General features: G+C 31.2%; 44 protein-coding genes and 1 pseudogene (2 of these 45 cut by a window edge). 39 read left to right on the top strand and 6 right to left on the bottom strand.

The window, feature by feature from the left end; translation table 11 throughout:
- The 22 genes from uvrB to rlmD form a co-directional block, all read left to right on the top strand.
- Positions 1-1,877 carry the 3' portion of an excinuclease ABC subunit UvrB gene (uvrB, locus tag IO99_RS07920; RefSeq protein ID WP_035132168.1) on the top strand. Its footprint begins 109 nt before the window's first position, so 1,877 of the gene's 1,986 nt are visible here — the last part of the coding sequence; its start codon lies off the left edge, out of view; the stop codon is at positions 1,875-1,877.
- An 11-nt stretch (positions 1,878-1,888) separates the two neighbouring features.
- Positions 1,889-4,714, top strand: coding sequence for an excinuclease ABC subunit UvrA (gene uvrA / locus IO99_RS07915; RefSeq protein WP_035132166.1), 2,826 nt, complete (start codon positions 1,889-1,891; stop codon positions 4,712-4,714).
- Positions 4,715-4,784: 70 nt separating this feature from the next.
- Entirely contained in the window at positions 4,785-5,213 is a 429-nt protein-coding gene (locus IO99_RS07910) for an FHA domain-containing protein (protein WP_035132164.1), read from the top strand.
- A gap of 16 nt (positions 5,214-5,229) precedes the next feature.
- The gene (locus IO99_RS07905; protein ID WP_035132162.1) at positions 5,230-6,546 is read left to right on the top strand and encodes an FtsW/RodA/SpoVE family cell cycle protein; all 1,317 of its coding nucleotides are present in this window, start codon (positions 5,230-5,232) and stop codon (positions 6,544-6,546) included.
- Positions 6,539-7,957, top strand: a complete 1,419-nt coding sequence (locus tag IO99_RS07900; protein WP_035132160.1) for a peptidoglycan D,D-transpeptidase FtsI family protein — start codon at positions 6,539-6,541, stop codon at positions 7,955-7,957. The genes IO99_RS07905 and IO99_RS07900 overlap by 8 nt, the downstream gene beginning before the upstream one ends.
- Positions 7,958-8,084: 127 nt before the next feature.
- On the top strand, positions 8,085-9,947 hold the full coding sequence (gene uvrC / locus IO99_RS07895) for an excinuclease ABC subunit UvrC (RefSeq protein ID WP_035132158.1): 1,863 nt from the start codon (positions 8,085-8,087) through the stop codon (positions 9,945-9,947).
- Positions 9,948-10,099: 152 nt separating this feature from the next.
- On the top strand, positions 10,100-11,023 hold the full coding sequence (gene murB, locus IO99_RS07890; RefSeq protein ID WP_035132156.1) for a UDP-N-acetylmuramate dehydrogenase: 924 nt from the start codon (positions 10,100-10,102) through the stop codon (positions 11,021-11,023).
- A gap of 24 nt (positions 11,024-11,047) precedes the next feature.
- Positions 11,048-12,232: a pyridoxal phosphate-dependent aminotransferase gene (locus tag IO99_RS07885; protein ID WP_035132155.1), complete on the top strand. Its 1,185-nt coding sequence runs from the start codon at positions 11,048-11,050 to the stop codon at positions 12,230-12,232.
- Positions 12,233-12,483: 251 nt separating this feature from the next.
- The gene (gene rapZ / locus IO99_RS07880; protein ID WP_035132153.1) at positions 12,484-13,368 is read left to right on the top strand and encodes an RNase adapter RapZ; all 885 of its coding nucleotides are present in this window, start codon (positions 12,484-12,486) and stop codon (positions 13,366-13,368) included.
- Positions 13,365-14,708, top strand: a complete 1,344-nt coding sequence (locus tag IO99_RS07875; protein ID WP_035132151.1) for a gluconeogenesis factor YvcK family protein — start codon at positions 13,365-13,367, stop codon at positions 14,706-14,708. The genes rapZ and IO99_RS07875 overlap by 4 nt, the downstream gene beginning before the upstream one ends.
- Before the next feature lie 4 nt (positions 14,709-14,712).
- Positions 14,713-15,663: a DNA-binding protein WhiA gene (gene whiA / locus IO99_RS07870; RefSeq protein ID WP_035132149.1), complete on the top strand. Its 951-nt coding sequence runs from the start codon at positions 14,713-14,715 to the stop codon at positions 15,661-15,663.
- Positions 15,664-15,665: 2 nt separating this feature from the next.
- Positions 15,666-16,970, top strand: coding sequence for a DRTGG domain-containing protein (locus IO99_RS07865; RefSeq protein ID WP_035132147.1), 1,305 nt, complete (start codon positions 15,666-15,668; stop codon positions 16,968-16,970).
- A 32-nt stretch (positions 16,971-17,002) separates the two neighbouring features.
- Positions 17,003-17,293, top strand: coding sequence for a Dabb family protein (locus IO99_RS07860; RefSeq protein WP_035132145.1), 291 nt, complete (start codon positions 17,003-17,005; stop codon positions 17,291-17,293).
- A 250-nt stretch (positions 17,294-17,543) separates the two neighbouring features.
- Positions 17,544-18,083 (top strand): class D sortase, encoded by a 540-nt coding sequence (locus IO99_RS07855; RefSeq protein ID WP_156964316.1) that lies wholly within the window; start codon positions 17,544-17,546, stop codon positions 18,081-18,083.
- 61 nt (positions 18,084-18,144) lie between these two features.
- Entirely contained in the window at positions 18,145-21,708 is a 3,564-nt protein-coding gene (locus IO99_RS07850) for a DNA polymerase III subunit alpha (protein WP_035132143.1), read from the top strand.
- A gap of 750 nt (positions 21,709-22,458) precedes the next feature.
- On the top strand, positions 22,459-24,366 hold the full coding sequence (locus IO99_RS18715; protein WP_084178123.1) for an acyl-CoA dehydrogenase family protein: 1,908 nt from the start codon (positions 22,459-22,461) through the stop codon (positions 24,364-24,366).
- 49 nt (positions 24,367-24,415) lie between these two features.
- Positions 24,416-25,615, top strand: coding sequence for an FprA family A-type flavoprotein (locus tag IO99_RS07840; RefSeq protein ID WP_035132141.1), 1,200 nt, complete (start codon positions 24,416-24,418; stop codon positions 25,613-25,615).
- 864 nt (positions 25,616-26,479) lie between these two features.
- On the top strand, positions 26,480-28,000 hold the full coding sequence (gene lysS, locus IO99_RS07835) for a lysine--tRNA ligase (RefSeq protein WP_035132139.1): 1,521 nt from the start codon (positions 26,480-26,482) through the stop codon (positions 27,998-28,000).
- A 379-nt stretch (positions 28,001-28,379) separates the two neighbouring features.
- Positions 28,380-29,339, top strand: coding sequence for a 6-phosphofructokinase (pfkA, locus tag IO99_RS07830; protein WP_035132138.1), 960 nt, complete (start codon positions 28,380-28,382; stop codon positions 29,337-29,339).
- Positions 29,340-29,447: 108 nt separating this feature from the next.
- Positions 29,448-31,205, top strand: a complete 1,758-nt coding sequence (gene pyk / locus IO99_RS07825) for a pyruvate kinase (protein ID WP_035132136.1) — start codon at positions 29,448-29,450, stop codon at positions 31,203-31,205.
- Positions 31,206-31,526: 321 nt separating this feature from the next.
- Positions 31,527-31,886 (top strand): DUF1540 domain-containing protein, encoded by a 360-nt coding sequence (locus tag IO99_RS07820; RefSeq protein ID WP_035132134.1) that lies wholly within the window; start codon positions 31,527-31,529, stop codon positions 31,884-31,886.
- A gap of 149 nt (positions 31,887-32,035) precedes the next feature.
- A complete protein-coding gene (gene rlmD / locus IO99_RS07815; protein ID WP_084178122.1) occupies positions 32,036-33,586 on the top strand; it encodes a 23S rRNA (uracil(1939)-C(5))-methyltransferase RlmD in 1,551 nt (516 codons plus the stop codon).
- Positions 33,587-33,920: 334 nt separating this feature from the next.
- Here rlmD and IO99_RS07810 read toward each other — a convergent pair whose 3' ends face one another.
- The 4 genes and pseudogenes from IO99_RS07810 to IO99_RS07800 all read right to left on the bottom strand — a co-directional run bounded on the left by IO99_RS07810 (position 33,921) and on the right by IO99_RS07800 (position 35,943).
- Positions 33,921-34,406 (bottom strand): DUF2628 domain-containing protein, encoded by a 486-nt coding sequence (locus IO99_RS07810; protein WP_035132132.1) that lies wholly within the window; start codon positions 34,404-34,406, stop codon positions 33,921-33,923.
- Positions 34,407-34,522: 116 nt separating this feature from the next.
- Positions 34,523-34,693: pseudogene (locus tag IO99_RS19740) on the bottom strand (RepB family plasmid replication initiator protein); the annotation flags it as partial.
- Positions 34,694-35,148: 455 nt separating this feature from the next.
- Positions 35,149-35,475, bottom strand: coding sequence for a hypothetical protein (locus IO99_RS07805; RefSeq protein WP_035132130.1), 327 nt, complete (start codon positions 35,473-35,475; stop codon positions 35,149-35,151).
- Between the two features lie 141 nt (positions 35,476-35,616).
- Positions 35,617-35,943 (bottom strand): hypothetical protein, encoded by a 327-nt coding sequence (locus tag IO99_RS07800; protein ID WP_035132128.1) that lies wholly within the window; start codon positions 35,941-35,943, stop codon positions 35,617-35,619.
- A gap of 494 nt (positions 35,944-36,437) precedes the next feature.
- Here IO99_RS07800 and IO99_RS07795 point away from each other — a divergent pair, with 494 nt between their 5' ends.
- From IO99_RS07795 to IO99_RS07765, 7 genes are all read left to right on the top strand, one after another.
- Positions 36,438-38,882: an ABC transporter permease subunit gene (locus tag IO99_RS07795; protein ID WP_035132126.1), complete on the top strand. Its 2,445-nt coding sequence runs from the start codon at positions 36,438-36,440 to the stop codon at positions 38,880-38,882.
- A gap of 28 nt (positions 38,883-38,910) precedes the next feature.
- A complete protein-coding gene (locus IO99_RS07790; protein WP_035132125.1) occupies positions 38,911-39,891 on the top strand; it encodes an ABC transporter ATP-binding protein in 981 nt (326 codons plus the stop codon).
- Positions 39,881-40,825 carry an ABC transporter permease subunit gene (locus IO99_RS07785; RefSeq protein ID WP_035132124.1) on the top strand — a complete coding sequence of 315 codons (945 nt, stop codon included), beginning with the start codon at positions 39,881-39,883 and terminating at the stop codon, positions 40,823-40,825. Before IO99_RS07790 ends, IO99_RS07785 begins: the two co-directional genes overlap by 11 nt.
- A gap of 11 nt (positions 40,826-40,836) precedes the next feature.
- Complete coding sequence (locus IO99_RS07780) at positions 40,837-41,799, top strand: ABC transporter ATP-binding protein (RefSeq protein WP_035132123.1); 963 nt, start codon at positions 40,837-40,839, stop codon at positions 41,797-41,799.
- Between the two features lie 220 nt (positions 41,800-42,019).
- Positions 42,020-42,700, top strand: coding sequence for a YeeE/YedE thiosulfate transporter family protein (locus IO99_RS07775; protein ID WP_035132213.1), 681 nt, complete (start codon positions 42,020-42,022; stop codon positions 42,698-42,700).
- A 19-nt stretch (positions 42,701-42,719) separates the two neighbouring features.
- The gene (locus IO99_RS07770; protein WP_035132122.1) at positions 42,720-42,953 is read left to right on the top strand and encodes a sulfurtransferase TusA family protein; all 234 of its coding nucleotides are present in this window, start codon (positions 42,720-42,722) and stop codon (positions 42,951-42,953) included.
- 12 nt (positions 42,954-42,965) lie between these two features.
- Positions 42,966-43,493, top strand: coding sequence for a YeeE/YedE thiosulfate transporter family protein (locus IO99_RS07765; protein WP_035132120.1), 528 nt, complete (start codon positions 42,966-42,968; stop codon positions 43,491-43,493).
- A 31-nt stretch (positions 43,494-43,524) separates the two neighbouring features.
- Here IO99_RS07765 and IO99_RS07760 read toward each other — a convergent pair whose 3' ends face one another.
- Positions 43,525-44,415 (bottom strand): LysR family transcriptional regulator, encoded by an 891-nt coding sequence (locus IO99_RS07760; protein WP_035132118.1) that lies wholly within the window; start codon positions 44,413-44,415, stop codon positions 43,525-43,527.
- Between the two features lie 278 nt (positions 44,416-44,693).
- On the opposite strand from IO99_RS07760, the gene IO99_RS07755 reads away from it, so the two are divergent.
- The 10 genes from IO99_RS07755 (at position 44,694) to IO99_RS07710 (ending at position 57,463) form a co-directional block, all read left to right on the top strand.
- Entirely contained in the window at positions 44,694-45,962 is a 1,269-nt protein-coding gene (locus IO99_RS07755; RefSeq protein WP_035132116.1) for a YeeE/YedE family protein, read from the top strand.
- Between the two features lie 17 nt (positions 45,963-45,979).
- Positions 45,980-47,677: an FAD-dependent oxidoreductase gene (locus IO99_RS07750; RefSeq protein WP_035132114.1), complete on the top strand. Its 1,698-nt coding sequence runs from the start codon at positions 45,980-45,982 to the stop codon at positions 47,675-47,677.
- 12 nt (positions 47,678-47,689) lie between these two features.
- On the top strand, positions 47,690-49,027 hold the full coding sequence (locus IO99_RS07745) for an APC family permease (RefSeq protein ID WP_035132112.1): 1,338 nt from the start codon (positions 47,690-47,692) through the stop codon (positions 49,025-49,027).
- Positions 49,028-49,282: 255 nt separating this feature from the next.
- A complete protein-coding gene (locus IO99_RS07740) occupies positions 49,283-50,005 on the top strand; it encodes a GntR family transcriptional regulator (protein ID WP_035132110.1) in 723 nt (240 codons plus the stop codon).
- 82 nt (positions 50,006-50,087) lie between these two features.
- Positions 50,088-51,848 (top strand): FAD-dependent oxidoreductase, encoded by a 1,761-nt coding sequence (locus IO99_RS07735; protein WP_051823995.1) that lies wholly within the window; start codon positions 50,088-50,090, stop codon positions 51,846-51,848.
- Complete coding sequence (locus IO99_RS07730; protein WP_035132108.1) at positions 51,835-53,118, top strand: NAD(P)/FAD-dependent oxidoreductase; 1,284 nt, start codon at positions 51,835-51,837, stop codon at positions 53,116-53,118. Before IO99_RS07735 ends, IO99_RS07730 begins: the two co-directional genes overlap by 14 nt.
- Position 53,119: 1 nt before the next feature.
- Entirely contained in the window at positions 53,120-53,509 is a 390-nt protein-coding gene (locus IO99_RS07725) for a DUF1667 domain-containing protein (RefSeq protein ID WP_242844109.1), read from the top strand.
- On the top strand, positions 53,499-55,055 hold the full coding sequence (locus tag IO99_RS07720) for an FGGY-family carbohydrate kinase (protein ID WP_035132106.1): 1,557 nt from the start codon (positions 53,499-53,501) through the stop codon (positions 55,053-55,055). Before IO99_RS07725 ends, IO99_RS07720 begins: the two co-directional genes overlap by 11 nt.
- A 21-nt stretch (positions 55,056-55,076) precedes the next feature.
- Complete coding sequence (locus tag IO99_RS07715) at positions 55,077-56,801, top strand: FAD-binding oxidoreductase (protein ID WP_198028571.1); 1,725 nt, start codon at positions 55,077-55,079, stop codon at positions 56,799-56,801.
- 167 nt (positions 56,802-56,968) lie between these two features.
- Positions 56,969-57,463, top strand: coding sequence for a hypothetical protein (locus IO99_RS07710; RefSeq protein WP_035132104.1), 495 nt, complete (start codon positions 56,969-56,971; stop codon positions 57,461-57,463).
- 112 nt (positions 57,464-57,575) lie between these two features.
- Here IO99_RS07710 and IO99_RS07705 read toward each other — a convergent pair whose 3' ends face one another.
- A protein-coding gene (locus IO99_RS07705) for a creatininase (protein ID WP_035132102.1) crosses the window boundary here: on the bottom strand, positions 57,576-57,671 show its end. 660 nt of this gene lie beyond the right edge of the window; the window shows 96 of its 756 coding nt (coding positions 661-756); its start codon lies beyond the right edge, outside the window; its stop codon occupies positions 57,576-57,578.

Here is a 57,671-nt window from a genome sequence, read left to right as displayed (position 1 = left end):
TTGGAGTAACAGGATCAGGGAAGACATTTACTATGGCAAATATTATTGAGAGAGTTCAAAGACCAACTTTAATTCTTGCTCATAATAAGACTTTAGCAGCTCAATTATGCTCTGAATTTAAAGAGTTTTTTCCAGAAAATGCTGTTGAGTACTTTGTTTCTTACTACGATTACTATCAACCAGAAGCTTATATGGCTCAAACTGACACCTATATAGAAAAGGATGCATCAATAAATGAGGAGATAGAAAAGCTACGACACTCAGCTACTTCAGCCTTGATAGAAAGACGAGATGTTATAGTTGTGGCTTCTGTATCATGTATATATGGGCTAGGAAATCCAGAGGATTATAGAAAGCTTACTGTATCTTTACGAGAAGGTATGATTAAAGATAGAAATAGTGTTATTAGTCAGCTAGTGGATATTCAATACGAAAGAAATGATATAAATTTTGTAAGAGGAACCTTTAGAGTTAGAGGAGACGTGCTAGATATATTTCCAGCATCATCAACTAATAAAGGGATAAAAGTTGAGTTTTTCGGAGATGAAATAGACAGAATCCGTGAGTTTGATGTATTAACAGGCAATATAATTAGTGGAAGAAAGCATGTATCTATATTCCCAGCATCGCACTTTGCTACATCAAAGGAAAATTTAGAGAGAGCTATCTCTCAAATTGAATTTGAATTAGAAGAGAGATTAAGGGAGCTAAAGGATGAGGATAAGTTATTAGAAGCTCAAAGATTAAAACAACGAACCAATTTTGATATAGAAATGATGAGGGAAGTAGGTTATTGTACTGGAATAGAAAATTATTCTAGAATATTAGATGGAAGAGCAAAAGGAACACCACCACAAACTCTTATTGACTATTTCCCAGATGATTTTCTTTTCTTTGTAGATGAAAGTCATGTTACACTACCACAAATTAAGGCTATGTATGGAGGAGACAGATCTAGAAAAACTTCTTTAGTAGAGTATGGATTTAGACTTCCATCAGCCTATGATAATAGACCACTTAAATTTGAAGAGTTTGAAGACAAATTAAATCAGGTATTATTTGTAAGTGCTACACCTGGAGTTTATGAGAATGAACATTCAGCTAATATAGCAGAGCAAATAATAAGACCAACAGGATTATTAGATCCTGAAATTATAATAAGACCAGTAAAAGGTCAAATTGATGACTTATATGGTGAGATTATCAAAACTACTGAAAGAGGGTTTAGAACTTTAGTTACAACTCTTACAAAGAAGATGGCAGAGGATTTAACTAAATATTTAAAAGAGTTAGGAGTAAAAACTACTTACTTACATTCTGATATAATTACTATGGAAAGAATGGAAATAATAAGAGATCTTCGAAGAGGAGATTATGATGTGCTAATTGGAATAAATCTTTTAAGAGAAGGATTAGATATTCCAGAAGTAGCATTAGTTGCTATATTAGATGCAGATAAGGAAGGATTCTTAAGGAGTGAAACATCTTTAATTCAGACTGTAGGTAGAGCTGCAAGAAACTCAGAAAGTAAAGTAATAATGTATGCTGATAATATGACAAATTCTATGGAAAAAACTATAAATGAGACCAATAGAAGAAGAAGTATTCAAGAAAAATATAATGATGATCATAATATAGTACCTAAGACTATAATCAAGGAAATAAGAGATGTTATAGAAATTTCTACAGTGGCAGAAGATGAAGCTTTATATATCAGTGAAGCAAGTAGTGATTTGCTTTTAGATAAGAAGGAATTGACTAAGCATATTACTAAACTAGAAAAAGAAATGAAAGAAGCAGCTAAGGACTTACAATTTGAAAGAGCAGTGATTTTAAGAGATGAGATAGAACGTATGAAGAGAGAATTTAATTTGTAAAGGAGAAATTTATGAGAAATAGTATTTATATAAAAGGTGCAAAAGTACATAACCTTAAAAATGTAGATTTAGAAATACCAAGAGATAAATTTGTTGTTTTTACTGGACTTTCAGGTTCAGGAAAATCTTCTTTAGCCTTTGATACTCTTTATGCAGAAGGACAAAGAAGATATGTAGAGTCTCTTTCAGCTTATGCGAGACAGTTTTTAGGCCAAATGAATAAACCGGATGTAGAGTATATCGAAGGCCTATCACCAGCTATATCTATTGACCAAAAAACTACAAGTAAAAACCCAAGATCTACAGTAGGAACAGTAACTGAAATTTATGATTATTTAAGACTACTTTATGCAAAGATAGGTGTACCCCATTGTCCGAAATGTGGCAAGGAGATTACCCAGCAGACTGTAGACCAAATGGTAGATCAGGCAATGACTCTGCCAGCTAGAACTAAGGTTCAAATCTTAGCACCTGTAGTTACAGGGAAAAAAGGAGAACATGTAAAGGTCCTTGAGAACATTAAAAAAAATGGATATGTTAGAGCAAGAATTGATGGTGTTCTGGTAGATTTAGAAGATGAAGATATCAAACTAGAGAAGAATAAAAAGCATACCATTGAAATAGTAATAGATAGAGTAGTTATTAAAGAGGGAATTGAATCAAGAATTACAGACTCTTTAGAGTCAGCATTAAAAATAGGTGAAGGTATAGCTATCTTAAATGTAATTGATGGAGAAGATATACTTTTAAGTGAAAAATTTTCATGTGTAAGTTGTGGAATAAGTATTGGTGAAATTGAGCCTAGAATGTTTTCCTTCAATTCTCCCTTTGGAAAGTGTGATGAGTGTGATGGACTTGGGACTTTAATGGAGATAGATGAGGATTTGGTAATTCCAGATAAAAGCAAATCCATATTAGGTGGAGGAATTTTAACTTTAGGTGAAGGTAGTCTAAAGGAAGATTCATGGACTCGTGCCATATTAGAAGCTCTCGCTAAAAAAAGAGGTTTTACTTTAGATACTCCTATAGAAGAACTATCAGAAGAAAATTTAAATTCTGTTTTATATGGAACAAATGGAGAAAAATTACGAATAGAGTATACCAAGGAATTTAAAACTGGTATATATAATTATGCTTATGAAGGTATAATAAATAATTTAAAAAGAAGATATATGGAAACTAACTCAGATTACATAAAGAGAGAAGTAGAAGAGTATATGAGTGATAATCCTTGTCCTAAGTGTAAGGGAAGAAGATTATCTAAAGAAGCTCTATCTGTTACTGTAGGTGGTAAAAATATAAGTGAATTTTGTACTATGTCTATTATAGAAGAACTTGATTTTGTAGACACATTAAAATTATCTAAAAAGGATGAAATTGTAGCAGAACAAGTATTAAAGGAAGTTAAGAGTAGACTTAGTTTTTTAAAGGATGTAGGACTTAGTTACCTTAACTTAAGTAGAGCATCAGGTACTTTATCAGGAGGAGAAGCGCAAAGAATTAGATTAGCAACTCAAATTGGTTCTAGTTTGATGGGAGTTTTATATATTTTAGATGAGCCGAGTATTGGCTTGCATCAAAGAGATAATGATAAATTAATAAAGACTTTAAAGCATCTTAGAGACATAGGAAACACTTTAATTGTAGTTGAGCATGACGAAGATACTATGCGAGAAGCGGATTACTTAGTAGATATAGGTCCAGGAGCAGGAGAGCATGGAGGGAAAATAGTAGCTGCAGGTACAGTAAAACATGTGATGAAGTGCAAAGAGTCCATTACGGGACAATATTTAAGTGGGCATAGAACTATAGATGTGCCTAAAAAATATAGAATTATGGATAAAAATAGAGTTATAAAAGTTAAAGGTGCAAAGGAAAACAATCTAAAAAATGTAAGTGTTGATTTTCCATTAGGATTATTTACATCTGTAACAGGAGTTTCAGGGTCAGGGAAAAGTACTTTAGTTAATCAGGTTTTATATAAGGGGTTAAATAGAAAATTAAATGGTTCTAAGAAATTACCAGGAAAACATGAGGAAATTATAGGTGCTGATCAGATTGATAAGATTATAAATATAGATCAAAGTCCAATAGGAAGAACACCGAGAAGTAATCCTGCTACATATACAGGAGTATTTGATTTAATAAGAGAAATTTTTACTATGGTTCCCGAGGCTAAAAGTAGAGGATATAAACAAGGTAGATTCAGTTTTAATGTTAAAGGTGGAAGATGCGAAGCTTGCAAAGGTGATGGAATAATAAAGATAGAAATGCAATTTTTATCTGATGTCTATGTTGAATGTGAAGTGTGTAAAGGAAAGAGATATAATAGAGAAACATTAGAGGTAAAATACAAAGGAAAAACCATTGCAGATGTTTTAAATATGACTGTAGAGGAAGGGTTAGCTTTCTTTGAAAATATACCTCGTATAAGTAGTAAACTTCAAACTCTTATGGATGTTGGATTATCCTATATAAGATTAGGTCAACCATCAACCACATTATCAGGCGGAGAGGCACAGAGAATAAAGCTTGCCTATGAATTATCTAAAAGAAGTACAGGAAAGACTTTATATATCTTAGATGAACCAACTACTGGATTACACATTGATGATGTTAGTAAACTTATAAAAATTCTCCAAAGACTTGTAGAAGGAGGGAATACTGTAATAGTAATTGAACATAATTTAGATGTGATAAAGTGTTCAGATTATATTATAGACTTAGGACCAGAAGGTGGAGATCAGGGAGGAACTATTATAGTTAAAGGAAATCCTAAAGATGTAATTAAATGTTCTAAATCATATACAGGACAGTACCTAAAAAAGATGATATAATTACTTGTAACTAGCATCATAATTTATAATGATGCTAGTTATGTTATATATGTATAAAGGAGTTTTGCTTATGAATATTTTAAAATTCGCATTGAATTTAGGAATAATAGCCATAGTTTATTTTATTATAATCTACGCTTTAAAAATAATGTATACAGATACTAAATCAGTGGGTAAAAGAAGGAATAGAACTAGAAAGGCTACTTCTGGGCTAGAAATAATAGTAGCTGGAGAAAATACAAATCTAAAAAATGGAGGAATACTACCAATAGTAGATAACTTAACTATGGGAAGAAAAAGTGATAATACAGTAATCTTAGATGATAAATATGTTTCTTCTCATCATGTTAAAATTTTCAGAAGAAATAATGAGTATGTGTTGGAAGATTTGGAGAGCACTAACGGAACTAAGGTTAATGATATTAGAATAAAGAATTCCCTTATATTAAAGTCAGGGGATATAATAAAGGTGGGAACTGCTACCTTTAAATTTATGTAGTTATTAGGAGGCAAGTATGAAGGGTATAAAACAAGAAAAAAGAGTGCTTAGATTTACTTATTTGCTTGTAATGGCACTATTTTTTAATGTAGCAATTCTAACTCCAACTATTGATAAGGGTGCAATATTTATAGGAGCAATAATATGTGGTTTATTATGTTATTCCCACTTTGTAATAAGAAGATTTTATCCAGATGGGGATAAATTTATATTATTATTTTCAAACATCCTTGCTGTTATAGGGATTGCTATGATATATAGGTTGGATTTACCCATATCAGGAGGTAGTTATATAGCGGAAGGTACTAGAAGTTTTTTAACAGCTAAGCAAATTATATTTTTTGCTTTAGGTATGACTATGTTTATATTAGTAGTTGTAATACTTCCAGACTTAAAAAGATTTAGTAAGTACAAATATTTATATCTGATAATAACGTTATTATTTATGTCTATGGGTACCTTTTTTGGAAAGGAACAGTTTGGAGCTAAAAACTGGGTAAGTTTATTTGGATTCGGTTTTCAACCTTCTGAGTTTGGAAAAATTGCCTTAGTGGCTTACCTTGCTTCAGCATTAAAGGATTATGAAAAGCCTTCGGAGTTTTGGATTAAAATAGGAAAGGTAATTGGATTTAGGAAAGAAAGCTCATATAAATATATAAGTTTAATAGAGCCTGCTATGATAATGATGGTATCATTGCTATTTATGTTAGCTCAAACAGACTTGGGTTCAGCGTTAATTTTCTTTGCCATAGCACTTACTATGCTTTATATTGCTACATCAAATAAAAAGTATGTGATAATAGCATTACTGTTATTTGTAGTTGGTGGTGTCATAGGATATTACTTATTTTATCATGTTCAAATAAGGGTTATGATATGGCGAAACCCATGGAAGTATGGATATGATGAAGGACATCAGCTCGTTCAATCCCTTATAGCTATAGCAAATGGAGGATTCTTTGGGGTAGGACTTGGAAATGGGTATCCAGGATATATTCCAGTAGTGGAATCTGACTTTATATTTGCAGCTATTTGTGAAGAACTAGGGTTACTTATTGGATTTGCAGTTATAATTTTAAATTTTCTATTATTCTACAGATGTATAAGGGCTGCACTCTACATAAAGGATAAATTCTCAAGGTTATTAGCCGTTGGATATAGTACTATGATGGTATCTCAAACCCTTGTAATTATTGGGGGTGTAACTGGAGCTATACCTCTTACAGGAATAACTTTACCTTTTGTTAGTTATGGAGGAAGTTCTATGCTGATAAGTTATCTTTCATTAGGTATAATACAAAAAATATCAGAGGAGAGTAGTAATTATGAATAATCTACAAAAGAACATAAAAAATGTAATGATTGTATTTCTGTTATTATTTATTGCTCTAATCTCCTATATAAGTTATAGTACGTTATTTAAAAGTGAAATAGCTTTAGAGAGTGTTTATAATAAAAGAAATCAAGCGGAGAAAAGTAGAGTTCTTAGAGGAACTATTTATGATAGAGATATGAATCCTTTAACCACAGGTGAAAAAACAGGGGAATTTTCTCAAACAAGAAAATATGTTGGAGGAGTAGCTTTTTCTCATGTGGTTGGTTATAATGATGCTAAGTATGGGGCTAGTGGAATTGAAAAGAAGTTTGATAAAGAACTTTCAGGACAATCAGTGAATTCCATAAAGGATATATTTTCTAATAAGAAGGATGATAATAAAGTTGGAAATCATGTAGTGACCACCTTAAATTCTAAGTTACAACAAAGAGCCTTTGAAGTTTTAGGTAATAGAAAGGGATCAATAGTAGCATTAAATCCTAAGACAGGAGAGGTTCTTGCTATGGTGTCAAAACCAAGTTTTGATGCAAATACAATACAAGAAGACTTTGAAAAGCTGTCACAACAAGAGGATACACCTTTCTTGAACAGAGCAGTTTCGGGTCTTTACCCACCAGGCTCAACCTTTAAAGTTATTACAGCCATAAGTGCTTTGGAGAATATGTCAGATATAACTAACAGAACCTTTAATGATGAGGGGAAAATTAGTTTTAATGAAAGCGAATACCTAGAAAACTACAAAGGGTATGCTTATGGAAGTATTGGACTTAGAACAGCCTTTTTAAAGTCTAGTAATGTAGTATTTGGTACCTTAACTATGGAACTTGGAAATGATAATTTAAAGGCAACATCAGAAAAGTTCTTCTTTAATAAGGATATTCCATCAGAAACTCTTACCATTGATAATAGTATTTTTCCCAAATATAAAAGTGATGAGGTTGGGAATATAGCTCAAAGTGGTATAGGACAAAGTGGAGTACTAGCAAGTCCAATAGAAATGGCGCTAGTAGCTAGTACTATAGCTAATAATGGTGTAATGATGGAACCTAATATAGTAAAGGAAATCATTAGTCCGGAAGGAAAAGTAGTTAAAAGCTATGAACAAAAAGAAGTAGCTACTGTTACAACTCCTGAAAATGCAGCATTGCTAAAGGAATATATGAAAGCTGTTGTAAATGAAGGAACTGGTCAGGCAGCAAAGTTATGGAACATTCAAGTATCAGGAAAGACTGGAACTGCAGACCATGACTCTGGAGATAAGGAGCCACACACTTGGTTTATAGGCTTTGCAGGCTATGATGACCCAGAAATAGCCTTTGCTATAATTGCAGAAGAAGGTGGAAATGATAGCTTTAATGCCAGCGCTATGGCAAAGGAACTTATGAAATCTTTTTTTAATGCAAACTAATATTAAAACTTTTAAAATATAATTATATAATATACCTTATGAGTATTCATCATTCCATTAAAACTGAAGCTCAATAAGTATTATACTAAAGATGAAACAACTTTTGGATGAGAAGTGAGGTGATTTAATGTTTGATTTTGAGTATCATCTAAAAAATCTTCCAGACAATCCTGGAGTTTATTTAATGAGAAATTCTTTGAGAGAAGTAATATATGTAGGAAAAGCAAAAAATCTTAAAAATAGAGTAAGACAATACTTTCAGAATTCTAAAAATCATAGTGAAAAAGTTAGAGCTATGGTTAAGAATATAAGTGAATTTGAGTATATAGTTACAGATTCTGAAGTAGAAGCTTTAATACTAGAATGTAATTTAATAAAAAAGTATAGTCCTAAATATAATATTTTACTAAAAGATGATAAATATTTTCCTTTTATTAAAATTACTAATGAAGAATTTCCAAGGGTATTAGTTACAAGAAATTATGGAAATGATTCATCTAGATATTTTGGACCATATACGGATGGAAGTGCAGTATATACTATAAATGAACTTATAAAGAAGGTATTCCCTCTTAGAACATGTAGAAGAGTTATAAAGGAAAATGGATCTAAAACAAGGGTTTGTCTTAACTATCATATAAAATTATGTAGTGGACCATGTGAAGGATTAATTTCTAAAGAGGAATATAAAAAAATTATCAATGATGTGGTGGATTTACTTACAGGGAAGGATACAAAGATTACTAGTAAGATTAAGACTGAAATGGAAGAAGCAGCAGAAAATTTAGATTTTGAAAGAGCAGCTTCTTTAAGAGATAAGTTGATAGCCATAGATAAAATAAATGAAAAGCAAAAGATTATTAGCAATAATTTTGAAAATGAGGATTTTATAGGTATTTCTCAAGATGAAAAAGATAGTTGTATTCAGATATTCTTTTTAAGAGATGGTAAAATCGTTGGAAGAGAAGATTTTATTTTAGACAATACAGGAGGAGAAGAGCCTGCCTATGTCATAGAGGAATTTATTAAAAACTTTTATGGTGGAACTGCTTTTATACCTAAGACTGTATATGTAAGTCATTGTGATGAAATTGATATCTTAGAGCAATGGTTATCTATAAAGAAAGAATATAGAGTGACTATAAAGGTTCCACATAAAGGAGAAAAGAGAAAGACACTTGATATGGTAGAAAAAAACGCTAGCCATGCTCTCGAAATGTTTAAAATTAAACATAAAGTAGACAAGGAACTTAATAATGTGGCACTTTCTGAAATTCAAGAGGCTCTTGGGATTGAAGATATGCCTAGTAGAATTGAAGCCTATGATATATCTAATATCATGGGAATGGATTCTGTAGGAACCATGGTAGTATTTCAAGATGGAGTAGCTAAAAATAGTGATTATAGAAGATTTAAAATTAAAACTGTAGAAGGTGCAGACGATTATGGCTCTATGCGAGAGATATTAACAAGGAGATTTACCCATGGATTAGAAGAAATAAGGAAAATAAATAATAATGGTATGGACTTTAAGTCGGGTAAGTTTTCTATTTTTCCTGACTTGATTATGATGGATGGTGGAAAGGGACAAATTAATATAGCACTTCAAGTATTGGAGGAGTTAAATATTAATATACCTGTATGTGGAATGGTGAAGGACGATAAGCATAGAACAAGAGGACTTATTTATAAAAATAAAGAAATTCTGTTAAAGCCATCTTCCGAGGCTATGCTTTTAATAACTAGGATTCAGGATGAAGTTCATAGATTTGCCATTACATATCATAGAACTTTAAGAGATAAGCGTACTTTATATTCTATATTAGATGAAATACCTAAAATAGGAGAAAAGAGAAGGCGTGAACTTCTAAAGAGATTTGGTAGTATTGAAAATATAAAAAAGGCTACCTATGAAGAGTTAATGGCTACACCTTCTATGGATGGGAAAGCTACTGAAAGTATAATTAATTATTTTAAGAAAAATAGTTAATAACCATATGTCAGCATACAAATATTGAATTAGAGTGTTTATACTATTAATAGAATAGTATACTTAAAATTAAGGAAATATGTAATAACTGTTGATATATATAACGTAAGTATTTTATACTTAATATATAATAATATAGTAAGAGGTATACAATGAAATTAAAGGATAGTTTTATAAGAAGTGTTTTAGATGTAGCAGGGAATGAAAATGTAAAAATAGATGAACTAATGAAGAATCATACTTCTTTTAAGGTAGGTGGACCAGCTGACCTATTAGTTTACCCTTCTAATTATGAAATGGTTAAAGACTTAATTAACATATGCAAGGAAAATAAGGTGGATTATTTCATATTAGGAAATGGATCTAATCTCATAATAAGAGATGGAGGAATAAGAGGAGTAGTCATAAAACTAGGACACATAAATAAAATAGTAGTAGATGAAAATTTAATATCTGCACAATGTGGAGCTAAGTTATATTCAGTTGCTGATCAGGCTTTAAAGAATAGTTTATCAGGGCTAGAATTTGCGTCTGGGATACCAGGATCTATTGGAGGTGCTACTGCAATGAATGCAGGTGCCTATGACGGAGAAATGGCAAAAGTAATTGAAAGTTCGTTAGTAATTGATAATGAGGGGAACATTAGAGAATTAAGTAAAGAAGAACTAGAATTTGGATATAGAAATAGTGCAATTTTAAAGTATGGCTATATAGTTCTGGAAACAAGAATGAGATTGTCTCATGGAGATAAAGCTTTGATCAAAGAAAGAATGGACGATCTAGCAGAAAGAAGAAAAAGTAAGCAACCCTTAGAATATGCATCAGCAGGAAGTACATTTAAAAGACCCGATGGATATTTTGCAGGTAAGCTTATTCAAGATTCAGGCTTAAAGGGTACTAGCGTTGGGGACGCACAGGTATCTGAAAAACATTCAGGATTTATCATAAATAGAGGCAATGCAACGGCAAAGGATATTTTAGATCTTATTGAAGTTGTAAAAGCTAATGTTTATGAAAAATTTAAGGTTAAATTACACACTGAAGTTAAAATTATAGGTGAAGATAGTTTAACCTAATATAAAAAATAGGGAGATGGGGATATGATTTCAAAAAAAATGGTCGATTATGTTAAAGGTAGTTCGTTAATCAGAGCTATGTTTGAAGAAGGTAAAAGACTCGCATCAATTTATGGTGCAGAAAATGTTTATGATTTCAGTTTAGGAAATCCAAATCTTGAACCGCCAAGCACTGTAAAGGAGGCAATTGTAGATATTTTAAATAATGAACCTAATACCATGGTTCATGGTTACATGAGTAACTCAGGATATGAGGATGTTAGAGAAACTATTGCAAACTCAATTAACAAAAAATTTAATACAAGTTTTACAGAAAAGAATATAGTTATGACTGTAGGGGCAGCAGGTGGTTTAAACGTGACTTTTAAAACTCTTTTAAACCCAGAAGATGAAGTAGTAGTATTTGCACCATACTTTGGTGAGTATAGAAGTTATGCAGCTAACTATGATGGAAAGCTTGTAGTAGTATCACCAAACACTATAGATTTTCAACCTAATTTAGATGAGTTTAAAAGTAAAATTACGGATAAGACTAAAGCTGTTATAATTAACTCGCCAAACAATCCTACAGGTGTTGTTTATTCAGAAGAGACTATTATAAAACTTACTAATATCTTAAAAGAGAAACAAAAGGAATTAGGAACTGACATATATCTAATATCAGATGAGCCTTATAGAGAACTTGTATACGATAACATTCAAGTACCATATTTAACAAAGTATTATGATAATACAATTGTTGGATATTCCTATAGTAAATCTCTTTCATTACCAGGAGAAAGAATTGGATATTTAGTTATTCCAAATGAAGTATCCGATTTTGAAAATGTTGTATCTGCTGCTAATGTAGCTACTCGTATTTTAGGATATGTAAATGCGCCATCACTTTTCCAAAGAGTAATAGCTAGATGCTTAGATGATAAAGTAAATATTGATTTTTATAATAAAAATCGAGAACTACTTTATAGTGAACTTACTTCTTATGGATATAATTGTATAAAACCAGAAGGTGCTTTCTATTTATTTGTTAAATCACCTATAGAGAACGATATTGAATTCTGTAATATGGCAAAAAAATATAATATTTTAATAGTTCCTGGAACTTCTTTTGCTTGTCCAGGATATATTAGAATTGCTTATTGTGTAGCCTACAGTACTATAGAAAATGCCTTACCTGGATTTAAATCATTAATTGAATCTATAAAATAAATATTTAAATATAAAAATAATGTTGTTAATTTTTTAAATTTTATGTGAGAGATATAGGATAAATAAATATTTATCCTATATCTTTTTTAGTAATATAAATTACTATATGATATAATTAATGTGTATAATATATAGATATTGGTGTTAATAATTATTAAAATTATTAATTTAAAGATGTATAATTTTAAATAAAAATAAGATTAAATTTACAGATTTTACTGGAATTAAATATGCAAAAGAGGTGTGATAGAATGAAATTTTTGATAGTTACAGGTATGTCAGGAGCAGGTAAGACACAAGCAATAAGATCCCTTGAGGATTTAGGGTTTTACTGTGTAGATAATTTACCACCAACACTTATAATAAAGTTTGCTGAAGTGTGCTTTAAAACTGAAGGTAAAATAGATAAAATTGCCATAGTAGTAGATATTAGAGGGAGAACATTTTTTGATGACTTATTAGGGAGTTTGTCAACTCTTGATAAAGAAGGTTACCTATATGAAGTATTATACCTTGAAGCTACAGATGAAACTTTAGTTAAAAGATATAAAGAATCAAGAAGAAAACATCCTCTTGCACCAGATGGAAGGATTATTAATGGTATAAGTATAGAAAAGAAAAAACTAAAAGGAATAAGGGAGAGGGCTAGTAAAATAATAAATACATCAAAACTTACTAATAAAGAGCTTAATGAAGAAATAACTATGGCCTATGGAGATGAAGGTCAAATTGAAGGTCCTTTACTTATTAATGTAATTTCCTTTGGATTTAAATATGGAATACCTTTAGATGCGGATTTAGTTATGGATGTAAGATTTATTCCTAATCCATATTATATTGCTGATCTAAAGCCTTTTAGCGGGCTAGATAAGCCGGTAAAAGATTATGTATTATCTAAAGTTGAAACACAGCAATTTGTAGAAAAATTTATAGAGATGCTTAAATTTTTAATTCCTAATTATAAAATAGAAGGAAAAAGGCAATTGATTGTTGCTATTGGATGTACAGGAGGTAGACATCGTTCTGTTGCTATTGCAAATAAAGTATATGAGACTTTAAATCATAATGGTAATAGTGTAACCATAGATCATAGAGATATAAATGAGGATGTAAGTAGAGGAGCTGGAAAGCGATGAAGCTTAAGGACGGGTTAATGCCTGGAGTGGGAATTAAGAGGTGGATATGCCAAATTATATTAGGTGTATTTTTAATTTCCTATGCTATAATTGAGCTTATAAGGAGATGGAATGAGGGTGTTTCTGTTAAATTATTTTTAGTAGCAATACTAGTTTTAGGGTGTATATTGACCTATATAAGTTTAGAGAAGTATACTAAAAGAGTAGTAGATATAATAAAGTTTGAAGCCTTGAATTTTTCAATGGGAAAGAAAAATTTTGACGATGATTTTTTTAAAAATAGTATATTAGTAAAAGGTCCTAAAGTGGTAGTTATTGGAGGTGGAACAGGGCTCTCCAATATGCTTAGTGGACTAAAAAGATATACCACTAATATAACCGCAGTAGTTACAGTGGCTGATGATGGAGGAGGTTCTGGAGTACTGAGGCAAGATTTAGGAATGTTACCACCAGGAGATATTCGTAACTGCATAATAGCTTTAGCAGATACTGAACCTTTGATGGAACAGCTCTTTAGGTATAGATTTAAGGATGGTTCTTTAGAAAATCAAAGTTTTGGTAATTTATTTTTAGCAGCTATGAATGGAATTTCCGAAAATTTTTTAGAGGCTATTAAAAAAACTAGTGAGGTTTTAGCAGTAACTGGAAAAGTACTACCTGTTACTCTAGAAAATGTGCAGTTATATGCAAAACTAAAAAATGGAGACATAATAAAAGGAGAATCATCAATACCTACTGAGAGTTTAAATAGAAAATCACCTATAGATAGAGTATTTATAGAACCTAAAGATGCTAAGGGAGTTCAAGAGGCCGTTGATGCTATAAGAGATGCTGATGCAGTTATATTAGGTCCAGGAAGTGTGTATACTAGTATAATACCTAATCTAATGGTAGGTGATATAAGAGAGGCTGTAAAGGCCACTAAAGCATTAAAAATTTACGTATCAAATATAATGACTCAACCAGGTGAGAGTGATAACTTTAGTGTTCAAGATCATATAAGAGCTATAATGAAACATTGCCAAGGTATGCCTATTGATTATGCTATTGTAAATAAAGGACTCTCAAAGGAAGAAGAAAATATAAAAGAAAGATACTTACAAAAGGGCTCAACCTTTGTTCAACTTGACCATGGTGACAAAGATAAGCTAAATGTAAAATATATAGAATTTGATATGATAAAGATTAAAAAAGAACTCATAAGACATGATGAGGATAAGCTTGCTAAAATACTTATAGAAACTATATTAAAGAAAAAAATGATTAATGATGAGAAAAGAATTTTTGAATATATATATTTATCACAGAGATTAAGAAGAGAAAAAAAGGATAGGGAGTAGAGAAATGTCATTTTCACTAAAGGTAAAAAATGAAGTATGTAGAAATAGTGAATTATCTAAAGATGAAATAGCTGCCCAATTATCAGCTATAATGAAGTCAAGTGGAACCTTGGGTTTTGGATTTAACAGATCTATTACATTTAAGATAGTAACTGAAAATCCAGCTATAGCAAGATGGATTTTTAAGAATTTAAAAGATTTCTATGATATTCACACTAAATTATTAGTAAAGAAAAGCAATTCGTTAAAGAAGAATAATATATATATGGTTTTAATACCAGAAGAAGTAGATGTAAAGGGACTCCTTCAAGAATTGGGAATAATAGAAAAGGATGGCTTATTTAATATACACTACGGAGTACCTGGTGAAGTAATAAAAAATGAAAATTGTAAAAGAGCATATATAAAGGGAGCTTTTTTAGGGGGAGGAAGTATTAGTAACCCAGAGAAAACTTACCATTTAGAATTTGTAACTCACGATCAAGATTATGCCAATGAACTTAGTGATCTTATTAACAGTTATAAGCTTAATTCTAAAGTAATACAAAGGAAAAATAGTTTTGTAATATATTTAAAAGAGGGAGAGCAAATAGTAGATCTTTTGAATATAATAGGTGCACATAATGCATTATTAGAGCTTGAAAATATAAGAATCATGAAGGAAATGAGAAATAATGTAAATAGAATTGTTAATTGTGAAACTGCAAATCTTAGTAAAACTGTTAATGCAGCTGTAAGACAGGTGGAAAGTATAAAGCTTATTGAAAGTGAAATTGGACTTGATAGACTACCTAAAAATTTAAAGGAAGTAGCTAAATTAAGGCTTGCCTTCCCAGATGAATCCTTAAAGGAGTTAGGAGCTATGTTAAATCCACCTGTAGGAAAATCAGGAGTAAATCATCGTCTTAGACGAATCGAAAAAATAGCTGATGAGCTTAGGAAAGAGGGTAGATAGGCATGTCAAAACATGAAGAAATAATTAAATATATTCTATCCTTAGATATAAATACTAAGATATCTGTTAGAGGAATTAGTAGTAAATTAGGTGTTAGTGAAGGAACGGCATATAGAGCAATAAAGGAGTGTGAATCTATAGGAATTGTCAATACAATTCCTAGGGTTGGTACAGTAAGAGTAGAAAAGTTAGAAAAAAAGAATATTGACAAGATATCCTTTAGGGAAATTGTAAACATGGTAGATGGAACCTTAATTGGTGGTAAGGGTGGAGAGAATAATTTTCTTGAAAGATTTATAATAGGAGCCATGGAAGTTGAAACCATTAAGAGATACATAAGCCCAGGTTCGTTACTTATAGTAGGAAATAGAGAAAAAGCTCAAAGATTAGCTCTTGAAAATCAATGTGCTGTGCTTATCACTGGGGGCTTTCAATGTAGTGATGAAATAAAGACTCTAGCAGATAAAACAAATTTGCCTGTAATATCCTGTACCTATGATACCTTTACTGTTGCAAGCATGATAAATAAGGCTATATATGAAAATAATGTTAAGAAGGAAATTGTATTAGTAGAAGATATTATGGATAAAAATCCAGAATACTTAAATGTATGGGACAAGATTAAAGCATTAAAAGAATTATCAGAGAAAACTAGGCATGAAAGATTTCCAGTTTTAGATGAGGAATCTAGAGTTATAGGTCTTGTAAGTATAACTCAAATAAATAATCATGATGACAATGAGATCGTAAATACCATTATGACAAAGAATCCTATTGTGTTAAACCCTACAAGCACAGTTGCCTATGCAGCACATATCATGGCTTGGGATGGAATTCAAATATGCCCAGTGGTATATAAAAAGAAATTAATAGGTATAATTTCCAGAGGAGATGTAATAAAGGCATTACAAATAGTTACAAGACAGCCTCATGTAGGTCATACTATGGATGATTTAATTTTAAAGAATTTTGAATTTGAGTCTAGTAAGAATAAGATGCATTTCTGGGGAGAAATTGTACCTGAAATGCTTGACTCTATAGGTACTGCATCATGGAATGCATTAAATATGCTTTTATCAACTATGGGAACTATGGTGTTAAGACAAAATGGTATTACAAATGTAGCTATAGATAGTTTCACATCTTATTTTACTAAGCCAGTTCAAATGGGTAGGATAATTGATGTATATTCTGAAGTAATAGATAGAGGAAGATATTATTCAAAGGTAGAAGTGACAATGTATAATCAAAATAAAGAGATTATGTCAAAGGCTATGCTATCAGCTAAGGTACTAAAAAATAATTAAATAAAATGGGTTAATGTATAGGGGGTAAAAAGTTGTTTACACATGTGGTTTTATTTAAGTTAAAAGAAAATACAAGGAAAAACGTAGATTTTGTAGCAAATACTCTTAAAGCTATGGAAGGAAAAATACCTGAGCTTAAGGAGATAGAAGTAGGAATAGATGAGCTTCATACGGATAGATCTTTTGATGTATGTCTTATAACTAGATTTGATTCTGTAGATGACATGAATGAATATCAGATACATCCATATCATGTTAATGAAGTTTTAGGTAAAATTAAGCCCTATATTGAGGTTTCTAAAGTGGCTGACTATATTAAATAAAGTATTATTTTAAAGATAAAAAGAACTCTGTTTATAATGGAATGTCTCAAAATTATTACTTTTTAGATCAGTTTTATAGATAAATTACTGGGGCTAAAAAGATTAATTATGTAAGACATTCCATTTTTGAGAATGTTACAAAACATATGTGTGTATAATTACTTAATAGTTTATAATTTTAAGTAAAGAGGTGTTTTAATGAAGGGGAAGATTAGAAGCATTATAAGTATACTTTTAATTTTAGTGGGGATTGGATTATTACTATTTGCTTTTAGAGGAAAGTGGGAAACAAAAAAAAGTTCAAGATCAGCTTTATGACAAATTTGTATCAGAAGAAAAGCAGGAAGTTAATCATGAAAAAAATAAGAATAGTACGGAAGAAAAACTTCCTTATATAGATATGGTAAATCCAATTGCAGTTTTAGAAATACCAAAAATAAATTTGAAAGTAGTAGTAGCAGAAGGCACTGAGGATGAAATAATAAAATATGCAGTAGGACATTTTAAGGATACTGCTATGCCAGGGGAAATGGGTAACTTTGCACTAGCAGGACATAGAAACTATGATACAGGAGAATTTTTTCTAAGACTAAACAAATTAGAAGTTAATGATGATATAATAGTATCTACTCATGATAAGACCTTTACTTATAAAGTTACAGAGAGCTTTACAGTTGCTCCAGAAGACACCTATGTTTTAGATAAAAGTGAGGATGCAACAATAACCCTTGTAACATGTACTTATGATGGTAAGGACAGATTAATAGTAAGAGGTAAGTTAGAAAGATAATATAAAAATAAGTATTTTAAAAGAAATTAGTTTTGTTACCAAGGATGCAGGGGGTGAAAATATGAAGGATTTTGTACATCTGCATGTGCATACAGAGTATAGTCTCTTAGATGGTTCAGGGAAAATATCTAAACTTATTAAAAGAACTAAGGAATTAGGTATGAAAGCTATTGCTATTACTGATCATGGAACTATGTACGGTGCAGTAGATTTTTATAAAGAAGCTATAGAAAATGGGATAAAACCCATAATTGGATGTGAAATATATGTGGCAGGAAAATCAATGTACATTAAAGAACCTCAAAAAGACAATGATACCTATCACTTAGTTTTGTTAGTTAAAAATCAGGTAGGTTATGAAAATCTAATGAAAATAGTATCTACTGCTTCTATAGAGGGATTTTATTATAAACCAAGAGTAGACTATGAATTTTTAAAGGAAAATTGTGAAGGATTAATTGCTACTAGTGCTTGCTTAGGTGGTGAGGTTCAAAAAAATTTACTTAGAGATAATAAAGAAAAGGCCAAGGAAGTTGCTTTAAAATATAAGGAAATATTTAAAGATGATTTTTATTTAGAATTACAATACCATGGAATTTCCCAGCAGTTACAAGTGAATGAAATGTTATTAGAGTTGTCTAAGGAATGTGATATTCCATTAGTATGTACTAATGATACTCACTATATAAATGAAGAAGATAGTAAATCACACGATGTATTACTTTGTATTCAAACAGGTAAAACCGTAGAAGATAAAACTAGGATGAGATATCCTTCAAATCAATTTTATCTTAAGTCACCTGAAGAAATGTATGAGACTTTTTCTTATATACCAGAGGCTATGGAAAACACGCTAAAGATAGCAGAAAAGTGTGATTTCCATTATAAATTTCATGAATCTAAGTTACCTAAGTTCCCTTTGCCTGAGGGGGTAGATCCATTTGAATATCTTAGGGAAAATTGCTATAAGGGACTTATTGAAAGATATGAAGTATTCTCAGCTTTAAATGGAGTATTGGATGAAGAAAAAGTAAATAAAATAAGAGAAGAAAATGAAGAAGGAAAACTTCTGTGCGATAGATTAGATTATGAGTTAGGAATAATCAAGAAAATGGGATATGTTGATTATTTTCTAATTGTTTGGGATTTTATAAAATATGCTAATGAAAATGGAATTCCTACAGGACCGGGAAGAGGTTCAGCAGCAGGAGCTATAGTTGCATATACCTTAGGAATAACCAAAATAGATCCAATAAAGTATGCTTTACTTTTTGAGAGATTTCTTAATCCAGAAAGGGTAAGTATGCCTGATATTGACTCAGACTTTTGCTATGAAGGGCGTCAAAGGGTAATTGATTATGTAGTTGATAAGTATGGAGAAAATAATGTATCACAGATAATTACCTTTGGAACCATGGCACCAAGGGCATGCATCAGGGATGTAGGAAGAGCAATGAATTACTCCTATGCTGAGGTAGATAAAATTGCAAAGATGATCCCTTCAGTATTAAATATAACTATAGACAAATCATTGGAGATGAATAGTGAGCTACAAGAACTTTATGATGTAGATGAGAGAGTACGTGAACTTATAGATGTAGCTAGAGATTTAGAAGGGTTACCAAGACACTCATCTACCCATGCTGCTGGAGTAGTTATAGCATCCCATCCTTTAGTAGAATATGTTCCATTACAAAAGAATGAAGGTATGATAGTAACTCAGTTTACCATGGGTACATTAGAAGAATTAGGACTTTTGAAGATGGATTTCTTAGGATTAAGAACTCTTACAGTAATGGATGAAGCTATTAAGAATATATGGGAAAATCAAGGTGTAAAAATAGATATAGATCATATAGACTTTGGAGATTCAAAGGTTTATCAGATGATTGGAGAAGGAAAAACAGTAGGTGTATTCCAGTTAGAATCTGCAGGAATGACTTCCTTCATGAGAGATCTAAAACCAGACTGCTTTGAGGATATCATAGCAGGAATAAGTCTTTATAGACCAGGTCCAATGGCAGAAATTCCAAAATACATTGAAGGAAAAAGAAATCCAGACAAAGTTCAATATGTAACTCCACAATTAGAAGGAATACTAGATGTGACATATGGGGTAATGGTGTATCAGGAACAAGTAATGCAAATAGTTAGAGATCTTGGAGGGTATTCCCTTGGAAGAAGTGACCTTGTGAGACGTGCCATGTCGAAGAAGAAACATAAGGTCATGGAAGAAGAGAGAAAAAACTTTGTTCATGGAATAGTAGATGAAGAGGGAAAGATTGTAGTACCTGGATGTATTCGAAATGGAATTACAGAAGAAGCAGCTAATAAGATATTTGATCAGATGATGGATTTTGCATCCTATGCTTTTAATAAGAGTCACGCTGCAGCTTATGCAGTAGTTGGATATCAAACAGCATATTTAATGTATTATTACCCAGCAGAATTTATAGCTGCCATGCTTAATAGTATAATGGGAAACAATGAAAAGGTAGCATACTACATTAGGTTTGCAGAAGAAATAGGAATAAAGGTACTTCCACCAGACATAAATGAAAGCTTTAGTAAGTTTACAGTACAAGGTAACACTATAAGATTTGGTCTTTCAGCTATAAAAAATGTTGGAGTAAATGTTATAGAATCAATAGTGGAAAGACGTAAGGAAAAAGGGAAATTTAAGAGCTTTAGCGATTTTTGTAACAAGATTGATTCTGGAGCAGTAAATAAGAGAGCTGTAGAGAGTCTTATAAAAGTTGGAGCTTTTGATAGTTTAGGAATATACAGATCTAAATTAATAGCTGTATTTGAGAAAATTTTAGATGGAATAAACAATGAAAGAAAGAGAAATGTCCCAGGACAAATAAGTCTATTTCAAGGAGCTGAGGATGAAGATAGTGCCTTTAAGATAGTTTATCCAGAAATTCAAGAATTTAATAAAAAGTATTTATTAGCTATGGAAAAAGAAATGACAGGAATATATTTATCAGGCCATCCACTAGATGATTATGAGAAGACTTTAAAACATGTAACCACTCATAAGATATCAGACTTAGTTTTAGCAGATACTTTAGAAGATGGAAGTACAGGTGTAGAAGGTCTTATTAGCGAGAGAGTTTCAAAGGTAAAGGATAAACAAAAAGTAATTTTAGGGGGACTTTTAACATCAGTTTCTAAAAAAATTACAAGAAATAATCAGGCTATGGCCTTTGCGACCTTAGAGGATTTATTTGGAACCATAGAACTGGTCATATTTCCAAAGACATTTTCAGCTTGTAGAGAATTTGTTGAGGAAGATGAAATAGTCACTGTGGAAGGACGTATAGCCTTGGAAGAAGAAGAACAACCTAAAATATTATGTGAAAAAATATCACCATTAGTTAAAGCCAGTACAGATAAGATATATATAAGGGTTGAAGATGATAGCAAGCTAAATAGTGCAATGAAGCTTATAAGAGACAATTTTATTGGGGAATTTGGTTCAGCACCAACTTACTTATTTGCTGCTAATACGAAGAAAAAATATCTTATAAATAAAAATAGTTGGCTTAATAATGATTATGAAACTACATCTAGATTAAGAGGAATTTTTGGAGATGATAATGTTAAAGTTTTAGAAGAGTAAAGTCCACTATCATAATGAAATAAATTAATTCAAGCACCAAGAAATTATCTTGGTGCTTTTTATAGTGTGCCCAGTATGGGCGTAATCTAATAGGTGAAAGTCCTTAGCATGGGTTGATAGTGCCAAGTGCATAGCTTAAGACAAGGGTGTCCATGGTGACGTGGAACCTGAAGAAAGTCGGCGGCGAAACTCTGGTCTGACGAACAGAAACTACATATAAGGCATATGTCTGTGGGTAAGGTTGCTATACAAACCAAAGCCCGAAACTATTCGAAACAGACAGTGTAAATGTAGCAGATATATGGAGTAAAAGATTACGGTCTTACCTGTGGAGAGCTGATAGATACGTTATGGATATGTATTTAGAAGTAACAATTATGGCTGAACTGTCAGAAGCCAGCAGAGATCATAGTATCAAAATAGTCATGAATATTTTTAAAAAAGGCTGAATAATAGGATATTTTGGATGTATTTTCATGTAATAGAAAATAATATTAATTAAGGATACTATAATAAGTTTACATAAAAATTTGACAATAGAAATTATAAGTTTTATAATAATTATTATTAAGAAATAAAAAAAACTATATAATTAATTTAATTATTAGGAAGTTATATAAACAATTTTAGTTTCAACTTGTATTGTAAGTATATTGTACTTTCTAAATTAAAGATTATAAATTTTTATAAGTTCTATTAATAAAATTTGTAAAAATTAAAATAAAACACTAAATTAAAGGAGGTAAATTTATGTTTTTTAAGACTACAGAAAAACACGAAGCTTTTCGTGCAAAAATCAGAGAATTTGCAGAGACAGAGGTAAAGCCACAAGCATTTATGTTGGATCAAGAAAGTAAGTTTCCAACTGAGGCTATAGAAAAGTTAGGTAAAATGGGGGTATTAGGTACTCCGTATCTTAAAAAATATGGTGGGTTAGGTCTAGATATACTTAGTTATGCCATTGCCGTTGAAGAACTTTCTAGAGTAGATGGTGGTACAGGTGTAATTTTATCAGCTCATGTTTCTTTAGGAACATATCCAATTTTTGCATATGGAACTGAAGAACAAAAGCAAAAATATATGATTCCTCTAGCAAAGGGTGAAAAGATCGGTGCATTCGGTTTAACTGAGCCAAATGCTGGTAGTGATGCTGGTGGAACTGAAACGACTGCTGAACTAGAAGGAGATTATTATATCTTAAATGGTGGAAAGATTTTTATAACTAATGCAGATAAGGCAGATACTTATGTTGTATTTGCTGTAACTACTCCAGATATAGGAGTCAAAGGTATAAGTGCCTTTATAGTTGAAAAAGGGTGGAAAGGATTTACATTTGGTGATCATTACGATAAGATGGGAATTCGCTCTTCTGCAACTGCTGAATTAGTATTTAATAATGTTAAAGTACCTAAAGAAAACTTATTAGGTGAAGAAGGACAAGGCTTTAAAATAGCTATGGGAACATTAGATGGTGGTCGTATAGGTATTGCAGCTCAAGCTTTAGGTATAGCTCAAGGAGCTTATGAAAATGCTTTAGAATATTCGAAAGAAAGAATACAATTTGGAAAGCCTATATGCCAACAACAGGTAATTTCATTTAAATTAGCTGATATGGCAACTAAGTTAAGGGCAGCTAGGTTTCTAGTATATAGTGCTGCTGAACTTAAGGAAAATCATGAGCCTTATTCTATGGAAGCTGCTATGGCTAAACAATATGCGTCTGATATATGCTTAGAAGTTGTAAATGATGCATTACAAATCTTTGGAGGAACTGGTTACCTTAAAGGAATGGATGTAGAAAGAGCATATCGTGATGCTAAAATTTGTACTATTTATGAAGGAACAAATGAGATTCAAAGAATGGTAATTGCATCTCATATAATTGGAAAAATGCCTAAAAATGAGGATAGAGCTAAAAAAGGTTCAGCTGGTGGAGTCACTGGTGCTCGTAAGAAAATGATTATGAAAGATGGAACAGCAGAGGAAAGAGTTGCTAAGCTTATAGAAGCATTAAAAGCAGATGGCTATGATTTTACTGTTGGTATTGATATAAATACTCCAATATCTAAGGCAGAGCGTGTTGTAAGTGTAGGTAAGGGAATCGGAGAAGAAAAAAATATGGAACTTGCTAAAGCTTTAGCTATTCAAGTTGGTGCAGCAATTGGATCATCTCGTCCTGTAGCTGAAACCTTAAAATACTTACCGCTAAATCGTTATGTTGGAATGTCAGGTCAAAAATTTAATGGAAATCTCTACATAGCATGTGGTATATCAGGTGCTGGTCAACACTTAAAGGGTATAAAGGATGCTACTACCATAGTTGCTATTAATAATAATCCTAATGCTCCAATATTTAAGAATGCAGACTATGGTATTGTTGGAGACTTACTAGAGATAATGCCATTATTAACAGATGCTTTAGATAACGGAGAACCAAAAAAGGAAGCACCTCCTATGAAGAAAATGAAAAAGTATGTTCCTAAAAAGGTTGTTCCTAGTTGGAAGAGATATGTTTGTAATGGATGTGGCTATGAATATGATCCAGCTATAGGAGATATAGAAAATGACATATCGCCAGAAACTCTATTTGAAGCTCTTCCTGAAGAATGGATTTGTCCAGATTGCGGTGAAGAAAAAGATAGTTTTATAGAGGTCTAATTTTATAGCAGAAATTTTAAGTTTTACAGTAAAAAAGGAGGAGTAATTTATGTTTTGTGTTAGAAAGATAACTGAAGACCTTTATTGGGTAGGAGGAAATGACAGACGTCTAGCTCTTTTTGAAAATATTCATCCAATTCCAAGAGGGGTTTCATATAATTCATATTTATTATTAGATAAAAAAACTGTGCTATTTGATACTGTAGATTGGTCAATTTGTAGACAGTTTTTAGAAAATATACAAGCTGTTTTAAATGGTAGGCCATTAGATTATTTAGTAATAAATCATATGGAGCCTGATCATGGAGCTGCTATTGAAGAAATAATATTGCGTTATCCTGATGTTAAGATTATAAGTACTGAGAAATCTTTTCTCCTAATGAGACAATTTGGATTCGAAATTGATGGTAGAATGGAGGAAGTTGTAGAAGGAGACATAAAATCTTTTGGAAAGCATGAGGTAACATTTGTAGCTGCACCAATGGTACATTGGCCAGAAGCTATGGTTACATTTGATACTACAAACGGTGTTCTTTTTTCAGCTGATGCCTTTGGATCTTTTGGAGCATTAGATGGTAAGCTATTTAATGATGAGGTTGACTTTGACCGTGATTGGATTGATGACGCTAGAAGATATTATACAAATATTGTTGGAAAGTATGGACCACATGTTCAAGAATTGTTAAAAAAGGCAAGTGGATTAGATATTAAAATGATTTGCCCACTACATGGTCCAGTTTGGCGCACAGATCTTGGATATTTTATTGATAAGTATGATAAATGGAGTAGATATGAACCAGAAGAAAAAGCAGTAATGATAGTTTATGCTTCAATGTATGGTAATACCGAAGCTGCAGCTACTGCCTTAGCTACTAAATTTGTAGAAAAGGGAATGAAAAATGTAGTTATGTATGACGTTTCAAGCACTCATGTATCTGAACTGATTTCAGAAACCTTTAGAGTTAGCCACGTAGTTTTAGCTTCTGTAACCTATAACCTTGGTATTTACCCACCTATGCATAATTATCTTATGGATATGAAGGCTCTTAACCTTCAAAAGAGAACTTTTGCAATAATTGAAAATGGCTCATGGGCATGTAAGTCTGGAAGTTTGATGAGTGAGTTCCTAGAGGAAATGAGAGAAATGACAGTTCTAGAAGATAAAGTTACACTTGTATCTTCTATGAATGAAGGAAATGTTACAGATATGGATACAATTGTTGAAGGTGTTATAGAATCAATGAAATAGTTATAATAAACATGTTGTTTAAGGGATGTTTACCTAAAACAAATTATGACGTTACTTAAATTGTAATTATCACCTTCACCATGAAACCCTCGATAGAAATATCGAGGGTTTTCCTCTGTACATAAATTTAGAATTATTTATTTAGATGAACGGCTAAGACGAAGGCTACGCCTATGCTATTGGTAACAATGGAAGAAAATTAAGACTAAATATGATAATCTTAAGATCTTAGGCATTGAAGAATTTCCAACAATCCTATTTTAGCAAGAATGCTAAATAATAAATATCTATCTCCTACTCGATTGATAATATAAGTTTTTTTGAAAATTCTTGACATTATATATTGAGTATATTAAAATATACTCAATAAAACTATGAAGAGAAGAGTAATTAAACTCAATTTTTTTACAGAGAGCTTTAGATGGTGAGAGAAAGCAAAAAACAGTTTGGTGAAAAAAGCCTCGGAGTTGTACACAGGATCTTTACTTCACTAAAGTTTATCTTAAAGTGAGGTTGCTTCTTAAAAAAGAAAGAAGTTTCCTTTAGGAAGAGAGATGGTGTAACGGGTGCTCCCGTTATAGAGCTAGGGTATAAGCTTAATATATTTTATTGTAAAGCCGTACTTGAAAAGGTTAATATGGTGACATATTAATAAACTGGGGTGGTACCACGAAGTTGAACTTACCAAACTCTCGTCCCCAAGACTATTGTCTTGGAGGTGAGAGTTTTTATTTTGCAAAAATATAATAATGGACGAAAGTAACGTAACTGAGTCTACTAGAAAATACTATAATGAGGTGTTATTTAGCTTCATAAAAGTTATGAGAAATTAAAAAGCAAAATTGAAAGGTGGTACTATTATATATGTACAATGATTATGTAGAATTAAATAACTTACAAGAAATAATGCAAGATGCCAATGAATTTAACGTAGAGAGAATAAAAAAATTAAATGAACTTTTAAGCAGAGGAATCAATCCTTATCCCTATACTTTTGAGCCAAATACTACTTCAACCTATATAACAAAAAACTTTGATAAAATAGATAGTGAAGAGAGATTTATTTTATCAGGAAGAATAATGCTTTTAAGAAGAATGGGTAAAGTAACATTTTTAAATTTAAGGGATCAGAATGGAAATATTCAAGTGTATATAAGTAAAAATGATCTTGGTGAAGATGCCTATGGAGTTATTAAACTTCTTGATGTAGGAGACATAATTGGTATAGAAGGATTCGCATTTAAAACAAAAACAGAGGAAATAACTATTAAAGCTCTAAATGTTACCGTGCTTTCAAAATCTATAAGACCTCTTCCAGAAAAATATCACGGAATTCAAGATATGGATTTAAGACAAAGACATAGATCCCTAGATATGATAATGAATGAAGATGTAAGAGATAGATTTGTAAATAGAGCTAAGGCTATGTATGCCATAAGAGAGTTTATGAATTCTAAAGGGTTTATGGAAATGGAAACCCCTATTTTAGATACAAAATATGGTGGAGGAGAAGCTAAACCATTTATAACTAATGTAAATGCATTAGACTGTGAAGTATTTATGAATGTATCTCCAGAGTTATACTTAAAAAGATTGATGGTTGGAGGCATTGATAGGGTTTTTAGTATGGGACGTTCCTTTAGAAATGAAGGAATAGATAGAACTCACTATCCAGAATTTACATTGTTTGAATGTTACATGGCTTATGCTGACTATAATGATATGATGAGAATTATGGAAGATTTATATGAGCACGTATTTACTAAAATCAAAGGAACAACTAAAGCTGTATATGACGGTGTTGAAATTGACTTTAAAGCTCCTTGGAAGAGAGAAACTATGTGCAATCTAGTTCATAAAGATACAGGAATAGATGTGGAAAGGTTAACTAAGGAAGAAATAGTACCTCTAATTATAGAAAAAGGATTATTAGAAGAGGAGCAAAGGGAAGGGTTTAATATTGAAAAAGCAAATAAAGGAGACTTAATACTTACACTATTTGAGGCCTATTGCGAGGATAAATTAATAGAGCCAACCTTTGTAATAGATTTTCCATTAGATTCGTCTCCACTATGTAAAGTTCATAGAGAAAATCCAGAGTTAATAGAAAGGTTTGAACCTTATGCCTTTGGAGTAGAACTTGGAAATGCATATTCAGAACTTAATAATCCGTTAAGACAAAGAATTTTACTTCATGAGCAAGCAGCAAAATTAAGAGCAGGACTTGAAACTGCCAGTCCAATGGATGAAGAATTTGCAGTAGCCATAGATGTAGCTATGCCACCAGCAGGAGGTCTTGGAATAGGAATAGATAGAATGATGATGTTTTTAACAAACTCATCATCCATAAGAGACGTAATTGCTTTTCCATTAGTAAAAAGATAATTAAAAGATAATATGAGAAGAGTTAGTTCAAATTTTACTTAGATTTAACTTTAATTTGCATGAAGATATAAAGAAATTTTATTGATATTAGATTGTAAATTGAATTGTTGGTAAAGATAAGTTTAATTGCAGAAGTAACTCTTCTTAATTTTGTATATAAATTTTATTAAAATTTATTAATTATAAAGGATAAAATGGGAAGAATAAATTATAAGAGACTTTATTAAAAGTTGACAACATTTACAATAGCAAATTTATAGATATTTACTCAAATACATCCAATAATAGGTTGCAAGGAGTAACTCTAAACATTAAACTTAAGTTAAGTAAGTAGAGATTTAAATAAATAATAACCACAATAAAGCTAGGGGGTAATATAGTGAAAAAAATTGCAGTATTGACTAGCGGTGGAGATTCACCAGCAATGAATGCAGCAATAAGAGCTGTAGTTAGGATTGGAATTGAAAATGAAGTCCAGGTATTTGGAGTACATAGAGGATTTAATGGGCTTATTAATGGAGAAATATTTGAGATGGATAGACACTCTGTTTCTGATATAATTCAAAGAGGTGGTACTATCCTAAGGACTGCTAGAAGTGAAGAGTTTAGAACACCTGAAGGGAGACAGAAGGCACTTAATGTTATTAAAGTCCTTAAAATAGATGGAATTATAGTCATTGGTGGAGATGGATCCTTTAGAGGAGCTAAGGAATTAAGTGATTTAGGTATACCAACAGTTGGAATACCAGGTACTATAGATAATGATTTACCTTATACAGATTATACCGTTGGTTTTGATACAGCTTTAAATACAGCTATTGATGCCATAAATAAAATTAGAGATACATCTAGCTCCCATGAAAGAGTGAGTGTAATTGAAGTTATGGGAAGAAACTGTGGTGATTTAGCTTTATTTTCAGGTATTGCTGGTGGGGCTGAACAGGTAATAGTTCCAGAAAAAAAATTCACTATTGAAGATATATGTGAGAATATTTTCAAAGGAAAACGTAATGGTAAGCTTCATAATATTATAATCTTAGCTGAAGGTGTAGGTGGAGCACAGAAATTAGCTAAAAGCATAGAGGAAATAACGGGTATAGAGACTAGGGCAACTGTGCTTGGATATATACAAAGAGGCGGAAGTCCAAGTGCTTTTGATAGAATTTTAGCTTCAAGAATGGGTAGTAAAGCGGTAAAAGTGTTGTTAGAAGGAAAGACAGCAAGACTTATTGGTATAAAGGCAAATAAAATTATAGATATAGATATAAAAGAAGCTTTAGATTTAAAATCATGTTTTAATGAAGAGTTATATAAATTAAGTGTAGATTTGTCGAATTAATGGGTTATAGATATTGTAGAATTATAAATATTTTAATATAATTTTATATAATGGTAAAGTTATCTAGGCAAAAGAATTTAAATCTATGAAATATAAAGGAGGATAACTATGAAGAAAACTAAAATTGTTTGTACAATGGGACCTACTACTGATGAAAAGGAAATTATAAAAAAGTTAATTGAAAATGGTATGAATGCTGCCAGATTAAATTTCTCTCATGGAAGTCATGAAGAGCATAAGAGAAGAATAGATATGGTTAAGGAAGCAAGAGCTGAATTAGAAAAGCATATTGCTATATTACTTGATACAAAGGGACCAGAGATTAGAACTGGAAACTTTGAAAATGGAACTGTAGAACTTAAAGAAGGAACAACTTTTATAGTTCATTGTGGAGAGGATATTATAGGAGATGAAACTAAATGTTCTATTACTTATAAAAACCTATATAAAGATGTAAAACCAGGAAACACACTTTTAATAAATGATGGATTAGTGGCATTAAAAGTATTATCTATAGAGGGTAAAGAAATAAAAACTCATGTTGAAAATACAGGAGTAATAGGAAATCACAAGGGAATGAACGTGCCAGGAGTTAAATTAAATCTTCCAGCATTAACAGAGAAAGATATAGCAGATTTAATGTTTGGTATAGAAAGTGAAGTAGATATAGTAGCTGCATCTTTTATAAGAAAAGGTACAGATGTTCTAGATATAAGACATCTTCTTGATAAGAATGGTGGAGATTATATTCAAGTATTTTCAAAGATTGAAAATAGAGAAGGCGTAGATAATATTGATGAAATTATAAGATATTCTGATGGAATTATGGTAGCAAGAGGGGATTTAGGAGTGGAAATTCCTACTGAAGAGGTACCAGTAGTTCAGAAGATGATTATACAAAAATGTAATGAAGCTGGAAAGCCCGTAATTACTGCAACTCAAATGTTAGATTCTATGATTAGAAATCCAAGACCTACTAGAGCAGAAGCTTCAGATGTAGCTAATGCCATCTTTGATGGAACTGATGCTATAATGCTAAGTGGAGAGACTGCCAGTGGTAAATATCCAGTAGAAGTTGTAAAAACTATGTCTCAAATAGCTATGAAGGCAGAGGAATATATAAACTACGAGGAAAGTTTTAAGAAAAGAAGAAAGTTACATGTTGCTAATGTGCCTAATGCTATAAGTGTAGCTACATGTACAACAGCAATGGAGTTAAATGCATCAGCAATAATTACAGCGACTCAAAGCGGTCAAACTGCAAGACAAATCTCTAAATATAGACCGGAATGTGAAGTAATAGCTTGTACTCCTTATGAAAGGGTTGCAAGAAGTTTAGCACTAAATTGGGGTGTGTTCCCTGTAATAACTCCAAAATTAAAAGATACAGATGAATTAATAGATAAGACTTCAGAAATTGCATTAGCAGCTAATTATGTAAAGAAGGGTGATCTTGTAGTAATTGTTGCAGGAATACCAATGAACTACATAGGTAGTACAAATATGATGAAGGTTCATATTATAGGAGATGTACTTTTACAAGGTAAAGGAAGTAATTCTGGTACAGCTTTTGGAACAGTAATGCATGTAAATAATTCTAAGAAGTTTTTTAATTCTTTAGATGAAAAGCAAATTATTATAGTAGATAAATTAAGTAGAGATTTTTCAGATGTGCTTAATGAAGTTGGTGGAATAATAGTAGAAAGCGATGAGATGAGTTCTAGCGTATTACTAGAATGTGCATCAAGAAACATTCCTATTATATATAACGCACAAAACGCATCTTCAATTATAAAATCTGGATGTTTTATAACTATGGACTCAAAAGTAGGAATGGTATATAGCGGCAAAGCTAATATTAAGTAGTTTCACCCAAGAAATTATTTTAAAATTAAGATAATTATGGTATTTATGTAAAATTTATAAAAAATATTGAAATTATCTGAAATTTAATGTATAATTAATAATCCAATGGATAAGACTTAAAATATAACATTTTTGGCAACTGATTCATTATTGACACCCGCTAAGGGTGTCTTTAATTTTTTTGAGAGTTTTAATTTAGATATATTAGCATTAAGAAGTAGCGATAATTTTAGGCCTACCCCGTGCATAAAAAAAATATTTTTCCACATAATAGTATTATCTAATAACTTAAGAAAATAATTAAGAATAGGAGTGCTATGAATGAGTGGAAATTTAGCATGTAATGCAACTAATTGTACACACAACAACTCTGGAATGTGCACCGCTAACAGTATCCATGTACAAGGAGCAAATGCTCACTCTAGTGAGTATACTCAGTGTGGAAGCTTCACAGAAATGGGAATAAAAAATTCTCTTTCCAATGTATATAATATGAATATTGGAGGAGAAGTTAAACAAAGCTTTAATAATTTCTCTGGAGGTACAGGACCAAGAATAGTATGTGATGCAATAAACTGTAGGTATAATATCAATAAGGATTGTGTTGCAAACTTTGTACACATTAATGGGGTAGGTGCAATAAGTAGTAATAGAACAGACTGTGAAACTTTTAAAATTTAATTCACCATAGTAAGGGTAACTTTAGCTAATTTTATTAATAATCTAAAGTTGCCCTTACTTTAATTTTATATTATGACTACTTATTATGGTTAATTGACTAGTTTTCTGATAAAATTAAAATTAATTAGAAGCTAATAAAGGGTGGTTTTATGAAAATACGTAAACAGATAAGTAAGGTTAAAGTTATAGAAGAAGCTGAAAAAGAAGAGAGAGAAAGAGTGAAAGCTTCATTAGAAAAAGAAAGATTTCTAAAAGAGGATAGGGAAAGTGAAGAAAGAGAAGCAGAGATAGAAAATCTTATTTTAGAATTAAACAATAATCATGCAGATATAGAAATTGCGAAGAATAAGGATTATATAATTAAGATAGAAGGATATGGACATGAAGGAGAAGGGGTAGGTAAAATAAATAACTTTACTGTGTTTGTTAAAGGAGCCATAAAGGGTGAAACAGTAAAGATAAAGCTTATAAAAGTAAGTAAAACTTATGGAATAGGTAAACTATTAGATGTAATTCTCTCCTCTAAATATAGGACAGAACCTATATGTCCAATTTATAAGAGATGTGGAGGCTGTAATCTTCAACATATATCCTATGAAGAACAACTTAACTTTAAAACTCAAAGAGTAAAGGATGTTATGGAAAGAGTAGGAAAGATAGAAGGATTAAAGGTACATAATACTATTGGTATGGATTTCCCATATAACTATAGAAATAAGGTTCAGTTACCAGTTGGAAATAATGATGGAAATATAGTAGTAGGATTTTATGCACCAAGATCTCATGAAATAATCAATATGGATCACTGTTATATACAAAGTAAAATAGGTGATAAAGTTGTTAAGATTCTTAAGGAATGGATGAAAGAGAATAAAGTAACTCCTTATGATGAAAAAAATCATAGTGGTGTAGTTAGACATATAATGATTAGAGAGGGTTTTCAGACTAAGGAGATAATGGTTGTAATAGTTACTAATGGAGAAAAGTTACCTAATATAAAACCACTTATAAAATCTCTTAGAGAAGAAATTTTAAATCTTAAATCTATAATTCAAAATGTAAATAAGGATAAAACAAATGTGATTTTAGGTAACAAATCTATTACTCTATGGGGAACAGATACAATATCAGATTATATAGGTGAATTTAGATTTAATATATCACCATTATCTTTCTTTCAAGTAAATCCTGTACAAACAGAAATTCTATATAAAAAAGCATTAGAATATGCAAGTCTTACAGGAAACGAGGTTGTATTTGATGCATATTGTGGTACAGGGACTATATCACTGTTCTTATCTAAAAAAGCTAAAATGGTATATGGAATTGAAATAATACCAGAAGCTATAGAAAATGCTAATGAAAACAAAATAATTAATAATGTAAAAAATGTGGAATTTATAGTAGGAAAATCAGAAGAAGAAATTCCAAGACTAATTGAAGGTGGAATACACCCAGATGTAATTATGCTAGACCCTCCAAGAAAGGGCTGTGAGGAATCACTTCTACATGCCATAGCAGAAGTAAAACCTAAAAGGATTGTTTATGTATCCTGTGACCCTGCAACCTTAGCAAGGGATTTAAAGATTCTTGAAGAATTAAATTATAAAGCAGTGGAGCTACAGCCAGTAGACATGTTCCCTCAAGGACATCACGTTGAAACAGTCGTTAGGCTAACAAGGACCAACGGGACGAAGTAAGCCTTACGAATGTCCATGCAAGGTTTTCCCATGAAAAGGAGTCACAGATGAACTTTGAATGGCAGAAAGCTACTGCTGAGGCGGTTGTTAAACTAGAGAGATAACTTTAACTAAATAATAAAGTCTTAATTTTTATAATAAACATTTGTTTAAGTTAGGATACTTAAAAATAAAAACCTAGTGTTATAATTTAGGTGTTCAATCAAAATTTACACTAGGGATTTTTATACCCTTCTTTAGAAATTCCTAAAGAAAGGAGTCTTTTTAAAATTGTATAATAATCATAGCAAGGAACTAGAAAAAATCAATTGTTAAGGGGAAGGCTCTTAAGTTTTTAATATTTGAAAAATGGAGTAGGTAGTGCTGATATTATTATCACTAATATTATTGCCAATATAATCACTGCAATCTTATTCGTTCCTCCTGATTGTCTTATTTTTTTGTTTTTTTCATCATTCCCAATTCTCATATTTTTGATTTTATTAATTTTTATCTTCGCGTGTTCATAATAAATTCTATTACTATACATACCTATTAAAACCCATAAAAACACAATAAAAGGATGTATAAAATTTCGTATCCCACCTGGCCTTAAAATAATATACAGAGGTATTATTGCACTAGCGCACAAATACATCTTTCTATATGCCATCCAAAAGAATCCAAATACAAATGCAGCCCAATTCCATTTTGGTGTCATATCAGCTGACTCATTAAAATATATATCTAGTCTTTTCTCATAATAATCTATATTCTTATCCCCTATGAAACTCTTTAATTCTTCCTTAGTTAGTTTCTTATCTACAAGCCCACTATTCATAAAATCACTCCAATACAAATAACGAATACGATATATATAAATCGTATTCGTTATTTGTATTTTAATTCCTTCTTTTTATATTATTATAGAACATTTTTAGTTCTGCTCCTTATTGTTTATGTTTTTTTGAAATTAAAATATAATGGACTAAAAGTTAATTCAACCATACCAGAGCCTTTCTCATACTTAGCATCACTCAACCATGCTGTTTGAATTAGAGCTTTGATTTGTTTAATCTTAAATACTTTTTTCATGAGCTCTTTATTTAATTTAAGGATTTCAATATATTTTGTTTTATCTTCACCTCATAGAAGTTGTATAAATTCAACTATTTACCACCCAAGGGGGAAAATAGCAAAGGTTTATTTTAATTGTACAATAACTTATGAACTCTAAAATCATTTAAACCCGCATGAACAGAACAACTAGTTAACTAGTTACATAGTTTCCTATTAACATATATGAATAGTTTAATATATAACTATTTGTTATATGAAAATATAAATTCTCTCCAAATTTTATCACGTTTATTAAGCACAGAGCCTAGTTACATGAGAATAAGTATGCCAAAATAGAGGTACAGGTGGTATAAGATGCCAGTAAGGGGTAAATTAATTTTAATGAACTATGAGCCAAGCATTTAAGAATAATTAAAAATATTTTAAGATCAAGAATAAGGTCATATGAGAGCACTGCTGTAAGGCGGTATTCTCATATGACAATGAAATAGTAAATATATATTTTATTTTGCTGGTTTTATAAGTACTTCTCCAGCACCAAATATAACAATTCTGTATTTTGGCGTAAGAGGAATTAAATCATGTATTGGGGATTTAGGCTCTAAACGTAGAAACTGCAGTGAAGTAAGATTTTCATCCATAACTATTAAGTAAGAATTATCTTTTGATGAAATGTTCCGAATAGTATAAAGATTATCTTTTGTAGGAGCAAAGTCTGCTAATGTGTAAATACCTTCTTTATAAGTAGCGTTGTCAGATGCAAGAGCTACAATAGAAGTACTAAGTATTAATGCAATCAAAATTACTAATGTTGTAGTAAATTTTTTCATATAATAGCCGCCTTTCGATAATAGTTTATGTAGTTAAAAAATAATGTAAAACAAAAATTTTATAGTAATTGTAAGGGGAATACATATAAATAATATATATTTTATTTATTACTAATGTAAGATTAAATAGAAAAATATATATTAATCAACACCTTTAATGAATATTTCGCCATCTCCAACTATAAAAACTTTATATTCTGATTTAAGAGGAATTAGATTATATCTTGACGATTTTGGAGTTAGGTATATAACTTGTAATAAGGCATCATTTTCACCCATAACTGCGAAGTAACAATTACCTTTTGATGAAATATTCTGAACAAAGTAAGAATTGTTTTTTGCAGGAACGAAGTCTGATAACTTATATGAGCCTTCTTTGAATAGATTTTGGGCAAATGCAGGAGTAGAAGCAGATGCAACAAACATTAGAGTTATCAAGATTAATATCATAACAGTAAATTTTTTCATATAATGACCACCTTTCAACAATAGTTTATGTAGTTGAAAAAATAATATACAGATTTACGATTTAGGAAGTATGTTAGATAAATTGATCTTTGAAAACTGAATAGTACGATGTTTACAAAGCATGTTATGATTATTTATATTTGTGTATATAATAATTTTAAAATGCTAGAGAACAAAAATAAATTTTAATATTGAATTTGAATGTGATTAGAAATTAGAAGTTATGTATTAGAATATCACAATAACGCTAAAGAAAGTTATACAAGAATCCATGTATAAACCAGTAAAGATTAAAAATAATAATCTTTACTGGTTTTTTATGTTGAAAAAAATATTTAGGTTTTACGATTAATGTTGAAATGTGGCAAATGAAATTCATTGATGAAACTTTGACAATTAGATAGAATTGTATATAAGTATATTACTATAGATTTACATATAGTATAAAAATATACTTATGAGTAAAATATTATTTAAGGGGGAGTAACTATACAATGAAAAAAATAAATTTTCCATTACTTATTGGAAGTATAATTGTAATATTTTTATCAATTGTAGCTTTATACCCAGGATTTTTCGCGTCAAAGGATCCTCTTTTTGAAGAAACACCTAAGTATATAGAATACAAAGAGGATGGTAAATTGGTAGAAAAGTTTGCGTACAATCCAATGCCACCTAATAAAGATAATATTCTTGGAACAGATGATGCTGGAAGAGATGTATACTCAAGACTTGTATATGGAACTAGAAACACATTAAAGTTGGCACTTCTTATAGCTATATTTAGAATGATCTTAGCCCTTCCACTTGGATTAGCTGCAGGAATGGGTATAAAGTTTATTTCAAATATAATAAAAATATTTAATACATTTTTTACTGCAATACCTATGCTTTTATTTAGTTTTGTTATTTTGAACATAGGATATTTCAGGAATCTACAAATGGATAAGTCAATTTTTGCTTTTGCAATAGTACTTACCATTGTGGGATGGGCAAAACTAGCTGGAATAATTGAAGATTCAACTAGGATGGTTATGGAAGAAGATTTTATAGAAGGTGAGATAGCTATAGGGAAGACAAAACTGCAGATAGCACGGCAAAATGTGTTACCTCACATATTACCAACTAGTGTAAGCTTGTTTTTTAAAGAAATGGGTATGGCGTTGTTTTTAATTGCTCAGTTAGCAGTTCTTTATATTTTTGTTGGAGTAGCAAGACAAGTTAAGGCACTAGCCTTTAGAGCAAATTATGAAATGATTTTAGAGCCAGAATGGGGAGGTACTCTCTCCAGAATTGCAATAAACGTTAAAAAATATGAAACAACATATTGGATGACTCTTTATCCTATATTGGTTTTTAGTATTGCAATAATTGGAATAAATCTTACAGGAGAGGGACTTAGAATAGAATTTCAAAAGAGGGAGTCTAGAGTTATTAGTTCTATTAGAAAGATTTCTTACCTAATATCCCCCAAAATATTTATCTCACAGCTTAAGGATATTAAGAAATACTATAAACCTGTGATTATAAAGAGTTCAATTATAATAGGTGCTATTGCATATATAGTAATACCTTGGCATCCAAGCCTTTATAAATTTGATATAAATCAAGCTAAACTACATGTTGAAGAACTTACCAGTGATAAATATGGAGGAAGGGTAGCTGGAACAGAAGGAGGACATTTAGCTGGAGAATATATAATTAACACTTTAAAATCATACGGCTACGAAGTTAATACTTTAGAAATTCCACTAACAACTACTATAAAAAGTTCAGAAACTAACACTGAAGAAACTATTCCTGAAATTCTGTCTCCTGTGGTAATTGAATCAGGATGGATAAAGGTTACAGATGATAATGGAGAAGAAAAGACCTACCAGCTGCATAAAGATTTTACAATTGCAACTGTAAGTAAAAATATATTTATGACTAAGAAAAAAGAAGAATTGCATTACAAGGGAGTTGCAGCAGACCTTAAAAATGTAAATAATATACCGGAAGGCACAGAGTTCTTTTCTATTAAGAGGGAATATACTGGTTTAGAATTTAATTCTTTTGGTACCCAAAATCAGATAACAAATGAATCAGGAGAAAGTTTTGATTATGATATACAGTTTATATTAGGTGAAGGATACAATACAAGTAATAATACCTACTTCTTTAATTCCACGGATATCATTCCTTTTGATGATTTAAGGGAAGCATTAGAGCAGGGGTATAGAGAAGTTGAGATAAGCTTTGATTATCCCAAGATACCAAAATATAAGGGTCGTAATATCACTGCATTTTTGCCAGGGGAAGGCAAAACCTATGAAGAACCAGGTGAGTTAATAATTATAGGGTCAAGCTATGATGGTGTCTATATAAATGGAACTGACAGTGCCTACGCTATGTCATCAACTTCTGCTGCAACAGCATTGGAAGTGGCAAGAATGTTATCTCTTACAGAAGACCCATTGGAAAAGTCAATTCAGTTTATATTTTGGGATAATGAGTATGACATGTTTAAATATTCAAAGGTTGATGGTTCATATCATTACAGTGTAATAGAAGGTATGCCTGTAAATATGGCAATGTCACATGGATATTATTATTTTGATATAAGCTATCCAGGATATGAAGAAGATAAAGATTTAAATCTTATAACCTTTCCAGCTCAAATAGCAGAGAATAGTAATTATCTAATGGGATTGGAGATAGAAAAACGATTTAAACAACTAGATGTGAGATATCAAAGATTTCACGAAAATTATGCAACTACAAATGCTTTAATTAACATGAGATTAAATGCATTCTCAAGTGTTGGAATAGGAAATCCTTCAACAGAGGGAGTTAATAGTAGTATTGATAATATAGAAAATATAAATTATAAAAGAATGGAAAGTATTGGACAAATATTAGTAGATACCATGACAATGAATTCTTATATGATGGATTAGTAAGAAACCTTTGAAAAGGAGAAAAACCATGATAGAAGTAATAAATCTAACTAAACAATTTTTAATAAAAGACAAAATTTTTGGTGTGAATAAAGGGGTTGTACATGCAGTAAATGGTGTTAACTTTAAAATAGAAAAGGGAGAGACTTTGGGTCTTGTTGGAGAGTCAGGAAGTGGTAAATCAACCATAGGGAGATTGATGTTAAGACTCTTAGAACCAAGTGACGGAAAGATATTCTTAGAAGGAAGAGATATTAGTACCATTAGCAACAAAGAATTCCGAAAGCTAAGAAAGAATTTACAAATAGTTTTTCAAAATCCCTATTCTGCATTAGATTATAAAATGACTATTGAAGATATTTTGATTCAACCACTTCAAATACACAATATAGTTAAGCCATTAGAATACAAAAAAGAGGTGTTAAGATTACTTGAAATGGTAGGATTATCAGCACAGGATGCTAAGAAACTACCTCATGAATTTAGTGGAGGTCAGAGACAAAGAATTGCAATAGCCAAAGCTTTGGCAACAAGACCTAAGTTTGTAGTATGTGATGAATCTGTATCAGCTTTAGATGTATCTGTTCAATCACAGATACTCAATCTTATTATGGATCTTCAAGAAGAGTTTGGTTTATCATATTTATTTATATCCCATGATCTAAGTGTAATAAGGCACGTTAGTAACAAAGTAGCAGTGATGTATCTTGGAAAAATAGTAGAAAAAGGTAGTGTAGATGATATATTTGACTCTCCAAAGCACCCATATACTGAAGCATTAATGTCTGCTTCACCAGTACCAGAGCCTAGCAGAAGCATTGATAGAATAAAGCTTCAAGGTGAAATACCTAGTGCAATGAATATACCATCAGGATGTGCATTCCACAATAGATGTCCTAAAAGAGTGGCTAAATGTGAAACTGTTGAGCCAGAACTTATAGAACTTGATAATGGAAGGTTAGTTTCTTGCCATTTATATGAAGATGGGAGGAGTAAAAATGAAAGCTGAAATATTAAAGGTGGTAACTAAAAAAGTTCTTATGAATATATTAATACTCCTTGTAATTGTATTTCTTGTTATAGCTGTAACAGGAATACCATTAGATTTTGATATAGTTTCATACAATGGAAAACACACACCTAATATGAATGTGGATGGAGTTATCGAAAACATAAGAAATAACTTTAAAATATTTTTGCGTGGTGAAGAATTTAATATTAAGGTTCAGGGAGAAACTATAGGACAACTATTACTTAAAACAGCAACTAAAAGCTTATTTATATTATTTTTTGGAACGCTTTTAGCAGTTGTTATTGGAATTCCTAAAGGAATTATAGATAGTAGAAAGAGGGAGAGGAGTGGAACAATAAAATTACTGCAATCTCTAATACCTCTTTCAATCCCAGATATATTAACAATAGTACTTGTACAGATGGGTGCTATATACTTATATAACAACGGAATTTCATTATTGGGTTTAGGGCCACTGCCAGCATTGGGAGATGAAGGATTTGTAAATGCAATTTACCCTATAATATCAATATCAATACTTCCAGCAGCATATATTGCAAGGATAACAGCTACTACAATAGAAGAAAATTTTGAAAAGCCATATATACTGGCAGCTAGGGGAAAGGGATGTTCTAGGGTTCAAATTATAAAAAACCACATGATTAAAAGCATAATTTATGGAGTGTTATCTGGATTTCCAACAGTTATGGGTATAATGTTTTCAAGTCTTATTATAGTAGAAAGATTATTTTACTTTAGAGGAATGGGATTTTATATGATACTTTTTTATACAACAGATTTGATTCCACCATATGAAGGTGGAATAGCCTTTACTACATTTATTTTATTTCTGGCGATTTTTTACTATTTTATTTTTCTGATTTTTAATGTGTTAAAAGATATTATATTACCTAAGACAAAATTTCATTAAGGAGGGATAAGATGACATTACTTCAGGTTAAGAATTTAAAAACATATTTTTATTTGAATGGAAAGGAATATCCTGCAGTAGATGATATAAACTTTACCCTAGATGAAGGTAAAACAATGGCGATTATCGGAGAGTCTGGAAGTGGTAAAAGTGTGACTGCTTTATCTATCATGGGGTTAATTGATGCTCCAGGAAAAATAATTCATGGAGAAATACATTATAAAGGAGAAAATTTGCTTAAAAAGAGTGAAAAGGCAATGAGACAAATAAGGGGAAATGAAATATCTATGATATATCAGGATCCAATGACAACATTAAATCCTATGAATAAGGTAGGAGAACAGATTGCAGAAGCTCTCATAATTCATAAAAAAGTTAGTAAGAAGGAAGCTCAAAAGGTTGTTATAGAGTTAATGAAAGCCGTTGGTATTACGGATGGAGAAGAAAGATATCATCAGCTCCCTAATCAGTTTAGTGGGGGAATGAGACAAAGACTTATGATAGCCATGGCAATAGCTTGTAATCCTAAAATATTAATAGCAGATGAACCTACAACGGCTTTGGATGTTACAATTCAAGCAGAAATTTTAGATCTATTACGTAAACTTAATAGTGAATACAATATGTCCATAATATTAAATACCCATGATTTGGGAGTAGTAGCAGAGATGGCAGATGAAGTGGTGGTTATGTATTGTGGAAAAATCATGGAAATTGCATCTAATAAAGAATTATTTGAAAATCCTATAAATCCATATACTAAAAAGCTTATGGAGTGTATTCCCAGAATAGATGATAAAAAAAGGAGATTAGATACAATTGAAGGATATGTTCCACATCTATCACAATTATCAAAGGGATGTAGATTTTCAGATCGTTGTCATGAAGCCTGTGATAAATGCAGAAGTGAATTGCCAGATTTAAAAGAGGTTTTTAAAGGACATTGGTCTAGATGCTGGCTTCATGAAGATTAGTTTAGGGTGTTTTTAAATAAATCATCTGAAAAAATAACATTTTATATAAAAGAAAATTCATGTAAATATAAATATGATTTGCTACCACAATTTTAGTGTTGGTAGCAAATTGTTTTTTTATTAAAATATTGACCAATATATATTATTGGTTTATGATATGGGCATAATATATAATTTTGAGGCACGAAATATTAATTTTATTTAAAGGGATGATAATATGTTGTCAAAAGAAATGGATGAATTGATTAAGCAACGGCAAGGTCAAGTGAAGAAGGAAAATTCTCAGATTCCTTACGGTGTTGCATTGCTTTTAATTACATTAATAATGTGTTCTATACTTTGGAAAAGCAAGTATAATTATGCTGTATGTTTAGGTGTAGGTGTTATAATTGGTATTATTTTAAGATATTCGAGATTTTGTTTTACAGCAGCATTTAGAGATCCTTTTATTAGTGGAAATACAAGAGGGTTAAGAGGGATGATACTAGCTATGATTGTAAGTACTGTAGGTTTTGCTGTAATTCAATCTGGATATATTCATAATAAAGGTATTGATTACAATTTGATTCCAGGAGCAGTTAGTTCAGTAGGTATTCATGTAATGATTGGTGCTTTTATATTTGGTATTGGAATGGTTTTAGCTGGAGGCTGTGCTTCAGGTGTATTGATGAGAATAGGAGAAGGACATGCTTTACACTGGGTTGTCCTTATAGGATTCATAATTGGAACCATACTAGGAGCTAAGGACTATTCTTTTTGGTATGAGCATTTTATTAAGGATGCTAAGACCATTTACTTTTTAGAACATTTTGATTTGAAAATTGTTGTTTTAGCGCAGATAGTTGTATTAATAATTTTATATAAATTAGCATTAAGGTATGAAAATAGACAGTTGAAATAATTGTAATGGAGGAACTTATATGACAGTAAGAAAGGTAGATTGTTTAAGCGAATTATGTCCTATTCCTTTGCTAAGGGCAATGCAGGAGCTTAAAACAATGGAGCCAGGAGATATTTTAATTCTTAATTGCGATCATAGTTGTGTAGCAATTGATATAGAGAAGTGGGCACTAGAAAAGGAATATCCCATACAGCTTGTGGAATTAGGTAGAGGAGAGTGGGAAGTATATATTCAAAAGCCAAAAGGAAAATAGGGGAGAGATAAAATGAAGTCTATAATAAAATATCTTAAGAAACCTTGGCCTTATTGGGTAGGTGGAATTTTATTAGGAGTAATGAATGTAATTTTACTAGGTCTAATTGGTATAAGTTGGCAAATAACTAGTGGTTTTTTATTATGGGGTATTGGCATACTACAATGGTTTGGGTTAGACCCTTTTAAATGGGAGTATTTTAGTCATTTTCAATCTTATTACGGTCCTATAATTTCCAATGGAAACATATTTATTAATCAATATACAATTTTAAATATAGGTGTTATTTTAGGAGCTTTAGTTGCAACGTTATTAGCTTCTCAATTTAAATGGAAGAAAATAAAGAGTAAAAAGCAGTTTATAATTGCACTTTTAGGAGGAATTATGATGGGATATGGAACTAGGCTTGCTGTTGGTTGTAACATTGGTGCTTTTTTCAGCGGCATACCATCATTTTCCTTACACGCTTGGGTTTTTGGTATTTTTGTAATGTTGGGTACATGGGTAGGAGTTAAGATTTTAGTTAAATTCTTTATATAAAAATGGAAAAGAGGACATGTGTCCTCTTTTTTTAACAAAAACCTCTTTTATTAGAAATTATAAAATCTACAAACATTTGCTCGTGCTTTGTAAGTGTATATTTTTTTCTTGAAGCTATATAATAACTGAAAGAAATTTTAAAATCCTCTACTTCAACGATTTGAATAGACTGTTTTTTTAGTTCTTGAGCAACTGTTAATTTTGGTAAAAAAGAAAAACCTTTTCCCGAAAGAATAGAAGACTTAATAGATTCGGGAGAATTTAAATCATAAATCACATTTAACTCTTCTACAGTTACATTTTTTTCTTTTAATGATTTTTCAATTACATATCTAGTTCCAGAATTTTGTTCTCGTAAAATTAGTGGAATATGTTTTAATTCTTCCATAGAAATTCTTTTAGGTGAATTATCACTATTTCCTACTAGCAAAAGCTCATCCGAAATAATAGGTTGAGTAGAAATATCATTTAACATTGGATCATGCTGAATGATTCCAATATTAATATCGTGTTCTTGTAGTTTTTGAATAACTTCCCTTGAATTTATTACCTCCATACGAATATCAACTTCTTCATGGAGATGTTTAAAGGTAAAAATACTACAAGGAAGAGCATATTCACCCACACTTTTGCAAGCACCAATCATTAACTTTGGTTGCTCTTGATGCAAGTTAATCAAATCTCTTTTAATATTTCCTTGAATAGAAAGTAAAGTATCTGCATAGTTAAATACTACTTTTCCTTCTTCTGTTAATTCTACACCTTTATTACTTCGATTTAAAAGATTTACACCTAATTCATTTTCTAAGCTCTTAAGCTGACCACTGAGACCAGGTTGGGTAAGGTGAAGAATTTGTGCTGCTTTTGAGATACTATTATATTTCACTGTTATATAAAATGATTCAAGATATTCAAGATTCATATAGTCACATCCTAAAAATAATTATACATATATTCTATTTTACTAGTATATTACACAGAAATAAATATATTTATTTTTATTAGGCATATTTTACAATTGGTTAAAGGAAAGTGTTATGGTATATAGCATTTAGTTTCTATGGAAAAAGAATAATATGTAATAGAATTTTATTATAAAGATAACACGTCATGATGTAAACGAAAACACAACTACTTTGCACCAAATATTGTTAAAAAAATCACACTGAATTTTAAATTAAAAGTATAAGGAGGAAAAAAATGAAAAAGACTGAACAAATTTTAGGATTTATAGGAATTTTAATAGTATTACTTTTAGGAAAGACATTATTAAAAACTGACATGCTATTTTTTAGACTTTTAGTGGGTGTGGGATTAGGTTATGCTTTATCTAGGGCTTATACAGGATTTGCAGGTAGTGTTAATCGTGCATTTAATACAGGATCAACAAAATTAATGAGGACACTAATGTTCTTGTTCTTTATCTCATCTTTATTGACTACTGCATTTTTATTCAAGGTAGATCCAGCTAGTTACGATCTGTGGATAAACCCAATTAACTTTGGTCTTATATTAGGGGCAATACTATTTGGGTTTGGTATGTCATTTTCATCATGTTGTGCATCAGGAGTACTTACGGACTTAATAACAGGTCTTCCTAGAGCGTTTATTACATTAATCTTCTTTGGGTTAGGAGTATTCTTAGGATTCCCTATACAAAATACTGTAGGATGGGTTAAGAACTCTTGGTTTTCAACTCCAGTAGGTGAAAAGTTGGCAGGAGGTGTATTCCTACCAGATCTATTTAAATGGGATGGTCTTGAAGGATATCTAGGTGCCTTAGTATTAATGGCATTATTTTGCGGATTAGTTGTGTTTATATCATACCGTTACGAGAGAAGTCGTAAGCAAAATAATACTTATACTGGTCACTCAATGGAAAAGGTACAGGATGAAAATGAAGTGTTAGACACTAAGAATTACAAGCTTTTAAGTGAAACAACATACAACAGATTATTTGTAAAACCTTGGACATTAGTGCAAGGGGCTGTAGTTATAGGGATATTATTTGCTTTGTTAATGGGAATTACTAAGGCTGGATGGGGCGCATCTACTCCTTATGGAATATGGTTTGGTAAATTTTTGATGATATTTGGAGTTTCACCAGAATCTTTGGCAGCCGTTACTCAAATGCCAGCAAAGGCGTATCTTGTTCCATTCTTTGAACATGCTGTTTCAGTGCAAAACTTTGGAATACTCATTGGAACTAGTATATACTTGTTAACTGCGGGTAAGTTTAAGAAAACATTTATGTCAGAGATGCACATTACAGTAAGAGAAGTATTACTATATGCACTAGGCGGAATTACTATGGGATTAGGTACTAGACTTGCTAATGGATGTAATGTAGGAGCATTATATACTCCAATTGCAAATTTCTCACTTTCCGGTTGGATTTTCTTAATTTTCATGGTAGTTGGTGGTATTGTAGGAAATACACTAGCTAAAAGACTATTTAAGCAACATTAAAAGGAGGTATCATTGTTATGGGTAAAAGAATTTTAATTATTGGAGGAGTTGCTGGAGGAGCTTCAGTTGCAGCAAGAGCACGTAGAATTGATGAAGAAGCAGATATAATTATGTTTGAGAAGGGACCTCATGTATCTTTTTCTAACTGCGCTTTACCATTTCATTTAAGTGGCATGGTGGAAAATGGTGATGATTTAGTTTTAATGTGTCCAACACAGTTCAAAAATCAATATAATATTGAAGCTAGAGTTAATAGTGAAGTTATAAAAATTATAAGAGAAGATAAAAAAGTAGTAGTTAAGAACCTGCTTACAGGAGGAGAATATGAAGAGTCCTATGACAAATTAGTTTTATCTCCTGGAGCTAATCCGATATTGCCAAGAAGTATTGAAGGAGTAACAGGTTCCAATGTATTTACAGTAAGAAATGTAGTTGATATAAAGAAATTAAAAAACTATATTGATAGCAATAATATTAAGGACATTGCTGTTGTTGGTGGTGGTTTTATAGGGGTCGAAGTAGCGGAAAACCTATGTTTAGCAGATAAAAATGTAAGCCTTATAGAAGCACTTGATCAAATAATGAATCCTTTTGATTATGATATGGCTCAAATACTTCATAAGGAAATGATGGATAAAGGGGTAAACCTTATATTAAGTGATGGAGTTAAGAAGATAGATGAAGACTTTGTAGAATTACAATCAGGTAAAAAGGTAGCTGCAAAGGTTGTAGTAATGGCAATTGGGGTTAGTCCGGAAACAGGATTAGCTAAGGATGCAGGACTTGAGATTGGAGTAACTGGAGGCATTAAAGTTGACCATAACTATTTGACTAATGATAAAGATATATATGCTGTAGGCGACGCTATAGAAGTTTATAATCGTTTAACACATAAAACTTCAAGGCTAGCATTAGCAGGACCAGCCCAAAGACAGGCTAGAGCAGCTGCTGACAATATGTATAATATTCATCACAATAATAATGGAGTAATAGGGTCATCTGTAGTTCAAGTATTTGATCTAGGAGCAGCTTCTACAGGATTAAATGAAAAAACTGCTAAAGCAGCAGGTATTTCTTATGATTTTGTATACATTATTCCAGGAGATAAAGTTGGCTTAATGCCAGATAGTAATCCAATGCATTTCAAATTAATATATGAATATCCAACAGGAAGAATTCTTGGAGCACAGGCTATAGGAAAAGGAAATGTAGATAAGAGAATAGATGTAATTGCAACAATGATAACAATGGGTGGAACCTTAGAGAATTTAAAGGAATTAGAGTTATGTTATGCTCCTTTATTTGGAACAGCAAAGGATGTAGTTAATTTTGCAGCTTTAGTAGGACTAAATTTATTATATGGTAAGTTTAGACAAGTACCAGTAACAATAGTTAGGGAGTTAGTAGAAAAGGATGAATTTATTGTAGATGTAAGAGAGAAGCATGAATATGAACAAGGACATCTTAAGAATTCAGTAAATATTCCATTAAGTGAAATTAGAGAAAGAATGTCTGAAATTCCAAAGTATAAACCGGTATATTTACATTGTCGTTCAAGTCAAAGAAGTTATAATGCAGTAATGGCACTACAAAATAGTGGATATGATAATGTAATCAATATATCTGGTTCTTATCTAGGTATTTGTTGCTACGAATATTATCAAGATCAAGTAACAGGAAGAGCAAAGATAGTTACAGAATATAATTTTAATTAAGGATTGAATTTTATGAAGAAAAAGTTGAACAGAATAGACATATTAGCCTTAGCATTAGGATCTATTATTGGATGGGGTTCATTTACCTTGCCAGGTTCAAAGTTTCTCCATGAAAGTGGTATTATTAGCACGGCCATCGGTTTTATACTTGGTGGTCTTGCTATTGTTTTTATACAAAAGGGTTATCACATAATGATGGAGAAGCATAATGAAGATGGGGGAGAATTCTCTTATACTTACAATAACTTAGGAAAGGGAAATGGATTTATAGTAGGCTGGTCCTTGACATTGTGTTATATAAGTATGGTTCCACTTAATGCCACAGCCTTTGTATTGGTGCTTAAAAGGTTATTTGGTTCAGCAGTGGATTTTATATATCTATATCAAGTAGCAGGTTATCCAGTATACTTGTCAGAGGTTATCATTGCCAGCTTGATAATTCTTGTATTTGCTTATATTAATATCAAAGGATTGAAATTGAGTTCCATGGTACAGAACATCTTAATTTTATTAATGGTGGTAAATGTAATTATAGTGTTTGCTTTCATGTTTATGAAGGTAGATCACAGCTTGATTAGGGATACCTATATTAATAACTATAAGTTTAATATTACTGAAGTAGTAAAAGTTTTTGCTATAGTACCCTTCTTGTTTGTTGGCTTTGATGTAATACCGCAAGTATCCACAGATTTAAATTTTGAAGCACCAAAAGCTACAAGAATGGCATTACTAGCAATATTTGCTGGAGCACTTTTTTATAACCTATTAAATATTACAACAGGTCTAGTTTATACTCCAGAGAAAGCCTTATTGGAGCAGTGGGCTTTAGGGTCTGCAGTACTTGATAATATGGGATATATAGGCTTTATTCTACTAATAATATCCCTAGCTGGTGCGGTAGCAGGGGGGATAAATGGGTTTATGTTAGGGAGTAGCAAGTTAATTGGAGCTTTGTCGAGATATAAACTTATCCCAGCAAAGTACAAAGAGAAAAACGAAAATGGTGTTTTCGAAAATGGAGTTAAATTTATAGCCGCAGTCAGTTTAATAGCGCCATGGTTTGGTAGAGAAGTTATTATTTATATTGTAGATATGTCATCCTTACTAGCAGCAGTAGCATATTTTTATGTATGTTATATTGGGTTTAAAAACTCAATAGGAGTTGACAAATATTTTTCAGCATTGGGGGCTTTTATAGGGCTAGTATTCATAGGATTATTGATAATACCAGGTTCTCCTGCAAGATTAAGTAGACCTTCTATGGTATTGGTGATTTTATGGGCAGTGTTAGGATATTTTTACTATAAGAAGTATTCAAAGACAATGAAATCAATTGATAATCACATATAAGTTTAAAAATAATTTCAAAAGTAAGTTATTCTTGAGAAATATGTTCATTTTAAAATATCATAGGAAAGTTAAATAAATTGGTGTTAGTATATTATAAAATATTATATAAGGCAGCCTGAAAAATAGTTTCAGGTTGCCTTTTTATAGTTTAACAATATAAATCATAAGATATAAATAATCCTCAACATGTTAATAAATTGGTAATCATATAAATCATCCAGCATATAAATATAAAAAACATTGGAGGAATTAATAATGATAGATAGATATAATAAAACACCGTTATATATACAAGTAAAAGAAGAAATAACCAAGGCAATTATAAGTGGTAGATGGGAGGTTAATTCTCGAATTCCAACTGAAAGGGAACTGATGGAGAACTATGAAGTAGGTAGAGCTACAATAAGACAAGCGATAGACTTATTAGTTAGTCAAGGATATCTGTATAAGAAACAAGGAATTGGTACCTTTGTTTTAAGAGATAAGCCTTCTTTGGGATTTGAGCCACTTATTAGTCTAACTTTTACATTAAGAACTAAGGGAATAAAGATTAGCAACAAAATACTAGATGAGAATTTTTTTATCCCAGCCGAAGAATTAACAAATAAGATGAGATGGAAAATAAATCAAAAGTGCCTTTATGTAAAAAGGTTAAGAACTGTTGAGGAAATCCCAGTAGCCATTGAGAATTCATATTTTTCACAGCGGTTTTCTAATAATAATAGTAAATTTGATTTTAAAAAATCCTTGGCAAGCATGATTATAAATGATTTAAAGGTAGATATATCAAAGGTAGATCAGACGATAACCATTAGAATTCCAAATAGCGAAGAAACAAGTCTGTTAGAAATAGATGAAACTACAAGAGTATTAGTTATGGAAAGATGGATATATGAAGAAAATAATGAAGAACCATTCTATTATTTAAATTTTATAGTTCCAGAAAATTTATACTATGTACCTATGATAAATTATTGAAAATAAGTATTTATTTTATAGTTAAATCATAGTATATACAGAGAAGTTAAGATGTCCGAACATCCTAAGGAAGGGATATGTAATGATAAAAAAATATGAAAAGGTTCAAAAACTTATACAAAAAGAGGTTAATAAAGAGATTTACTGCAGAGAATGGAACTCTTCCATCATTTTAGAAGGACAGGTAGAGAGTTGGGATATGGTTATTAAAGCCGGTAAACTTGCTGCTAAAAGAGGATATAAGGGTGTAGTAAATAAAATAACTGTGAAGGATTTAAAAATACCTCTAATTAAAGCACCGATTATAAGAGATTCAAATTTAAATGGGAAAAGGGTAGATGTACTCATTATTGGAGGAGGAGTTATAGGATGTGCTATTGCTAGAGAGCTTGCAAAGTGGGAAATGTCTATTTTATTGCTTGAAAAAGAATCAGATTTGGCAATGCACACATCATCAAGAAATGATGGGATGATACATCCAGGCATAGAAGCTCCTATAGGAAGTAAAAAATCCATATTTAATGTTAGAGGTAATGAGCTTTATTCAAAGATTACAAAGGAGCTAGGGGTACCTTTTGAAAGATGTGGCTCTACAGTGCTTTTTGATAGAGGATTTATAAGGTTAGCTAAACCTTACCTTATGAATAGAGCACGGAAGGCTGGAGTAAAGGATGTAGTTATTTTAAATAAGGCACAGGTAAAAAAAATAGAACCAAATGTGACGGATAATATAGTTGGGGCAGTTCATTTTGGAACAACAGGTATATTATCTCCTTATAGGATGACCTATGCTTTTGCAGAAAATGCAGCTATGAATGAAGTTGAGTTTTCCTTAGATACCTTAGTAGAATCATTCCTTATGGATGGAAATGAGATTATTGGAGTAAATACAAATAGAGGATTAATATATCCTAAGGTAATTATAAATGCAGCTGGAATCTTTGCTGATAAAATTGCTAACATGGCAGGTGATCAGTTTTTCACAATACATCCAAGGAAAGGAGAGACGTTAATATTAGATAGAAAGAAAGGTTCTTTAATTAATGGAGTGGTAGCTAAACCAAGCTTAAATCTGACTAAAGGAAATACTAAGGGTGGAGGTATTATAAAAACAATAGATGGAAATATATTGGTAGGGCCTGATGCTTATGAACAACCCTTTAGAGAAGATTATTCTACAAATTTAACAAATATAGAGAATATACTAAGAAAGCATTTACCTGTAGTACCTAAATTATCTAATGGTGATGTAATAACATATTATGCGGGAATAAGAGCAGCTACTTATGAAGAAGATTTTATCATTGAACGCTCTGAACGTGTTGATAATTTAATTTATGCAGCAGGTATCCAATCACCAGGTCTTGCATCTGCACCAGCTATAGCAGAGGAAATTGAGAATATAACCTATAGATTATTAGCTGAAAAAATACAGTTAAAGAAAAAAGATTATTGGAATCCAATAAGAAAAGGAATACCACAAGTAAGAAATATGTCCTTTGAGGAAAGGGCTAAGTTAATAAAAGAGAAACCAGAATATGGTGAAATAATTTGTAGATGCGAGGAAATAAGCAAAGGTGAAGTTCAAGATGCGTTAAGAAGTCCTATAAAAGTCAATACAGTAGATGCTATAAAAAGAAGAGTTAAGGCTGGGGCAGGCAGATGTCAAGGAGGCTTTTGTTTGCCACAGGTATTAAAGATTATTAATGAGGAATGTGGTAAAAGTTTTGATGAAATAACTAAGAAAGGTAAGGATTCTAACATTCTTATAGAAAAAGTCCAAAGTAAATATAATAATCTCACAATAAATGATAATGAGGTGAAATTAAATGAAAGACAATAAATTTCACTTTGATGTAATAGTTATAGGTGGAGGTCCAGCGGGGCTTTCAGCAGCATTAGCATCTAATGAGAAGGGAAGTAAAACATTAATTGTTGAAAGAGAAAAAAAATTAGGTGGAATATTAAAACAATGTATTCATGATGGATTTGGATTAATTACCTTCAATGAGACACTTAGTGGACCAGAATATGCCGATAGATATATGAGAAAGATTATGGAAAAAGATATATCAATATATACATCAACATTTGTAAGTAAAGTAGAAAAGGTAGGAGAAAGTTTTATATTAACCTTAATAAATTCAAGAGAAGATGTTTTTCAGGTTAGCTCTAAGGCGTTAGTTTTAGCCAACGGGTGTAGAGAGAGAACGTCTAGACAAGTTTTTATAAATGGAGATAGACCTGCTGGCATATATTCAGCAGGAACAGCACAATATTTAACAAATATCATGGGTTATCTACCTTGTAAAAACTGTGTGATTTTAGGAAGTGGAGATATTGGATTAATTATGGCTAGAAGGTTAACCTTGGAAGGTGCCAAGGTTATAGGTGTTTATGAAATGAAAAGTACTCCTTCAGGATTAAGCCGAAATATTATGCAATGCTTAGAAGATTACAATATCCCATTACATTTATCCCATACAGTAACTAGGGTAATAGGGGAGAGTAAAGTTTCAGCGGTCGAAACATGTAGAGTTGACGAAAATATGAAGCTCATTGATGGAACAGAAGAGATAATTAAGTGTGATGGATTAATATTATCAGTAGGATTAATACCAGAAAATGAGGTAGCAGAAAGTTTGAATATAGAAATTGATCCATTAACCAAAGGACCAAAGGTAGATCATAACTTTAGGACAAGTGTAAATGGGGTATTTTCCTGTGGAAATTCTCTTCATGTTAATGATTTAGTAGATTATGTATCAGAAAGTGGGAAATATGCTGGAGAACAGGCAGCAACTTATGAAGAAAATAGTTATAGAAAATTAGTGGATATAACCTTTGATAAAAAAGAATTTCTATATGTAGTACCACAAAGCATAGATTTAAATTTTATAGATAAAGATATAACAATTTACTTTAGAAGTAAAGATGTAATAGAAGATGTAAAAGTGGAATTTTACTTAGATAACAAAGTAGTATTTATGAAAAAGTATAATATAATAAAACCTCCGGAGATGGAAAAAATAATTTTGAACTTAAAATCATTTTCTGTAAATAATATGGATAATTTAAATTTAGTTATGAGTAAAATTAAAGAAGGTGTATAAGGTGGAGTTAAAAAAAATCACCTGTATAATGTGTCCTAATGGTTGTAAACTTACTATAATTGAAAAAAATGAAGAACTATTAGTGGAAGGTAATAAGTGCAAAAGAGGCATAGAATTTGGAATTAATGAGATTAAAAATCCATTAAGAAGTATTGCTTCAACAGTAAATACTATATATAAGGAAATGCCAAGGCTACCGGTGAGAACTGATGGACTGATTCCAAGGGATAAAATATTTAATGTAATGAGAGAAATAAGTAAAGTAGTGATAACAAATCCTATTAATATAAATGAAGTAATAATTGAAGATGTATTAAATGCTGGAGTTAATATCATTTCAACCTCAAGTTTAATTGAGACATTAAAGGAGGAGTATCCGAATGGAGGATAAATATGTTCTCTCCATAGATTGTGGGACGCAAAGTGTAAGAGCATTGATATTTAATGGATTAGGTACATTAGTAGCTAAAGAGAAGTTAGACTTTCAACCATACTTTTCAAATAGACCAGGATGGGCAGAACAAGATCCAGAGATTTGGTGGCAAGGTGTATGTCATGTATGTACAGCACTAAAAGAGAATAATTCCACTGTTTTCAATGAGATACTTGCAGTATCAGTAACAACACAAAGAGATACAGGAATAAATGTAGATAAAAATGGGGAAGCATTAAGACCTGCAATAATATGGTTAGATCAGAGGATGGCAGAGTGTAAAAAACCTATAAGTAAAAGATATGATTTTCTTTTTAGGTTAATTGGAATGAAAAAAGCCATAGAGGTTTCAAGGAAAAAATGTAAAGCAAATTGGATAATGGAAAATCAGCCGGAAATATGGAGAAACACTTATAAGTATTTATTACTTTCAGGATATTTAAATTTTAAATTAACAGGAAATTTTGTAGATTCCATAGCATCTCAGATTGGACATATACCTTTTAATTTTAAAAAGAAAGATTGGCCAAAAGGAAATAAAGATTATAGATGGGAAATTTCGGGAGTTGAAAGAGAAAAACTACCTCAGCTTGTAGAGGTGGGAGAAAGAATTGGGGAAATAAGTCCAGAAGTTGCAAAGGTTACAGGGTTAAAGATTGGAATACCTGTTATTGCAGCAGGATCAGATAAAGGTTGTGAAACCTTAGGTACAGGTTGTAAGAATGAAAAATGGGTAAATTTAAGTTTTGGAACAACAGCTACAGTTCAGACTATGTCAAAAAAATATATAGAGCCTTTAATGTTTATGCCAGCTTATCCAGCTTGCATCCCAGGTTATTATAATCCGGAATTTGAAATTTTCAGGGGGTATTGGATGATTAGTTGGTTTAAGAGGGAATTTGCTAGAAAGGAAGCTATGGAAGCTGAAGAAAGAGGCATTTCTTATGAAGAAATATTAAATGAAAGATTAAAGGATGTTCCACCGGGATGCCATGGGTTAATGCTTCAACCATATTGGGGACCAGGTTTAAAATATCCTGAGGCAAAGGGAGCAATTATAGGTTTTGGAGATGTTCATACAAGAAGCCATATTTATCGAGCCATTATTGAAGGAATAAATTATGGATTATTAGATGGAATAGAAAAAATAGAAAGAAAGACTAAGGAAAAAGTGAAGTATGTAATGGTTTCAGGAGGCGGCTCTCAAAGTGATACTATTTGTCAAATAACTGCCAGTATGTTAAATAGAAAGGTTTATAAAACTACGACCCATGAGACGTCAGGATTAGGAGCAGCTATTATAACTTTTGTAGCTTTAGGAATATATGTAACTTACAATGAAGCTATTGAGAAAATGGTTCATTATAAAAAAATATTTACTCCAGAAAAAGAATATACAGAAATATATTCAAAACTTTTTAAGAATGTTTACAAGAGAATATATAGAAGACTTAAATCACTATATTCAGATATTGGAAAGATAACAAATTATCCAGATATTTAATTGTATATGGGGGAATTATTTATGAATAAAAATGAAGATATTTTCACACCAAATTGGTATGAAGATTTACCACCAGAAGGATCCTATAGATCTATTTTAAAATGGGGAAACCCTAAGGAATTTAAACATCCCAATCCTAGATTATACACTTTGATGAAGAAAACCTTTGAAATGACTGATGATGATTTTAAAACACCTCAAAAAATGGGTTTAGAAAAGGTTAATTTTGAAAAAGAGATTACTTTAGCAGAAGGTCAAATTGCTCACTTTAAGCACATAGTAGGAGAAAATAATGTAAGAATGGACCCTTATTCAAGGCTTCAAATAGCTTATGGAAAAACTATGATAGATTCAATGAGACTTAGAGAAGGTATCGTTGAAAATATTCCTGATATAGTAATACATCCAAGAAGCAAAGAAGACATAAAAGAAATAGTTGAGTACTGTAATGAAGAGAAAATACCAGTGTATGTTTACGGAGGAGGTTCGTCTGTAACTAGAGGCGTTGAGTGTGTAAAAGGTGGAGTATCCTTAGATATGAGAGTTCATATGAATAAGGTAGTTAACTTTAATGAAATTAATCAAACAATAACTGTAGAAGCTGGTATGTCAGGTCCGAAACTAGAAGAAACATTAAATAAAGCAAAGGAACTCTTTGGTGCAAAGAGGGCATATACCTGTGGGCATTTCCCTCAATCCTTTGAATATTCGGCAGTTGGAGGCTGGGTTGTAACTAGAGGAGCAGGTCAGAATTCAACCTACTTTGGAAAGATTGAGGATATGGTTATATGTCAAGAGTATATCACGCCGGCTGGAGAAATAAAAACTGATGAGTATCCTGCATTAGCTACAGGACCATCCATCGATGAAATCATGATGGGAAGTGAAGGTGCCTATGGAATATTAGTTTCTGTAACTCTTAAGATTTTTAGATACATGCCAGAAAATCAAAGGAGATTTAGTTATATATTCAAGAACTGGGAAGATGCTAGAAATGCAGCAAGAGAGATTATGCAAGGGCAATTTGGATTTCCATCAGTATTTAGATTATCAGACCCAGAAGAAACTGATGTTATGATGAAACTCTATGGAGTAGAAGGAACAATTATTGATAAAATAATGACTGTAAGAGGATATAAGACAAATGAGAGATGTATGTTTTTAGGATTTACAGATGGAGAAACATGTTTTACAAAGGTAGTAAGGAAAAAGGTTCATAAGATATGTAAAGCGTATGGAGCTATGTCGACCACAGGATATGTAACTAAGGCATGGGAGCACGGAAGATTTAGAGATCCATATTTAAGAGAAGATTTACAGGATTATGGTATTATGACTGATACCCTTGAATGTTCAGTTAATTGGGAGAATATGGATTACGTTCATAAGGGAGTAAGAGCTTACTGCAAAAGTAGACCAAATACAATTTGTATGACACATATGTCTCATGTTTATCCACAAGGTGCAAATCTGTACTTTATTTTTATAGCTAAAATGAATAAAATAGATGAGTATTTAGAATATCAATATGGAATACTTGATAATATTCAGAAGTATGGAGCTGCGATGAGTCATCACCATGGAATAGGAAAGATGACAGCCCCTTGGCTTGAAGGTCAAATAGGTAAAAATCAAATGGAGGTATTCAAGGTATTAAAAAATCATTTTGATCCAAATAATATTATGAATCCAGGTGGAACATTAGGTCTTGATTTATCTGATGATAAGAAAAGAATGGTAAAGTAAAATTTAGCTTTAGTGTATCCATAATTGTACTAAAATTTAAAAAAATAGGTAGAAAAGCATTCTTTATTACTTTTATATTTTTAAAGAAGATATTTAAATTGTAACACAAGTTTTTTCAATCCATAATATAATAACAACACAGTATGTTATTATATGGAGGAATAATAGTGAAAGAATTTTTAAGTGTTGAAGGAGTAGTTAAAAGTATAGAAGTGATGAAAACATCAGTAAATGACACATCGGCATGTACAATGATAATGTCAGTAAGAGGAAGAAGAGATGATGATTTTAACTTAGTAGTTAGCCGAGATACTTACTTTGTAGACCATGTTAATATAAGACCTGGCGATTATATAATTGGATTTTATGATGCATTAGCACCTGTTCCATTAATATTTCCACCACAGTATAGAGCTATTGTTATAGCCAGAAGATCAAGAAAAGAAAATGTCATAGTGTCTCATTTCAATAGAAGATTAGTCAGTAGAGATGATTCACTTAGACTTAATATTAGTAATAGAACACAAATATTACTTGAAAATGGCCAGAGTTTTTTAGGCAATATAGAAAATAGAAATCTTGTGGTTGTATATGGAATGAGTACCAAGAGCATACCTGCAATTACGACACCATCACAAATTATAGTTTTATGTGATAATTAGATATTTTATAAATAAGTTTGCCTAGTATGAAAGTATACAAATCATACTAGGCAATTTTATTATATTAAATAGAAGCATAATAATTTTATAAATTAAGCGATAATTATTAAATTTATCTGAAAGCTTCTTTAACTATTTTAACAATGTTTGGAATAACGTCATCTACAATTATTTTTCCCCTTGCAGCTGAAGAGGATTTAGCTGATGC

Source organism: Clostridium sulfidigenes (assembly GCF_000732635.1).
In the GTDB taxonomy this organism is placed as follows: domain Bacteria; phylum Bacillota; class Clostridia; order Clostridiales; family Clostridiaceae; genus Clostridium_J; species Clostridium_J sulfidigenes.
The sequence above is the reverse complement of the archived record's forward strand: the minus strand, read 5'-3'. Positions and strand labels throughout refer to the sequence as shown.

What these genes read in the sequence shown, in the direction of transcription:
- IO99_RS07810 (WP_035132132.1), bottom strand. Translation starts at nt 34,406, where the DNA reads ATGAATAGTGGGCTTGTAGATAAGAAACTAACTAAGGAAGAATTAAAG.
- IO99_RS07910 (WP_035132164.1), top strand. Translation starts at nt 4,785, where the DNA reads ATGAATATTTTAAAATTCGCATTGAATTTAGGAATAATAGCCATAGTT.
- IO99_RS07875 (WP_035132151.1), top strand. Translation starts at nt 13,365, where the DNA reads ATGAAGCTTAAGGACGGGTTAATGCCTGGAGTGGGAATTAAGAGGTGG.
- IO99_RS07770 (WP_035132122.1), top strand. Translation starts at nt 42,720, where the DNA reads ATGACAGTAAGAAAGGTAGATTGTTTAAGCGAATTATGTCCTATTCCT.
- murB (WP_035132156.1), top strand. Translation starts at nt 10,100, where the DNA reads ATGAAATTAAAGGATAGTTTTATAAGAAGTGTTTTAGATGTAGCAGGG.
- IO99_RS07765 (WP_035132120.1), top strand. Translation starts at nt 42,966, where the DNA reads ATGAAGTCTATAATAAAATATCTTAAGAAACCTTGGCCTTATTGGGTA.
- IO99_RS07735 (WP_051823995.1), top strand. Translation starts at nt 50,088, where the DNA reads ATGATAAAAAAATATGAAAAGGTTCAAAAACTTATACAAAAAGAGGTT.
- IO99_RS07745 (WP_035132112.1), top strand. Translation starts at nt 47,690, where the DNA reads ATGAAGAAAAAGTTGAACAGAATAGACATATTAGCCTTAGCATTAGGA.
- rlmD (WP_084178122.1), top strand. Translation starts at nt 32,036, where the DNA reads ATGAAAATACGTAAACAGATAAGTAAGGTTAAAGTTATAGAAGAAGCT.
- IO99_RS07865 (WP_035132147.1), top strand. Translation starts at nt 15,666, where the DNA reads ATGTCAAAACATGAAGAAATAATTAAATATATTCTATCCTTAGATATA.
- IO99_RS07840 (WP_035132141.1), top strand. Translation starts at nt 24,416, where the DNA reads ATGTTTTGTGTTAGAAAGATAACTGAAGACCTTTATTGGGTAGGAGGA.
- pyk (WP_035132136.1), top strand. Translation starts at nt 29,448, where the DNA reads ATGAAGAAAACTAAAATTGTTTGTACAATGGGACCTACTACTGATGAA.
- IO99_RS07730 (WP_035132108.1), top strand. Translation starts at nt 51,835, where the DNA reads ATGAAAGACAATAAATTTCACTTTGATGTAATAGTTATAGGTGGAGGT.
- IO99_RS07905 (WP_035132162.1), top strand. Translation starts at nt 5,230, where the DNA reads ATGAAGGGTATAAAACAAGAAAAAAGAGTGCTTAGATTTACTTATTTG.
- IO99_RS07780 (WP_035132123.1), top strand. Translation starts at nt 40,837, where the DNA reads ATGACATTACTTCAGGTTAAGAATTTAAAAACATATTTTTATTTGAAT.
- IO99_RS18715 (WP_084178123.1), top strand. Translation starts at nt 22,459, where the DNA reads ATGTTTTTTAAGACTACAGAAAAACACGAAGCTTTTCGTGCAAAAATC.
- IO99_RS07795 (WP_035132126.1), top strand. Translation starts at nt 36,438, where the DNA reads ATGAAAAAAATAAATTTTCCATTACTTATTGGAAGTATAATTGTAATA.
- IO99_RS07785 (WP_035132124.1), top strand. Translation starts at nt 39,881, where the DNA reads ATGAAAGCTGAAATATTAAAGGTGGTAACTAAAAAAGTTCTTATGAAT.
- IO99_RS07805 (WP_035132130.1), bottom strand. Translation starts at nt 35,475, where the DNA reads ATGAAAAAATTTACTACAACATTAGTAATTTTGATTGCATTAATACTT.
- IO99_RS07755 (WP_035132116.1), top strand. Translation starts at nt 44,694, where the DNA reads ATGAAAAAGACTGAACAAATTTTAGGATTTATAGGAATTTTAATAGTA.
- rapZ (WP_035132153.1), top strand. Translation starts at nt 12,484, where the DNA reads ATGAAATTTTTGATAGTTACAGGTATGTCAGGAGCAGGTAAGACACAA.
- uvrC (WP_035132158.1), top strand. Translation starts at nt 8,085, where the DNA reads ATGTTTGATTTTGAGTATCATCTAAAAAATCTTCCAGACAATCCTGGA.
- uvrA (WP_035132166.1), top strand. Translation starts at nt 1,889, where the DNA reads ATGAGAAATAGTATTTATATAAAAGGTGCAAAAGTACATAACCTTAAA.
- IO99_RS07820 (WP_035132134.1), top strand. Translation starts at nt 31,527, where the DNA reads ATGAGTGGAAATTTAGCATGTAATGCAACTAATTGTACACACAACAAC.
- lysS (WP_035132139.1), top strand. Translation starts at nt 26,480, where the DNA reads ATGTACAATGATTATGTAGAATTAAATAACTTACAAGAAATAATGCAA.
- IO99_RS07720 (WP_035132106.1), top strand. Translation starts at nt 53,499, where the DNA reads ATGGAGGATAAATATGTTCTCTCCATAGATTGTGGGACGCAAAGTGTA.
- whiA (WP_035132149.1), top strand. Translation starts at nt 14,713, where the DNA reads ATGTCATTTTCACTAAAGGTAAAAAATGAAGTATGTAGAAATAGTGAA.
- IO99_RS07790 (WP_035132125.1), top strand. Translation starts at nt 38,911, where the DNA reads ATGATAGAAGTAATAAATCTAACTAAACAATTTTTAATAAAAGACAAA.
- IO99_RS07850 (WP_035132143.1), top strand. Translation starts at nt 18,145, where the DNA reads ATGAAGGATTTTGTACATCTGCATGTGCATACAGAGTATAGTCTCTTA.
- IO99_RS07800 (WP_035132128.1), bottom strand. Translation starts at nt 35,943, where the DNA reads ATGAAAAAATTTACTGTTATGATATTAATCTTGATAACTCTAATGTTT.
- IO99_RS07715 (WP_198028571.1), top strand. Translation starts at nt 55,077, where the DNA reads ATGAATAAAAATGAAGATATTTTCACACCAAATTGGTATGAAGATTTA.
- IO99_RS07740 (WP_035132110.1), top strand. Translation starts at nt 49,283, where the DNA reads ATGATAGATAGATATAATAAAACACCGTTATATATACAAGTAAAAGAA.
- IO99_RS07750 (WP_035132114.1), top strand. Translation starts at nt 45,980, where the DNA reads ATGGGTAAAAGAATTTTAATTATTGGAGGAGTTGCTGGAGGAGCTTCA.
- IO99_RS07760 (WP_035132118.1), bottom strand. Translation starts at nt 44,415, where the DNA reads ATGAATCTTGAATATCTTGAATCATTTTATATAACAGTGAAATATAAT.
- IO99_RS07885 (WP_035132155.1), top strand. Translation starts at nt 11,048, where the DNA reads ATGATTTCAAAAAAAATGGTCGATTATGTTAAAGGTAGTTCGTTAATC.
- IO99_RS07900 (WP_035132160.1), top strand. Translation starts at nt 6,539, where the DNA reads ATGAATAATCTACAAAAGAACATAAAAAATGTAATGATTGTATTTCTG.